Source organism: Mesonia sediminis (assembly GCF_042684705.1).
GTDB lineage: Bacteria > Bacteroidota > Bacteroidia > Flavobacteriales > Flavobacteriaceae > Mesonia > Mesonia sediminis.
Genome location: NZ_JBHULZ010000041.1, coordinates 37,362 through 95,032 on the forward strand (window position 1 = coordinate 37,362; position 57,671 = coordinate 95,032).

General features: G+C 37.7%; 60 protein-coding genes and 1 tRNA gene (1 of these 61 only partly in view). 38 read left to right on the forward strand and 23 right to left on the reverse strand.

The window, feature by feature from the left end; all coding sequences use genetic code 11:
- Positions 1–191 precede the first annotated feature (191 nt).
- Together ACFSQ0_RS08165 and ACFSQ0_RS08170 are read left to right on the forward strand one after the other, a co-directional pair.
- The gene (locus ACFSQ0_RS08165) at positions 192–749 is read left to right on the forward strand and encodes a hypothetical protein (RefSeq protein WP_379046744.1); all 558 of its coding nucleotides are present in this window, start codon (positions 192–194) and stop codon (positions 747–749) included.
- 31 nt (positions 750–780) lie between these two features.
- The gene (locus tag ACFSQ0_RS08170) at positions 781–1,374 is read left to right on the forward strand and encodes a DUF6705 family protein (protein WP_379046747.1); all 594 of its coding nucleotides are present in this window, start codon (positions 781–783) and stop codon (positions 1,372–1,374) included.
- A 57-nt stretch (positions 1,375–1,431) separates the two neighbouring features.
- Here the strand turns inward: ACFSQ0_RS08170 and ACFSQ0_RS08175 are convergent, their stop codons facing one another.
- Entirely contained in the window at positions 1,432–2,355 is a 924-nt protein-coding gene (locus ACFSQ0_RS08175; protein ID WP_379046750.1) for a DUF302 domain-containing protein, read from the reverse strand.
- A 204-nt stretch (positions 2,356–2,559) separates the two neighbouring features.
- On the opposite strand from ACFSQ0_RS08175, the gene ACFSQ0_RS08180 reads away from it, so the two are divergent.
- From ACFSQ0_RS08180 to ACFSQ0_RS08195, 4 genes are all read left to right on the forward strand, one after another.
- Complete coding sequence (locus ACFSQ0_RS08180) at positions 2,560–3,675, forward strand: mechanosensitive ion channel family protein (protein ID WP_379046753.1); 1,116 nt, start codon at positions 2,560–2,562, stop codon at positions 3,673–3,675.
- A 73-nt stretch (positions 3,676–3,748) separates the two neighbouring features.
- Entirely contained in the window at positions 3,749–4,330 is a 582-nt protein-coding gene (locus ACFSQ0_RS08185; protein WP_379046756.1) for a HupE/UreJ family protein, read from the forward strand.
- Positions 4,331–4,570: 240 nt separating this feature from the next.
- Complete coding sequence (locus ACFSQ0_RS08190) at positions 4,571–5,011, forward strand: deoxycytidylate deaminase (RefSeq protein WP_147861991.1); 441 nt, start codon at positions 4,571–4,573, stop codon at positions 5,009–5,011.
- Positions 5,008–6,591, forward strand: a complete 1,584-nt coding sequence (locus ACFSQ0_RS08195) for a S41 family peptidase (protein WP_379046759.1) — start codon at positions 5,008–5,010, stop codon at positions 6,589–6,591. The genes ACFSQ0_RS08190 and ACFSQ0_RS08195 overlap by 4 nt, the downstream gene beginning before the upstream one ends.
- A 7-nt stretch (positions 6,592–6,598) precedes the next feature.
- Here ACFSQ0_RS08195 and ACFSQ0_RS08200 read toward each other — a convergent pair whose 3' ends face one another.
- Together ACFSQ0_RS08200 and ACFSQ0_RS08205 are read right to left on the reverse strand one after the other, a co-directional pair.
- Positions 6,599–6,802 carry a hypothetical protein gene (locus ACFSQ0_RS08200; RefSeq protein ID WP_147861989.1) on the reverse strand — a complete coding sequence of 68 codons (204 nt, stop codon included), beginning with the start codon at positions 6,800–6,802 and terminating at the stop codon, positions 6,599–6,601.
- 5 nt (positions 6,803–6,807) lie between these two features.
- Entirely contained in the window at positions 6,808–7,383 is a 576-nt protein-coding gene (locus tag ACFSQ0_RS08205) for a MarC family protein (protein ID WP_379046762.1), read from the reverse strand.
- Positions 7,384–7,510: 127 nt separating this feature from the next.
- Here ACFSQ0_RS08205 and ACFSQ0_RS08210 point away from each other — a divergent pair, with 127 nt between their 5' ends.
- The 7 genes from ACFSQ0_RS08210 (at position 7,511) to ACFSQ0_RS08240 (ending at position 14,908) form a co-directional block, all read left to right on the forward strand.
- Positions 7,511–8,074, forward strand: coding sequence for a DUF3109 family protein (locus ACFSQ0_RS08210; RefSeq protein WP_379046765.1), 564 nt, complete (start codon positions 7,511–7,513; stop codon positions 8,072–8,074).
- Between the two features lie 211 nt (positions 8,075–8,285).
- The gene (locus ACFSQ0_RS08215; RefSeq protein WP_379046768.1) at positions 8,286–9,071 is read left to right on the forward strand and encodes a DUF4412 domain-containing protein; all 786 of its coding nucleotides are present in this window, start codon (positions 8,286–8,288) and stop codon (positions 9,069–9,071) included.
- A 51-nt stretch (positions 9,072–9,122) separates the two neighbouring features.
- Positions 9,123–9,638 carry a hypothetical protein gene (locus ACFSQ0_RS08220; protein ID WP_379046771.1) on the forward strand — a complete coding sequence of 172 codons (516 nt, stop codon included), beginning with the start codon at positions 9,123–9,125 and terminating at the stop codon, positions 9,636–9,638.
- A 26-nt stretch (positions 9,639–9,664) separates the two neighbouring features.
- Positions 9,665–10,264, forward strand: coding sequence for a hypothetical protein (locus ACFSQ0_RS08225; RefSeq protein ID WP_379046774.1), 600 nt, complete (start codon positions 9,665–9,667; stop codon positions 10,262–10,264).
- Between the two features lie 297 nt (positions 10,265–10,561).
- A complete protein-coding gene (dgt, locus tag ACFSQ0_RS08230) occupies positions 10,562–11,911 on the forward strand; it encodes a dGTP triphosphohydrolase (RefSeq protein WP_379046777.1) in 1,350 nt (449 codons plus the stop codon).
- A gap of 41 nt (positions 11,912–11,952) precedes the next feature.
- Positions 11,953–14,571 carry a T9SS-dependent M36 family metallopeptidase gene (locus tag ACFSQ0_RS08235; RefSeq protein WP_379046780.1) on the forward strand — a complete coding sequence of 873 codons (2,619 nt, stop codon included), beginning with the start codon at positions 11,953–11,955 and terminating at the stop codon, positions 14,569–14,571.
- Positions 14,572–14,737: 166 nt separating this feature from the next.
- Positions 14,738–14,908 (forward strand): hypothetical protein, encoded by a 171-nt coding sequence (locus ACFSQ0_RS08240; RefSeq protein ID WP_379046783.1) that lies wholly within the window; start codon positions 14,738–14,740, stop codon positions 14,906–14,908.
- Here ACFSQ0_RS08240 and ACFSQ0_RS08245 read toward each other — a convergent pair.
- Positions 14,905–16,689 (reverse strand): 1-deoxy-D-xylulose-5-phosphate synthase, encoded by a 1,785-nt coding sequence (locus tag ACFSQ0_RS08245; protein WP_379046786.1) that lies wholly within the window; start codon positions 16,687–16,689, stop codon positions 14,905–14,907. The two genes, ACFSQ0_RS08240 and ACFSQ0_RS08245, sit on opposite strands and share 4 nt — an antisense overlap.
- Before the next feature lie 36 nt (positions 16,690–16,725).
- On the opposite strand from ACFSQ0_RS08245, the gene ACFSQ0_RS08250 reads away from it, so the two are divergent.
- The 3 genes from ACFSQ0_RS08250 (at position 16,726) to pncA (ending at position 19,426) form a co-directional block, all read left to right on the forward strand.
- Positions 16,726–17,172, forward strand: a complete 447-nt coding sequence (locus tag ACFSQ0_RS08250) for a nucleoside deaminase (RefSeq protein ID WP_379048808.1) — start codon at positions 16,726–16,728, stop codon at positions 17,170–17,172.
- 224 nt (positions 17,173–17,396) lie between these two features.
- On the forward strand, positions 17,397–18,803 hold the full coding sequence (locus ACFSQ0_RS08255) for a nicotinate phosphoribosyltransferase (protein ID WP_379046789.1): 1,407 nt from the start codon (positions 17,397–17,399) through the stop codon (positions 18,801–18,803).
- A 2-nt stretch (positions 18,804–18,805) separates the two neighbouring features.
- The gene (gene pncA, locus ACFSQ0_RS08260) at positions 18,806–19,426 is read left to right on the forward strand and encodes a bifunctional nicotinamidase/pyrazinamidase (RefSeq protein WP_379046791.1); all 621 of its coding nucleotides are present in this window, start codon (positions 18,806–18,808) and stop codon (positions 19,424–19,426) included.
- Here the strand turns inward: pncA and ACFSQ0_RS08265 are convergent.
- The 6 genes from ACFSQ0_RS08265 to rseP form a co-directional block, all read right to left on the reverse strand.
- Positions 19,423–20,661, reverse strand: coding sequence for a PKD domain-containing protein (locus tag ACFSQ0_RS08265; RefSeq protein WP_379046794.1), 1,239 nt, complete (start codon positions 20,659–20,661; stop codon positions 19,423–19,425). The two genes, pncA and ACFSQ0_RS08265, sit on opposite strands and share 4 nt — an antisense overlap.
- Positions 20,662–20,807: 146 nt before the next feature.
- A complete protein-coding gene (locus tag ACFSQ0_RS08270; RefSeq protein WP_379046797.1) occupies positions 20,808–22,073 on the reverse strand; it encodes a hypothetical protein in 1,266 nt (421 codons plus the stop codon).
- A 168-nt stretch (positions 22,074–22,241) separates the two neighbouring features.
- Complete coding sequence (locus tag ACFSQ0_RS08275) at positions 22,242–22,763, reverse strand: hypothetical protein (protein WP_379046800.1); 522 nt, start codon at positions 22,761–22,763, stop codon at positions 22,242–22,244.
- Between the two features lie 431 nt (positions 22,764–23,194).
- Positions 23,195–23,503 carry a GIY-YIG nuclease family protein gene (locus ACFSQ0_RS08280; protein WP_379046803.1) on the reverse strand — a complete coding sequence of 103 codons (309 nt, stop codon included), beginning with the start codon at positions 23,501–23,503 and terminating at the stop codon, positions 23,195–23,197.
- Positions 23,504–23,552: 49 nt separating this feature from the next.
- Positions 23,553–23,626 (reverse strand) — tRNA-Asn (locus tag ACFSQ0_RS08285).
- An 84-nt stretch (positions 23,627–23,710) separates the two neighbouring features.
- Positions 23,711–25,030: an RIP metalloprotease RseP gene (rseP, locus tag ACFSQ0_RS08290; RefSeq protein WP_379046805.1), complete on the reverse strand. Its 1,320-nt coding sequence runs from the start codon at positions 25,028–25,030 to the stop codon at positions 23,711–23,713.
- Positions 25,031–25,364: 334 nt separating this feature from the next.
- Between rseP and ACFSQ0_RS08295 the strand changes: the two genes are divergently transcribed.
- The 4 genes from ACFSQ0_RS08295 (at position 25,365) to ACFSQ0_RS08310 (ending at position 28,609) form a co-directional block, all read left to right on the forward strand.
- Positions 25,365–26,048, forward strand: a complete 684-nt coding sequence (locus tag ACFSQ0_RS08295; RefSeq protein WP_379046808.1) for an SCO family protein — start codon at positions 25,365–25,367, stop codon at positions 26,046–26,048.
- Positions 26,049–26,124: 76 nt separating this feature from the next.
- Positions 26,125–26,349 (forward strand): FeoA family protein, encoded by a 225-nt coding sequence (locus ACFSQ0_RS08300; protein WP_370450889.1) that lies wholly within the window; start codon positions 26,125–26,127, stop codon positions 26,347–26,349.
- 5 nt (positions 26,350–26,354) lie between these two features.
- Positions 26,355–28,454, forward strand: coding sequence for a ferrous iron transport protein B (gene feoB, locus ACFSQ0_RS08305; protein ID WP_379046811.1), 2,100 nt, complete (start codon positions 26,355–26,357; stop codon positions 28,452–28,454).
- An 11-nt stretch (positions 28,455–28,465) separates the two neighbouring features.
- Entirely contained in the window at positions 28,466–28,609 is a 144-nt protein-coding gene (locus tag ACFSQ0_RS08310) for a hypothetical protein (protein WP_379046814.1), read from the forward strand.
- Positions 28,610–28,690: 81 nt separating this feature from the next.
- Here the strand turns inward: ACFSQ0_RS08310 and ACFSQ0_RS08315 are convergent, their stop codons facing one another.
- The 6 genes from ACFSQ0_RS08315 to ACFSQ0_RS08340 are packed head-to-tail and all read right to left on the reverse strand — an operon-like array spanning position 28,691 to position 33,785.
- The gene (locus ACFSQ0_RS08315) at positions 28,691–29,125 is read right to left on the reverse strand and encodes a hypothetical protein (RefSeq protein ID WP_379046817.1); all 435 of its coding nucleotides are present in this window, start codon (positions 29,123–29,125) and stop codon (positions 28,691–28,693) included.
- 14 nt (positions 29,126–29,139) lie between these two features.
- A complete protein-coding gene (locus tag ACFSQ0_RS08320; protein ID WP_379046820.1) occupies positions 29,140–30,300 on the reverse strand; it encodes a metal ABC transporter permease in 1,161 nt (386 codons plus the stop codon).
- Entirely contained in the window at positions 30,297–31,427 is a 1,131-nt protein-coding gene (locus ACFSQ0_RS08325; RefSeq protein ID WP_379046823.1) for a metal ABC transporter permease, read from the reverse strand. The genes ACFSQ0_RS08320 and ACFSQ0_RS08325 overlap by 4 nt, the downstream gene beginning before the upstream one ends.
- Before the next feature lie 10 nt (positions 31,428–31,437).
- The gene (locus tag ACFSQ0_RS08330) at positions 31,438–32,184 is read right to left on the reverse strand and encodes a metal ABC transporter ATP-binding protein (protein ID WP_379046826.1); all 747 of its coding nucleotides are present in this window, start codon (positions 32,182–32,184) and stop codon (positions 31,438–31,440) included.
- Positions 32,185–33,105: a metal ABC transporter solute-binding protein, Zn/Mn family gene (locus tag ACFSQ0_RS08335; protein WP_379046829.1), complete on the reverse strand. Its 921-nt coding sequence runs from the start codon at positions 33,103–33,105 to the stop codon at positions 32,185–32,187. It abuts the gene before it with no gap.
- Positions 33,102–33,785 carry a metal-dependent transcriptional regulator gene (locus ACFSQ0_RS08340; protein WP_379046832.1) on the reverse strand — a complete coding sequence of 228 codons (684 nt, stop codon included), beginning with the start codon at positions 33,783–33,785 and terminating at the stop codon, positions 33,102–33,104. The genes ACFSQ0_RS08335 and ACFSQ0_RS08340 overlap by 4 nt, the downstream gene beginning before the upstream one ends.
- A gap of 161 nt (positions 33,786–33,946) precedes the next feature.
- Between ACFSQ0_RS08340 and ACFSQ0_RS08345 the strand changes: the two genes are divergently transcribed.
- Both ACFSQ0_RS08345 and ACFSQ0_RS08350 read left to right on the forward strand, forming a co-directional pair.
- A complete protein-coding gene (locus tag ACFSQ0_RS08345) occupies positions 33,947–36,298 on the forward strand; it encodes a TonB-dependent receptor (protein WP_379046835.1) in 2,352 nt (783 codons plus the stop codon).
- A gap of 87 nt (positions 36,299–36,385) precedes the next feature.
- Complete coding sequence (locus ACFSQ0_RS08350) at positions 36,386–36,862, forward strand: thioredoxin family protein (RefSeq protein WP_379046838.1); 477 nt, start codon at positions 36,386–36,388, stop codon at positions 36,860–36,862.
- On the opposite strand, the gene ACFSQ0_RS08355 is transcribed toward ACFSQ0_RS08350, so the two are convergent.
- Entirely contained in the window at positions 36,859–37,620 is a 762-nt protein-coding gene (locus ACFSQ0_RS08355) for a TerB family tellurite resistance protein (RefSeq protein ID WP_379046841.1), read from the reverse strand. The two genes, ACFSQ0_RS08350 and ACFSQ0_RS08355, sit on opposite strands and share 4 nt — an antisense overlap.
- A gap of 146 nt (positions 37,621–37,766) precedes the next feature.
- Between ACFSQ0_RS08355 and ACFSQ0_RS08360 the strand changes: the two genes are divergently transcribed.
- From ACFSQ0_RS08360 to ACFSQ0_RS08375, 4 genes are all read left to right on the forward strand, one after another.
- Positions 37,767–38,177 carry a BrxA/BrxB family bacilliredoxin gene (locus ACFSQ0_RS08360; protein ID WP_147861964.1) on the forward strand — a complete coding sequence of 137 codons (411 nt, stop codon included), beginning with the start codon at positions 37,767–37,769 and terminating at the stop codon, positions 38,175–38,177.
- A 139-nt stretch (positions 38,178–38,316) separates the two neighbouring features.
- Entirely contained in the window at positions 38,317–39,051 is a 735-nt protein-coding gene (locus ACFSQ0_RS08365) for a lysophospholipid acyltransferase family protein (RefSeq protein WP_379046844.1), read from the forward strand.
- 12 nt (positions 39,052–39,063) lie between these two features.
- Positions 39,064–40,056 carry an acyl-ACP desaturase gene (locus ACFSQ0_RS08370; RefSeq protein WP_379046847.1) on the forward strand — a complete coding sequence of 331 codons (993 nt, stop codon included), beginning with the start codon at positions 39,064–39,066 and terminating at the stop codon, positions 40,054–40,056.
- A gap of 7 nt (positions 40,057–40,063) precedes the next feature.
- The gene (locus tag ACFSQ0_RS08375) at positions 40,064–40,717 is read left to right on the forward strand and encodes an HD domain-containing protein (protein WP_379046850.1); all 654 of its coding nucleotides are present in this window, start codon (positions 40,064–40,066) and stop codon (positions 40,715–40,717) included.
- Between the two features lie 77 nt (positions 40,718–40,794).
- Here the strand turns inward: ACFSQ0_RS08375 and ACFSQ0_RS08380 are convergent, their stop codons facing one another.
- The 6 genes from ACFSQ0_RS08380 to ACFSQ0_RS08405 all read right to left on the reverse strand — a co-directional run bounded on the left by ACFSQ0_RS08380 (position 40,795) and on the right by ACFSQ0_RS08405 (position 46,986).
- Entirely contained in the window at positions 40,795–41,577 is a 783-nt protein-coding gene (locus tag ACFSQ0_RS08380) for an enoyl-CoA hydratase/isomerase family protein (protein ID WP_379046853.1), read from the reverse strand.
- Positions 41,578–41,582: 5 nt separating this feature from the next.
- Entirely contained in the window at positions 41,583–43,034 is a 1,452-nt protein-coding gene (locus ACFSQ0_RS08385; RefSeq protein WP_379046856.1) for a sensor histidine kinase, read from the reverse strand.
- Between the two features lie 3 nt (positions 43,035–43,037).
- Complete coding sequence (locus ACFSQ0_RS08390; protein ID WP_379046859.1) at positions 43,038–43,577, reverse strand: CopD family protein; 540 nt, start codon at positions 43,575–43,577, stop codon at positions 43,038–43,040.
- Between the two features lie 50 nt (positions 43,578–43,627).
- A complete protein-coding gene (locus ACFSQ0_RS08395; protein WP_379046862.1) occupies positions 43,628–44,974 on the reverse strand; it encodes an MATE family efflux transporter in 1,347 nt (448 codons plus the stop codon).
- Positions 44,975–44,983: 9 nt separating this feature from the next.
- Entirely contained in the window at positions 44,984–46,003 is a 1,020-nt protein-coding gene (gene hemH, locus ACFSQ0_RS08400; RefSeq protein WP_379046865.1) for a ferrochelatase, read from the reverse strand.
- Positions 46,004–46,083: 80 nt separating this feature from the next.
- Positions 46,084–46,986 carry a helix-turn-helix domain-containing protein gene (locus tag ACFSQ0_RS08405; protein ID WP_379046868.1) on the reverse strand — a complete coding sequence of 301 codons (903 nt, stop codon included), beginning with the start codon at positions 46,984–46,986 and terminating at the stop codon, positions 46,084–46,086.
- Between the two features lie 199 nt (positions 46,987–47,185).
- Here ACFSQ0_RS08405 and hemA point away from each other — a divergent pair, with 199 nt between their 5' ends.
- The 12 genes from hemA to ACFSQ0_RS08465 form a co-directional block, all read left to right on the forward strand.
- On the forward strand, positions 47,186–48,442 hold the full coding sequence (hemA, locus tag ACFSQ0_RS08410; protein WP_379046871.1) for a glutamyl-tRNA reductase: 1,257 nt from the start codon (positions 47,186–47,188) through the stop codon (positions 48,440–48,442).
- A gap of 9 nt (positions 48,443–48,451) precedes the next feature.
- Positions 48,452–49,369 carry a hydroxymethylbilane synthase gene (hemC, locus tag ACFSQ0_RS08415; RefSeq protein ID WP_379046874.1) on the forward strand — a complete coding sequence of 306 codons (918 nt, stop codon included), beginning with the start codon at positions 48,452–48,454 and terminating at the stop codon, positions 49,367–49,369.
- 6 nt (positions 49,370–49,375) lie between these two features.
- Complete coding sequence (locus tag ACFSQ0_RS08420) at positions 49,376–50,065, forward strand: uroporphyrinogen-III synthase (protein ID WP_379046877.1); 690 nt, start codon at positions 49,376–49,378, stop codon at positions 50,063–50,065.
- 91 nt (positions 50,066–50,156) lie between these two features.
- Positions 50,157–51,182, forward strand: coding sequence for a uroporphyrinogen decarboxylase (gene hemE / locus ACFSQ0_RS08425; RefSeq protein WP_379046880.1), 1,026 nt, complete (start codon positions 50,157–50,159; stop codon positions 51,180–51,182).
- Positions 51,183–51,253: 71 nt separating this feature from the next.
- A complete protein-coding gene (locus tag ACFSQ0_RS08430; protein ID WP_379046883.1) occupies positions 51,254–51,676 on the forward strand; it encodes a DUF6973 domain-containing protein in 423 nt (140 codons plus the stop codon).
- 2 nt (positions 51,677–51,678) lie between these two features.
- Positions 51,679–52,581 (forward strand): oxygen-dependent coproporphyrinogen oxidase, encoded by a 903-nt coding sequence (hemF, locus tag ACFSQ0_RS08435; RefSeq protein WP_379046886.1) that lies wholly within the window; start codon positions 51,679–51,681, stop codon positions 52,579–52,581.
- Positions 52,582–52,604: 23 nt separating this feature from the next.
- A complete protein-coding gene (hemB, locus tag ACFSQ0_RS08440; protein WP_379046889.1) occupies positions 52,605–53,594 on the forward strand; it encodes a porphobilinogen synthase in 990 nt (329 codons plus the stop codon).
- Positions 53,595–53,625: 31 nt separating this feature from the next.
- Positions 53,626–53,976, forward strand: a complete 351-nt coding sequence (locus ACFSQ0_RS08445; RefSeq protein WP_379046892.1) for a hypothetical protein — start codon at positions 53,626–53,628, stop codon at positions 53,974–53,976.
- 109 nt (positions 53,977–54,085) lie between these two features.
- Positions 54,086–54,529, forward strand: coding sequence for a hypothetical protein (locus tag ACFSQ0_RS08450; RefSeq protein ID WP_379046895.1), 444 nt, complete (start codon positions 54,086–54,088; stop codon positions 54,527–54,529).
- A gap of 100 nt (positions 54,530–54,629) precedes the next feature.
- On the forward strand, positions 54,630–55,730 hold the full coding sequence (locus ACFSQ0_RS08455; protein ID WP_379046898.1) for a CNNM domain-containing protein: 1,101 nt from the start codon (positions 54,630–54,632) through the stop codon (positions 55,728–55,730).
- Positions 55,731–55,807: 77 nt separating this feature from the next.
- Positions 55,808–56,518, forward strand: coding sequence for a 3'-5' exonuclease (locus ACFSQ0_RS08460; RefSeq protein WP_379046901.1), 711 nt, complete (start codon positions 55,808–55,810; stop codon positions 56,516–56,518).
- 60 nt (positions 56,519–56,578) lie between these two features.
- A protein-coding gene (locus ACFSQ0_RS08465; RefSeq protein WP_379046904.1) for an ABC transporter ATP-binding protein crosses the window boundary here: on the forward strand, positions 56,579–57,671 show its 5' portion. Its footprint extends 596 nt past the window's final position; 1,093 of the gene's 1,689 nt are visible here — the first part of the coding sequence; its start codon is at positions 56,579–56,581; the stop codon falls past the right edge of the window.

Below are 57,671 nucleotides of genomic sequence, written 5' to 3' on the forward strand. Positions count from 1 at the left end.
CATCGTCTCTGGTACGTTTTGGTTTGATGCCATTAATGACGAAGGAGAAATAGTAGAAGTTCGTGAAGGACGTTTTGATATGCAGTTTTCGCAATAAAAAAATTAACGCGACAAATAATATACAATATCATGTGAAATTTCCTAATTTTAAACAATTAATAATCAACACAATGAAAAGAATACTTATAACAATGCTCCTTATATTCCCACTTTGGGGGCTAGGGGGATGTAGTAAAGACGACGATCAAAGTTCACAAGATCCCGTAAGCCAATTACCAGAAGCCACGCAAACTGGAGCAAATACTGCAGGCTGCTTGGTTAACGGCGAAGTTTTTTTACCCAAAGGCGGTGGACTGGCAGGAAACAAAAACTGCTTTTACCAATATGTGGATGGCGGGTATCATTTCATGATGCGTTTTTCTGATTTTTCAGGAGATGATTCATCATCTGTAAGATTAGGTACCCAAAATGCTACAATAGAAAATGGTAAAACCTACTCTTTAAATGCGCGTCCATTTTATTCAAATAATGAAGATGGTCGCGGAGGAGGTTATGAGATTTATACTTTGGAACCTTTTTCTGAAACTTATCATTCTACCACCAATGAAATAACAGGAGAAATGACCATCACCAAACTGGATTTTGAAAACAACATTGTATCAGGTACATTTTGGTTTGATGCCATTAATGAAGAAGAAGAAATAGTAGAAGTTCGTGAAGGACGCTTTGATATGAAATACACCAATTAAACAAAAATCACTAACTTTTAAACAATTATTCATGAAAACAAAATTACTTAGCTTAAGCTTACTACTATTCTCTTTTTGGTTTACAACATGGGCACAATTGCAAACCGTAAATATGAATACCAGGGATAATTCCCAAGATCTTTCTGGAAAATACTTTAAAGATATAGATGGTAATTTTGACCCTTTTATCGGGGTTTGGCAAGGCACACACCAAAATACCACGATGATCATAGACATTTCTAAAGCCGTACTGGGGCCTAGTCCAGGTAATAATTATGCCGAAGATGTACTTGTGGCAGATATTCAATTGATAGAAGGGATGGGTACGCCTATGGAGATGGTTATCTGCAATACGGCTACCGCCTACAGCCATTTTGACAAGCTGATTAGAAGCATCATCCGCGGAGATTCATACAATGGAATTACAATGAGCAGTGCCTTAGAAGACAATTGCCACCCGGGCAACAGTGCGGGAGGTATTGTGGTGATGAATATTCAAAACCCACAAGCATCGCCTTTAACCGCCACTTGGGAGATTGAGAGAAAGGGGATTGTGGCCAAAACCTACCCCGGAGAACCAGACTTTATTATTCCCACCAGTATTGTTTTAACCAAACAACCCTAGTAATAAGTACTATGGTTAAGCTACAAGCCGTTGCTTCAAAAGAAGTAGCTGTTTTTTTTAAGGCTTTGTGGCGGTCTCTACCAATTGATGGAGCAAACGTTCTATCTGGTCCTTATAACTGGCATTAATCTCTATGCCTTGCCTTTTTGCAATAAAATCGATTGCATTATAAGACACAAATACCCGGCCTTTGGCATTTTCCCAAACTAAAATTTTATGCGGTAAGTCTAGACCCAACAAAGCATTATCGCGCAACATACGGCTGCTTATCTCTGGGTAACTCACCATAAGCACATAGGTAGGCCGCAAAGACATGCCAACGCTGGCAGCATTTGCTTGATGATCTAAACTCGCTATCAATTCTAATTTTTGATTGTCGTGAATACTTTTTAATAAGGTATTTTTGGTTTTCGTAAAGCTCTGTTTACTTCGGTTGGTAATGATACCTTCCAATAATTTGACATGTTGTTTTCGGGTATGCACTACCGTTTGCCCTGCAGCATTTTCAACCAATCGCTCTAAAGCATCGCTCATTTGATTTAGACTTGGGGTATTTTTAATACCAAATCGGGCACCTAAATAATTGGTACTATTATAAGCCGTTACAAATTCTTCTCCATCTTGAAAGAATAAAATTTTCTGCGGTAAATTGAGACCGGCCAACTGGTTGGCTTGCATAAGCGGCGTTCCTAGATTGGGGTTGCCAAAAAAGATAATTTTTTCGGGTGCCAAATCTATACGCTCTTGAGCCGCTTCTTGGGCATAATCAGACTCGGCAATAATGCCAATGGCACTATTCTTACGCAAAGTAGATTTCAATTTCTGGTAGGCCTCTTCTACTTCGCCTTTTTGTTGGGTATAACTAATTCCTATAGCTTTTAAACGCTCTTGCTGAGGTGGCCACTGCTCCTCTTGATTCTTGTTTTTACAAGCTGTTAAACAGATTGCAACCAAAAGAAATAACCCGATTTTCTTTTTCATACGCCTTAATTTACCTACAATTTAATGATTTCTTCCTAAAAAATCAGTAAAAACTGCTTTTCATCCACTTATTTTTATAAATTTTTAAAATTTCCTAAGCTTAAAACCGAAACTCAATACAGCAAACTACTTGATAATTACCGAGACAAAACGCCGCTAGGACTGCACGATATTTATTATCTTGCTTTCATAAGTAATTATAGCATGGAAAATTTTTGGCAGCTTTACCATCAAGATATTTTATTTGTAGGCTTTGTTTTAGTGGCTACTGTTTTTTTATTGTGGCTCACCAATTGGAGTTATCGTTTTTTTACCAAGCGACTAGAGAAAAAATACAATTATGAGAGCCTAAGCAGTTTACGCAATGTAAAGAAAATTTTAAATTTACTTTGGTTGATTACAGGGCTTGCGAGTATCAGCTTTGTGTTTGCGAGTGCCAAAACCACCACTATAATCAAAGAAAACCTGCAGCTTATTGTATATGTAGGGGTGGTGCTAGTGGTAAGTATTCTTACCGCCACCATGGTACAATTGTTTTTTAGTAAACGCATTCAAGAGAAAACCGCTCAAGGAGCAGACTCTACCAGTTTACGTTTTATTCAATATTTAGCCAGTATAGGCGTTTATCTCGTTGGGGTTTTACTTATAATTTTAGCTTTTCCGTCGCTTAAACACATTGCCGGTACCGTATTAGGAGGTGCGGGTATTCTCGCAGTTGTTTTGGGTATTGCCTCGCAAGAAGCGCTCGCCAATTTGGTAAGTGGCTTATTTATCATCAGCTTTAAGCCATTTAAAATTGGAGATATCATTCAGATTACCGATACCATGATGGGCACCGTGCACGATATTACCTTACGGCATACGGTGATTCAAGATTTTCAAAATAAAATGATTGTTATACCCAACTCCATCATCAATAAAGAACGCTTGATTAATTATGATCTGAGCAATAGCTTGGTTCGGCAATGGATTTTTATGCGCATTGCTTATGAAAGTGATATTGATTTAGCGCGTAAAATTATGCGCGAAGAGTGCATGAAGCACCCCTTTACCCTAGACAACCGCACGCCGCTAGAAAAAGCCAATAATGAGCCTGTAGTACCTGTAAAGGTAGTCGAGTTACAAGAGTCGGCTGTATTGATGCGCGCTTGGGTATGGACCAGCAACTACGCCGACTCATTTGACTTGAAGTGCGATTTGCTCGAATCGATAAAAAAACGTTTTGATGCCGAAGGTATAAGCATACCTTACCCCCACCGCACAATGGTTTATAAAAATGACCCTCAGCACGACCCCGATCACAAGCCGCAAGGCCTTTAAATTTATTCGGCTCAAGGCTGTGCTTTTTTAAATAGAAAAATGTAAGTTTGGGTGAAGAAAAAACACCTACCGCATGAACGACTTCTTAATTTATTTTAACTTAGGGCTCACGCACGTACTCGATTGGAATGCCTATGATCACGTTTTGTTCCTCAGTGTTTTGGTTGCAGCTTTTGGATTTAAAGATTTTAAACCCGTAATTGCTTTAGTTACACTGTTTACATTAGGCCACACCCTATCTTTAGTGCTTGCGGCTTATGATTTGGTCAGTCTTTCGAGCAGGGTGATCGAGTTTTTAATACCGGTGAGCATTTTGGTCACCGCAATTTACCGATTGTTTACTGCGGGAAAAAATGTAAAAAGCGGTAAGACTTTACTCTACGCCATCACGCTTTTTTTCGGGTTGGTACATGGGTTTGGGTTTTCTTCATTTTTTCTTAGCACCACAGGAAGTTCTGGAGTAGATTTTGGCAGGTTGTTCGCTTTTGCCGTAGGTATAGAAGCCGCTCAGCTTATTGTAGTCTTGGTAGTGCTTTTACTAAGTTTGGTATTTCAAAGCCTATTGCGTTTTTCAAAACGGGATTGGGTATTGTTTATCGCTGCCCTGGTTATAGGATTAAGCATTCCGCTGTTGCGTGCCAATTGGATTCTTTAATTTTCCCTTTACGGATGCCTAATCGGTTGCTTTTATATAGCATGCAACAACCAAATAAAACTTTTACTCCTATAGCTTTCTATAAACCAGAAGGACCAATTTTGGTCGCTACCCGAAATTAAATCCGTAAAGCTATGCCTAGCTGCCTGCACTGCTTAAAATATATCGGGATAAATTGGATGAAAAACAATAAATTTGTGTCGGTTATAGTTTTAATAAGCAGCAAGACCAGATAATTTTATGGATAAAGCAAAGCAACTTAAATTTGACAAGGCTTACCTACGCATGGCTAAAGAATGGGGAAAACTTTCGCACTGCCAGCGCAAACAGGTAGGCGCCATTATAGTGAAAGATCGCATGATTATATCAGACGGGTATAACGGAACGCCTAGCGGTTTCGAAAATCCTTGTGAAGATGAAGACGGACTTACCAAATGGTATGTCTTGCACGCCGAAGCCAACGCCATCTTAAAGGTGGCCCGCAGTACCCAAACTTGTAAAGATGCTACATTGTATATTACCATGTCTCCCTGTAAAGATTGCAGCAAGCTTATACACCAAGCTGGCATAAAACGTGTGGTATATTTAAACGCTTATAAAGACAATGCCGGAATAGATTTTTTAAAGCGTGCCGGCGTTGAAGTAGAACATTTTAATGATATAGCTCACCAGCCAATTTGAAAAAAATAAATCCCATATACTTTCCGCTATTACTAGGGCTGTTTTTAGCGCTAGGAATTTTTGCAGGTGCCTACCTCAATTTTGAAACCCCACTCGATAGCCCAAATACCACAAATAAAAAGAAAGAAAAACTGGGAAGACTTATCGATTATATCGATTATGAATATGTAGATGCCGTAAATACCGATAGTATTGTAGATGTAACGGTAAATAGCATTCTTGCTAATCTAGATCCGCATTCTACTTATATTCCGCAAAGTGAGTACGCAGAGGTAAGTGAAAATATGAAAGGGGATTTTGTGGGTATTGGTATAAATTTTTATCGTATCAATGACACCATCACCGTTATTCGTCCGCTAGACGATAGCCCAAGCGCTAAAGCGGGAATAAAAGCCGGCGATCGTATTTTATATGCCGACAACCAGGCTTTATTTAGCGCTCAGCTCAGCAATGATTCGCTAAGTAAAATCCTTAAAGGTAAAGTAAACAGCAGCGTGCTGTTAAAGGTACAACGCAAGGGTAGCGATTCTTTACTCGAAATTGAAGTAGAACGCGATCACATTCCTATTAAAAGTATTGATGCCGCCTATATGCTGGGCCCCGAATTGGGCTACATAAAAATAAACCGATTTGCCGAAAACACCTTTACCGAGTATCAAGAAGCCTCTCAAAAACTAATCGATCTAGGAGCCAAAAACATGGTGCTAGATTTGCGCGACAACGGCGGAGGGTTTCTCAAACCTGCAATACAAATCGCCGATGACTTTTTAAAAGAAGATCAACTCATTTTATTTACTAAAAACAAGCGCGATGAGGTAGTTAAAACCATGGCCAGCGATGTGGGTAATTTTGAATCGGCACAGGTGTATGTATTGATTAATGAACATACCGCCTCGGCAAGTGAGGTAATTGCGGGTGCCTTGCAAGATCACGATATAGGAACCATTATCGGTAGACGTTCTTACGGAAAAGGTTTGGTGCAACGCGAGATGGAATTGGGCGATGGCAGTGCGGTAAGGCTTACGGTAGCCCGTTATTACACGCCTACGGGAAGATCTATACAAAAGCCATACGGAGACAATAACGAAAATTACCACCTAGAGTACCTCAACCGATATGAAAACGGAGAATTAAAACACAAAGACAGCATTCAAGTAAACGATAGCTTGCGTTATACCACCCCTAAAGGAAAAGTGGTCTATGGTGGTGGAGGTATTACTCCAGATGTGTTTATACCCAAAGACACCCATGTGACCAAAGAAAAACTAACTTATATGCTTCGCGGAGGTATTATGGATCGGTTTGTATTTAACAAGCTCGAGAAAGACAGAAGTGCATTTACAGACCTCTCTAAAGAGGAGTTCATTCAGTCGTACGAGCTAGACGAGGAGTGGATTGGTGAATTCATTAGCTACCTTCATCAATTCAATTTTGATTACCGATTTGGTCGCTACCAAGAATTGCTTAAGCTATACCTCAAAGCCAGTATGGGCGAGCAGTTGTTTAACACCCAAGTAAAAGAGCAAATCATCAATTCTCAAGACCCTTATATAAAAAGAGTAAAGCGTCTCGCTTTTTAAGGCTTGCTTATTCTTGGTCTTGGTATTTCTTTTGAATGCTTCTTGATACCAGTAAAATAAGCATTAATACCAAAACACATAAACTAGCTAAGACTCCGGCTAATGCAATAGAGCTCTCTTTACTCATAATATGGTTCAGGTCGAGCATACTTATATTAAAAGCGGCTAAAGCAATGGCTAGGCCTATGATCACAAAAATTACATACTTCATAACTACTAGTTAAATAAATTTTGAATATTGGTGACAAATAATTTTACGGCAATAGCCAATAGAATGACACCAAAAATCTTACGTATTACATTAATTCCTTGAGAACCCAATACCGTTTCAATTTTTTTAGACGATTTAAGCACCAAGTACACAAAGATAATATTAATAATGATGGCGGCAATAATATTAACAGTCGCATACTCTGCACGCAGAGACAATAAGGTGGTCATTGTACCGGCACCTGCCACCAATGGAAAAGCCAGAGGCACAATAGAAGCTGTTTCGGGTGCATCATCTTTATACAATTGTATACCTAAGATCATTTCTAGTGCCAGGAAAAACAAAATAAAAGCACCCGCAACCGCAAAGGAGTTTACATCAATCCCAATTAATTTTAGAATCTCTTCTCCTACAAACAAGAAAATCACCATTAAAATAGCGGCTACAATCGCTGCCTTTTCACTTTGAATATGCCCTACTTTACGCCTTAAATCAACAATAATAGGAATACTCCCAATGATATCTATTACAGCAAATAAAATAAGGCTAGCGGTTACTATTTCTTTTAAGTCAAAACCCATAACTTCTTAATATTCTTTGTTTTAAAAGCCCGCAAAATTAAAATTTAAATCGGGTTTTAAAGAATATAATTTTTAAATTTTTCATAAATTTTTATAAGCGTATCTTTGCCCAAAATCGGTAATTAGCATGTTTCAAATCGGTAAAACAATCGTATCAGAAGATATACTCACTAAAGATTTTGTTTGCAACCTAAAAGCCTGTAAAGGAGCTTGTTGTGTAGAAGGTGAAGCTGGCGCGCCAGTGGATCCTGAAGAGGTGAGCCAGTTAGAAGAAGTTTACCCAAGTGTAAAGCCTTATTTGAGGCCAGAAGGTATAAAATCTATTGAAGAACAAGGCTTGTATGTAAGCAATGATTTAGGCGAATTGGAAACGCCATTGGTAAACGGCGGAGAATGTGCCTATGTCACTTTTGACGATAAAGGCACAGCCCTTTGCGGAATTGAAGCCGCTTACCGCGATGGAAAAACCAAATGGAAAAAACCGATTTCTTGTGAATTGTACCCTGTACGTGTACAGCGTTATTCAGATTTTGCCGCGGTAAATTACCACCGTTGGCCCATTTGCGATGATGCTTGTAGCTTAGGAAAGCAACTACAAACTCCTATTTATAAATTTGTAAAAGAAGCGCTAATAAAGAAATTCGGTGAAGATTGGTATGCCGAAATCGAGAAAACCGCTCAAGATTTATAAGCTTTTGCCTACTTGGTAATAGGCGTTTATAACAAGGTTTTCAATACCCAGTATCGGGTATCTTTTACAAGCTAACAAGCTGTATTTCAGTATTTTGCTAGTTACACACAAAAAACAACCACTTACAAACTAATTAGGTTCAATTGCAAATTGAGCCTTTTTTATTGCCTTTATTCGTCTGATATTTGAGTCAACCAAAAACCGCAAACCGATGGATGCACGAATGAAATATGTACTGATTGCTTTTAGTTTTTTGATAGGGCTGAGTCCTTGTGAGGCCCAAATCTTTAAAAAGCTTAAAAAGAAAGTTGAGCAAAAAGCCGAACAGGTTATCATTGATAAATCGGCCGATAAGGCTGCCAAAGGCGTTGAAAGCGGGATGGATGAGGTTTTAAATGCACCCCAGAACATTCGCGTAAAGTCGAGCAAAATCGCACCCAGAGAGAGTTACCATTTTGACTATACCTATGTGCTTGAGATGCAAAGTCAAAAACAGCAAATGCAAATGACCTATTTTCTAGATACAGACAACCAGTATATGGGTATGAAATTGCAAGACGCTGGCGCGGATATGTTTATGGTAATCGATACACAAAAGAACACACAATTCAGTTTTATTCAGGCCGGCAATCAAAAAATAGTTCAGGCGATGCAGGTCGATTTGGAGGAAGATACTTGGGAAGAAGAAAGCGATTACCAATTTAGTGAGTTACCCCCAAAGAATATTTTAGGCTATCAATGCCAAGGCAAGCGCTACACCAATGATGAATATCAAATAGATCTGTATTTTACGCAAGAGGTTCCGGTAAAGATGATTTACCAACAACAACAAAACCTCAAGAATTTCCCTGAAGGTTTTGATCCCAACGAAAACGGCTTGGTATTATTAATGGACTTCAAGCACCATAAAAAATCAAAACGTAATATGCGTATGCGCTGCATAAGTTTAGAGAAGAAAGCTTTTAGTTTTTCGACAGCCGGTTACCAACAATTTTAAACAAACAAACCTTAATCACTAATAACTAACTATTAACTAAACTATTACATTATGAAACTAAAATTACTTTTTACCGTACTTTGTTTAATCGCTGGAGGCTTATGGACTAGCCAAGCTCAAATGCAAACCAAAATTGGAGCCGCATTGGCTTACGGTACCGAAATTGAAAACATTGGTTTGGGCGCTACAGCCGAATTTCATATTGCAGAACGCATAAGTCTTTCTCCCAATTTTATTTATTATTTCCCTAAAGAAGAAGGACCAATAAAAGTAAATTGGTGGGAAATAAATGCAGATGGGCATTATTATTTTCTAGCCGATGACGGCATTCAAGTCTTTGGCCTTGCCGGGGTAAATTACAGTCAGGTTAAAGTGAAATCTGATATAGATTTCGGTCCGTTTGGCGGTGGCGATTTTGAAGCCAGCGATGGTCGTGTAGGCTTAAATATTGGAGCAGGTATTAATTTTGACCTTGGCTCAAGCTTAGTGCCCTTTGCCAAACTAAAACATGTAATCATAGATGAAGGTCAAGCGGTTATCGCCGCCGGCGTAAAATTCAAAATATAAACTAACTACTACTAACCAATCTTATTATGCAACTCAATTATCAACCTATCAAACTTAGCTTTTTGCTTTTAGCGAGTTTAATGCTTATCGCTTGCAGTAGCGATGACGATTCTGCTTCGCCAACAGGTGAAAATAACGATCAGAGCTCGTACATTTTAAACATCGAGAACAAAGGTGAATTCAGCAACACCTTTATCACAGATACCGAAGGTAGTAGTTGGAACAATATGGCTGCCGTTTATGTGAATAGCGACGGAATTGAAGGCTTAAGCATTTCGCTTAGCGATGAAGATAAAAATTTATATCTCACAGGCTTTATAAAAATGAATAATGGTAAAGCCATGCCACTCACCGACTATGATAGCGAAGAAAACAATCCAGAAAATAGTTCAGCTTTAGCCATTACTTTCACGGGATTTACCGGTGAAGGTTATATTTCTCGCTCGGGAACCGTAACGGTAAAGAACCTAAAAACCTATTTTGCCACCGAAGAGGGCGGCCTAGCTAGTCTAGATTTAATTTTAGACGGTATTTTTGACAATAGCGCTACCGAAATTAACGAATCAATCAAAATTACGGGAACGCTTAAATTTCGCATCGGCGCTGGCGCATACCTCCCCCAATAAATTTTTGAGTAACCAACTATAACCAAAACCATCAGTTTAAAAACCGGATTGTAGGTTTACCTCGTAAACGACAATTAAACTAACTAACCAATCATTTTATCCTGTACCGACCGGTTTTCTGGTACAGGTTTTACTAAAGTACAAAGCAACTTGATTGCGCAACACCGTTTAAGTTTTGTGTATTTGTGAATAGCCTCGCTATTTTTGTGTTAGCCGTGCAAAGTTGCTTTGTATTTTTTATTCTAGAACTCCCTAAAACTGCATTGAGTTTAGTATTTTTACCCGTAAAACTAACGCATGAACTGGGAACAATTACTAGCACTTACCCGTTATGGAGATGAGCAACCGCGTCTTCGAAAAGACCAAGACGATACCCGATTAGGCTTTGAAGTAGATTATGACAGGGTTATTTTCTCTTCGGCTTTTAGGAGTCTTCAAGATAAAACTCAAGTAATTCCATTTTCTAAAACAGACTTTGTTCATACTCGGCTTACCCACAGCTTAGAAGTTTCTGTAGTAGGGCGTTCTTTGGGTCGACAAGTAGGGAAGAAAATTATCGAAAAATACCCCTACCTTCAAGAAGATTTAGGGCATCATTTCAACGATTTTGGTGCTATTGTGGCAGCTGCTGCCTTAGCTCACGACATTGGGAACCCGCCTTTTGGTCATGCAGGTGAAAAAGCCATGGGTGAATTTTTCCTTAGCGGAAAAGGCCAGCGTTTTAAAGACCAAATGACTGCAACACAATACCAAGATTTAATAAAATTTGAAGGAAATGCCAATGGTTTTAAACTACTAAACGAAACCAAAAACGGCAATCTTAACGGTTTGCGGCTATCTTATGCCACTTTAGGAGCTTTTACTAAATACCCAAAAGAATCTTTACCGCACAAACCCAGTAACCAAATAAGCGACAAGAAATTTGGTTTTTTCCAGTCAGAAAAACAACTATTTGAAAGTGTAGCCAAAGGTTTAGGCCTAAAAAAGAAAGGCGATGCCCTGAATATTCACTACCATCGTCATCCGTTAACTTTTTTGGTTGAAGCTGCCGATGACATTTGTTATACCATCATCGATTTTGAAGACGGAATAAATTTAGGACTAATCCCCGAAGATAAAGCCTTAGAATACCTCATCCAATTGGTAAAGAAAAGCATAAACACCAATAAATACCACTCGCTTACTAGCGTTGGTAGCCGCTTAAGTTATTTGCGTTCGCTGGCCATAAACACCTTGATACAAGATGCTGTACGGGTATTTTTAGAGAATGAAGAAGCCATTCTACAAGGTGAATTTCATCATGCCTTGCTCGACTTCTCGGTGTATGCACCCCAAATAAAAGATATTATCTCTATATCGGTTGAAAAAGTATACCAAAGTCAAGAGGTTATTGAAAAAGAAATCGTGGGCTACCAGGTTATTCACAAGTTACTAGAGGTTTTTACCGAAGCCATTGAGAACAAAATTAAACACGCTCAAAACAATTATCACGAACTCATTCTTAAAGGATTTTTACAAGACTTTGAGTTGCCCCAAGCTGGCGAAGAAGCATACGATTGGTTAATTCGGCTCACAAGCCACGTAGCGGCCTTAAGCGATAGTCAAGCGTTAAGAATGTACCAAAAACTAAACGCCATACGGTTTTAAGTACCTTTTTAATATATTTGCAAAAAATTGCGTCATTATTTATGAAAAATCACCTCTTTTATCTCTTTTTATTTTCTTTTTTGTGGCTAACCCCTTCCGCGGAAGCTCAAAATCAAGAATTCTTACCCCAGATCAAAGCTTACTTAGGTCAAAATAGTTCGCTCAGTCCACAAGATATGCAGCAATTGGTAGTGCGTGACAGTCATTTTGCCACCAGCACTCAAGCCCAAATGCTGTATGTAGATCAATACTATAAAGGCATACCGCTGCAGCAAGCTGTAGGAAGTTTTGCCATTAAAAACAATAAAATAGTTGCAGCCAATCACCGTTTTATTGAACAGCTTGCACAACAAATAAGCAGCAGCCAAGCTAACTTGAGCCCTATTGAAGCAGTAAACCAAGCAGCGGCTTACTTAAAACTAGAGGGAACAGCCGCTGAGATTATTGAGCAAGATCCTCAAAAAAACACTTATCTCATCGCCCAAAATGGCTTATCAAAAAAAGAAATACCAGTAAAATTGGTCTACCAATCGACTGAGGCAGGCTACAGAATGGCCTATAACCTGCGTATATTTACCTTAGATGATATGCATTGGTGGTCGGTTAATATTGATGCCGCAACTGGAGCAATTTTACACGTAAACGATTATCTTTTGCACTGCCAGTTTGAAGAAGTTCCTCACACGCACGAAAAAACGGATGCTACTCCGTCTAATTTCACATTAGAAAATCAACAGCAAAGCTTGGTAGGCAATGCAGCCTATCGCGTATTCCCTATGCCCATTGAATCTCCTTCTTACGGAAATCGTGTTTTGGTCAATCAACCCGCCGATGCTGTAGCCTCTCCTTTTGGTTGGCACGATATAGATGGTACGAGCGGAAATGAATTTACCAGCACTCGTGGAAATAATGTATTTGCAGCCGATTCGCGTGACGGTAACTTTGGAAACTCACCCGATGGCGGAAGCAACTTGGTTTTTGATTTCCCTTTAAACCTCAACCAAGACCCAAAGGGATACCTAGATGCATCGGTAACCAATCTTTTTTATTGGAGTAATTTAGCACACGACGTATGGTACCAATATGGTTTTGATGAGGCCAGTGGTAATTTTCAAAGGTACAATTACACCAACCAAGGTTTAGCCAATGACGAGGTGTATGCTCGCGGACAATTTAACGCCGATGCAGGACCAGGGAACAATGCTTTTTTTGGTACTTTAGAAGACGGTAATGCGGCAAGTATGAGTATGTTTACTTGGGGAGCACCAGGCGACCCTAATTTGCTTCAAATCGCTAGTCCGAATAATTTAGCAGGAGCTTATACAGCCAAAGCTGCTTCTTTTGGTCCGTCTATCACCAGTACCGGAGTAAGCGGAAATTTGGTCTTAGCCGAAGATGCTACTCCAGATATTTATAATGCTTGTGAGCCTTTTATCAATACCAATGCTTTAAACAACCAAATTGCGGTGATTAGACGCGGGAACTGTAATTTTACTTCAAAAGTATTGCAAGCCCAAAATGCTGGCGCCGTTGGGGTGATTGTAGTGAATAATGTAAATGGACCCACTATAAATATGGGAGGAAACCCCAGCGCGACCATTACTATTCCTAGCATTATGATTGATTTGAATACAGGTAGTAACCTAATTAGCAATTTGGAAAATGGAGTAAGTATACAGGGGAGTATTAAAAACGACGGACCCTATCAAAAAGATGGTTCGCTCGATGGCGGAATTATCGCCCACGAATACGGACACGGTATTTCTATCCGCTTGACGGGTGGTGCAGGAACCGCCGATTGCTTATATCCTTGTGAAATTACCAATCCTGATGGAAGCTGTTTTCAAGCCACCGAACAAATGGGTGAAGGCTGGAGCGATTATGTCGCTTTAATGATGACCTTAAAAGCAAGCGATACCCGAACCGATGCTAGAGGTATTGCCACCTATGTGGTGAACCAACAGCCGGGCGGTACAGGAATTAGACCTTTTGCTTATTCAACAGATTTTAGCATCAATCCCGCTACTTATGACCTTACCAATAATCCAAACTTAAGCGCTCCACACGGAGTAGGTTTTGTATGGGCCACTATGCTTTGGGAAATGACTTGGGATTTTATTGATCTCTACGGATTTGATCCCGATATTTATAATGGCACAGGCGGTAATAATATGGCCATGCAATTAGTAATAGATGCATTAAAACTACAACCTTGTAATCCTGGCTTTATAGACGGTCGTGACGCCATCTTACAAGCCGATATGATTTTAAACAATGGTGCCAATCAGTGTCTCATTTGGGATGCGTTTGCGCGAAGAGGTTTAGGGTTTAGTGCAGACCAAGGGAACTCGCTAGACCGTTCTGACCAATTGGAAGCTTTTGACTTGCCTACCACTTGTACGATGGGAACCACCACCCCGCAGCAAAATTTGTTTCAGGTATATCCTAATCCTACAGAGGGTTTACTACAATTACGTCAGCATCAACCTGAGGCATTTAAAGTACAGGTATTTGATGTTAAGGGTAGATTGCTTTTAAAACAAGAATTTAACGCCCAACAACAGACGCAGGTGAATTTGAGCAGCTTAAATACGGGAGTTTATATTTTACAGATAAATACAGCGAACCAACAACAAGTTGAAAAGCTAATCATAAATTAAAACTTAGCCGCTTATCATTAAAGGTTAAAAAGCAAACTTTAAAAACTCGGGTAGTCTTGAATCTACCCGAGTTTTTCCTTTTAAAGATATCTATTCCGGTTTTTTTAATTTTTTGAACTTTTGTATTTTTAAAAAGTAATTAGAAATCCAATAAACTGATGTCTTTATGAAATACTTGAAATATGATTTGATTTTTATTGGCTGCTGTACCGCATTGCTATTATTGGCCATACAACAAAATTGGTTAGTTGAGTATCAAGGCTTTATTTTACTACCTTTTTTAGGTGCTTACTTTGCTGGCAAATGGGTAGCTAATAGAAAAATAAAGCGAAATTAACCCTTGGCTAAGGCCTTAATTTGCCTCCCAATACTTGTGGCGTCTATTTTAGCCAAAGTTTTTAATTCTGCTATGCTACCTTGTTCGATAAACATATCCGGAATTCCTAACTTTACAAAGCTACCAGGGTATTTTAGCTGAACCAATAAGTCTTGAATGGCATCGCCCACCCCTCCTATTTTCGAAGCATCCTCAATGCTTATTATATGCTGATAGGCCGGAATTTGCTGAGCGAGTAACTCGGTATCTAATGGCTTTACAAAGCGCAAATCGATTAAACCAACCTGTGTTTGTATGTTTTCTGGTAAATTGTTTATAGCATCTTGTGCATCGTAAACCGATGAGCCCAAGGCTAAAATTAAAATACGTGTTCCTTTTTTTAACAAATTCGCTTTACCAAGGGGTAGTGTTTTAAAGGCTTGTTGCCATTTTAATTCTCTTCCTCTCCCACGGGGATAACGAATCGCTAAAGGCGTATCGAGCTTTTTAGATGCCGTAAACAATAAATTACGTAAATCGATTAAATTGCTTGGCGCAGCGATTTGCAAATTGGGTATACAACGCAAATAAGCAATATCAAAAATACCATGGTGTGTGGCTCCATCTTCTCCCACTAAGCCAGCGCGGTCTATACAAAAAACCACTGGTAAATTTTGCAAGGCTACATCGTGAATCACTTGATCATATGCACGTTGCAAAAATGTAGAATATATTGCACAAAAGACGCGTAAACCTTGGGTAGCCATACCCGCGGCAAGGGTTATCGCATGTTGTTCGGCTATGCCCACATCGATTGCCCTTTGTGGGAAAGCCTGCATCATATATTTAAGCGAACTTCCTGTTGGCATAGCTGGAGTAATTGCAAAAATCTGATCGTTCTGTTGCGCTAATTCCAATAAACTCAAACCAAAAACATCTTGAAATTTAGGAGGCAAATGAGCCTCTTGCTTGGGTAAAATCTCACCCGTAATTCGATCAAATTTTCCTGGTGCATGATACCGCACTTGGTCCAATTCGGCTGGTTTTAAACCCTTACCTTTTGTGGTAATCACGTGCAAAAATTTGGGTCCTTCTACCCTTTCCATCGCTTCAAAAGCATGTAATAAGGCAGATAAGTCATGACCATCTACGGGGCCGGTGTAATGAAAATTAAGGGCTTCAATAATATTGGCTTGCCTGGGTTTTTTACCAACTGTGGCTTTGGTGAGGTAATTTTTCAGCGCTCCTACACTGGGGTCAATACCCATAGCGTTATCATTTAAGATGATCCATAAATTTGCTGGGGTCACCCCGGCGTGATTCAGCCCTTCAAAAGCCATACCGCTGGCTATAGAAGCATCGCCTATCACCGCTACGTGCCTTTTGGTATAATCTCCTTTTAATTGTGCTGCTAGTGCCATACCCAAAGCTGCCGAAATAGAAGTTGAACTATGGCCCACTCCAAAGCTATCATAAGGACTTTCGCTACGCTTTGGAAAACCACTTAAACCATTAAATTGCCTATTGGTTTCAAAAATGGCGCGTCTACCGGTTAAAATTTTATGACCATAGGCTTGGTGTCCAACATCCCAAACCAACTGATCGTAAGGAGTATTGAAATAATAATGCAAGGCGACGGTTAACTCGACCACACCCAAACTAGCCCCTAAATGTCCTTCTTTACTTGCCACCGCATCAATAATAAACCTACGCAACTCTTGCGCTATCTGCGGTAATTTTTCGGTTGATAATTGCCGCAAATCTTTGGGTGAATCTATTGTATTTAATAAAGGAGTTTCCATACTTTGCAAAGGTAAAACTTGCAAACGATATTAACTATGCTTTCTCCTTTTGATGACACCTATTTTATGAAAAAAGCTTTAGATGAAGCGCAAAATGCCTATGAACGCGGAGAAATACCTGTAGGCTGTGTCATTGTAAATGGTGAACAGATTATTGCTCGCGGACACAATTTGACCGAGAGCCTAAACGATGTTACCGCCCACGCCGAGATGCAAGGAATTACCGCTGCTGCAAATTACCTGGGTGGTAAATACTTAAAAAATTGCACCCTTTATGTTAGCTTAGAGCCTTGCCAGATGTGCGCTGGAGCATTATATTGGAGTCAGATAGATCGAGTGGTTATTGCTGCCGAAGACCTGCATCGTGGTTACCGACAAATGGGCGGATGCCTACACCCAAAAACAAAAGTTGAATTTGGTTTATTACAAGAAGAAGCCGCACAACTGTTGCAAAGTTTTTTCAAAGAACGTAGGATGAAATAAAACACTTTTATAGCCTAATTTTTTTAGTAATTATTTAATAATCTTCTTTATCAACCTGTTAGGGATAGCAGCGGTTACCCTGCAGGTGGCCTTAAGCCACCGAAGCGTATGAGCGTATAGCCCGGCTGCCGATGACTTGAGGCAGAACAGCCTAACATAATTCCTTTAACATTCGAAAAGCCTTTTCTAAACGCAATTGCTTATCTTTGATTAAAAAATTTATTGTGCCCAATTATACCGCCACATACACCGATTTGTACCAGCTTAGCATGGCACAGGTTTATTTTAACGAAAATCATCATAGCCAAAAGGCAGTTTTTGATTACTATTTTAGAAAAAATCCTTATCAAGGTGGTTACACTGTTTTTGCAGGTTTAGAAACGCTCCTTGAAAATCTAAACGACTTTCAGTTTTCGAAAGAAGAGCTTGATTACCTAGCTGGGCAGCATTTTGAAGCAAAATTTTTAAGCTATTTAAAAGATTTTCGCTTTCGCGGATCGATTTATTCTGTATTAGAAGGTGATGTGGTATTTCCCAATCAGCCTATCTTGCGGGTAGAAGGCTCACTGCTTGAAGCCCAATTAATTGAGACTTTTTTATTGAATATGCTCAATTTTCAAAGTTTAATCGCTACCAAAGCGCGCCGCATGCGTTATATCGCTCCCGATGGCGTCTTACTCGATTTTGGTCTGCGAAGGGCTCACGGTCCTGGTGGTTATTATGCCTCGCGTGCTGCTTTTATTGGTGGCTTTAATGGCACCAGCAACGTAATAGCGGCTAAGCAGTTTGACATACCTGTATCGGGTACCATGGCGCATTCTTTTGTGCAAAGTTATGACGATGAGCTCCAAGCCTTTAGAGATTTTGCGCAAAACCGTCCTAAAAATTGCGTTTTATTGGTTGACACCTACAACACTTTAAAAAGCGGATTGCCACACGCTATCACTGTAGCAAAAGAAATGGAAGAGCGCGGAGAAAAGTTAATGGGTATTCGTTTAGATAGTGGCGATTTGGCTTATTTTGCTAAAGAATGCAGAAAACGTCTCGATGAGGCCGGCTTGTCTTATGTGAAAATTGCCGTTTCAAATCAGTTGGATGAGTACGTAATTAAAAGTTTGCAAGAGCAAGAGGCACCAATAGATATTTATGGTGTGGGTACCAATTTGGTTGTTGGGAAACCCGATGCAGCTCTTGGCGGAGTTTACAAATTAGTGGCGTACAACGAAGAACCCAGAATAAAAATTTCTGAGAATATTGCCAAAATTACTATGCCCTACTCCAAACAGGTTTATAGGCTAAGTCTAGCTGATGGGCCATGGATAGGTGCAGACGCGGTAGCGCTATTCGATGAAACCGAATTTGATAGCATTTACCATCCGTTTGATCAATATAAAAGTATGAAAATTGAGCATCTAGAAAAAGAAGCTTTGTTGCAACCCGTTATGCTAAACGGAGAACGCTGTCATGCGCCAAAATCGCTACAAGCAATAGCCGATTATAGTGCAAAACGCTTTGCTCAATTACCCTTGGAGTATAAACGTTTTAGCAACGCTCACCATTACAAAGTGGGTATAAGTAAAAAGTTACGGGACGAAAGAGATGCTTTAATTAAACAGTATAAAACTATTTAGAAATGCAGTCAACAGCATTATTACTAGTAGATATTCAGAACGATTTTATACCTGGAGGGTCTTTAGCTGTTCCCCAGGGCGATACGATTGTAAAAGTGAACAACCAATTGCAGCAACATTTTAACCTAGTGGTTGCGACACAAGATTGGCATCCTTCGGGACATATTAGTTTTGCTAGTGAACACGCTAATCACAAGGTTTTTGAGTCGATTAAAATTGATGGTATAGACCAAACGCTTTGGCCTGAGCATTGCGTTCAAAATTCATGGGGTGCCGACTTTCATCCCGATTTAAACACCCAGAAAGTAGAGGCGATTTTTAGAAAAGGAACTAACCCAAAAATCGATAGTTATTCTGCTTTTTTTGACAATGCGCATTTAAAGAGTACAGGACTCACGGGTTACCTAAAAGAGAAAGGTGTTAAGCACATTTACTTTACTGGTTTGGCTGCTGACATTTGTGTGTATTTTTCGATTAAAGATGCTTTGCAAGAAGGCTTTAAGTGCACACTCATTGAAGATGCGACCAAAGCCCTTGATCAAAATATTTACGAAAAGCAAAAGCATGAATTAAGTGCCTTGGGGGTGCAGTATGTTACTAGCGATAAATTCACGTTGGTTTAACGCAATTTGACAAACGAATAAATTTTCTGGTTGTCTAAGCGCAGAAAATACCTGCCGGCCGCCAAATGTTGTAAATCTATTTGCTCTTGAGGCATTAATTGCCCTTGCTTGAGGGTTTTCCCCTGTAAATCATAAATGCTGTATGCAAGCTTGGCTGAAGCTCCAATAAGACTCAATTGATGATGAATCTGATCAAAAATTAGAGCGATGGTCGGTGAATTTATTGCATTTATCTCAAGCTTATCAACATGAATATTTTTTTGTTCGGTTGCCGTCTTGTTGCAGTAGGTTGCTTGTAAACTAACCGTATAATCACCTGGTGTAGCATAAGTGTGTTGGGGTTGCACTTGCGTGGAAGTATTTCCATCGCCAAAATCCCATTCTAGGGTTTCAAAAGTACTAAAACTTGCATCAAACTGAACCTGCATTTGATTGATATTATAGCTGAATATCGCCTGAGCCAAATTGGGCGTGAAATCATAATTGCCCCACACATCATAAAGTTCAGTTTTCACCGCAGCTTTAATAATTTGCGCATCATTGGCCGATAAATTACCCAAGTATGCCAATTGAGTAGGATCTTCATTAAATATAATAGTAAAAAAAGTACAAGCAGCCGCAAAGCTACCTGTATAATTGGGGTGTGAACCGTCTGAGGTATATAAATTAAGATTAGGATGGTTAGTACGTAAATTGCGCCATACTCTACCTACTGGAGCTACTTGGGTTTGGTTAATCTGGCCTAAATCCATATAAGTGTTGTAAATAGCATCATCCATACCGGTGTAAGTACATACCCAAGGAGCATAGGGGCAATTTCCGGCATCTCCGTTCTCTCTTCCCCAAGTCATAAATAACATAGGAACAGTGCAGTTCTGATTGGCGGTTATTTTCTGAACAAGCGACGCCACATGCGGATAAACTTCTTGCTGCATCTGCGCCATTCCAAAACTTGTTTCCTGACTTTGACCTTGTAAAATCACGGCATCCCAAGCTTGCTGATTAATTAAATTGGTAACCTGTGCATTAGCATCATGATTCAAAAAACGTGCTCCCCCAGGGGTAAAAGCTACCGCATTTAATTGATGTCCCGCATTATTAGCCATATCGATAACCAATTGCGCCAGATTATTGGCTCCTGTATAGGAATTACCTATAAATAAAACCGACTTTGATTGTTGTGACCAACTAAGGCATCCGTAAAGTAAAATGAAAATATATAAATAATGGCGCATAGTTTATCTTAAAAAGCAATAAATATACATTTTTCAAAGCAAATTTAAATAGCATTAAAAACGAAATTGAAGGAGTAGTATAGATAATAAATATAAAAAGCCAACCGTGAGCGGTTGGCTTTTAAATTGTGAGTAGTGTTATTTTTTTATTTCAACAAGCTAAAATGATAGCCCAGTACTACACCGATATTGCTATATTCACTATCCCAGGTCATATAATTTCGGAGTATGTCTCTTGGGGTCTGATAGCGAACGGCTATACTATAACGGTTGTTATACTTAAAACCAGCTCCCAATGAAAAACTTGTTCCCGATTGCACAGTCAAAGCAGGTCTTTGCCCGTCAAAACTAACTTCTGAGTCTGAAAAAGGTGTATCTACAATAAAGCCTGCCTCTAGAAATAATTTAGCTTCTTGGTTTAAATAAAAATAATGCCGCCCTCCAAATATGACTTCAATTGAGTTGTAGCTTACCTCATTTATGTAGCCTTCAATGGTTTTACTCCCCTTAAAACGCTGAAAAAAAGTTGGCTCTACAAAAGCCGCCCATTTGTTGTTGTGAACAGGTAAGACATATTCAATTTCAATCCCAGCGGTAAAACTGGTTTGATCATCAAATTTTGGCTTACGCGCATCACCTATAAGCGGTGCACCAGTAATTTCGAAAGATGAATTTCTAAAACCAGGTTTTATACCCAAGAATAAGTATGCTTTATCTTTAGTTTCCTTCTCTAGGTCATAGGTATAATTGGTTGTTTTTTCTAATTTTGGCACATCCTTATTAGTCTTAGTCGCATCTGACTCAAAACAAGCATTATACTTTATAAAATAGTTCATCAAATCACTTTTCTTATAATCTAATCTGGTGATTTCTTTAGTCGAAATTTGTTCGCAACGCATATGATTAAATAATTGTTGCTGGTACCTATTATTAGTAGTGATGCGATCATACTGATCGTAATACTTTTTATAAATCAGCGGCTCTACCCTACCATCTGTCTTCGCATAAAAAAAGCGTCTTAAGTTCCCAGATTCATAATAATACAACTTTGCTTTACCCGAAACCAGCAGTTCCAAAATTAAGGTAGCTTCTTCAAGCTTAGATTGTCGCACGTGACTTAATATATTTAAATTATCTGTGCTTCGATCGATTTGCACCGTATGTCTTTCAAATCTACGTCCATGATTCAGGCCAAATGCCAACAGATTTTTTATTTCGGCTGACTGCACTTTTCCTGTTGGAGTGTTTCTGTATTTTATAGAAGTGGGCGTAGCCTTCCAGTCTTCATCACGGATTTCAACTTGTTGCTTTACCCCAGAATTATTTACGATATAACCGGGCAAATACTGTGTTTGACTAAAAGCAATTTGACAGCAAAAAAGCAGCAAACTGGCAAGTATTAATTTTTTCATTTGGTTTTATTTATGTAAAACCCGCAAATATAAGCTAATGTTAAAATTTATCTAAAATAAAGCAGGTAAATTTGATTTGTTTTTAGAAGTAACAAAAAGAATTACCCAGCAGCCGCTACTAAAAAATCCGCTTTAAGCGGATTTTAATCAATTGAAATCTAATTTAATTTATGATTTACTTTCAATCATGATTTGATTTGGAGTGCGCTTAACCCTTATGCTTAAGGATTTTGTTGTTGAAGAATTTTCAGCCAATTTGCGAGCTGCTTTGGCAACCTTTTTTTGCATAATTTCATTATCCTCGAATGTAGCCATTTTTTTCCAGGCATTTATCGGCTCAGCATCTTTGTCACTCGCTAGTTCTGCATTGGTAGCTGGTTTTAAAGTCAGAATATTATCATCAATAGTGAATTCAAAACCGATATAATACGATTCTGACTCTGGGGCGAAATCTAGGGCATACAATTCTTCTACCCAAGAAGAAATTAAAGTATCTAAATCATGCTCACTTAAGTCGTAGGTAGATTCAAGAAAATTATCTGGCAGGTTTATAGACAAAGGAAAAATCTTAAACTCTTCTGCTGGCACTACTTCTACCGTGTTGGATGCTGGAATTAATTCCTGTTCTGATTCACAAGCTATAAAAAATGCACTAAGCACTAAAATGGGAAATACAATTATTTTTTTCATAATTTTAATGAATTTTATAATTATTTATAAAGCAATATAAATAATAATAATAAACAAATTATAAATTATCTACCTAAACTTAAGGAAGTATTAATATATTTTCTCGTTGACTTGTATTTAGAGCTCGATTAAGAAGAGTCAAAAAATGTAGAATTCTTCCTATACAAATTAACTACAATTTTTGGCTAAAGACACGAATTGTTTTTGAACCAAGAAAATCCGAATTTTTCTTATTTCGACTTGAAAAATTATTTGCTTAAAAAAGCAAAAACCCAGAAAATGTTCTTGATCCCCGAAAATGTACTTGATCCTTTTTCAGAATATAAAATATATACGTAATAAGACATCAAGTTATGGTAAAAACAAAAAAGCCCTACATTGTTGTAAGGCTTTTCGCTCCTCTTCTTGGGCTCGAACCAAGGACCCTCTGATTAATCCCGAGGTTTCGGGACTCGAACCAACTGAGCTAATTTCCCTTCCAACACGTAATCAGGGCCTAGCAAGCGCTCAATAAATTGTTTGCTTTTTTGCTTCTTTATAAATCGCTCCATTTTCATAGCTTCTCCACGGGTAGAACCTGCTAAATATACAGCTGCTAAAGACCAAGGCCTATATTTGGATGTGAAAGTATGAAAACCAGATGTGTTATGCTGCTCTAAACGACTTTCAGGATTTTCTGTCGAGCCAACATAATAGCCATCAAGTTTTTTAGAGTATAATATATATACGTAATAAGACATCAAATTAGGATAAAAACAAAAAAGCCCTACATTGCTGTAAGGCTTTTCGCTCCTCTTCTTGGGCTCGAACCAAGGACCCTCTGATTAACAGTCAGATGCTCTAACCAACTGAGCTAAAGAGGAAGGTTATTTTGCTTCGCTATGATTGCTTAGCGGATGCAAATATAAAAGCTTTTTTCATTTGAACAAAACTTTTTTTAATTTTTTTTACTCAAACAACCATCGGTACACATCATTTCCGTTGGCATATAGCACCAAAGCGATTAAAATAAAGAAACCAACCATTTGGGCATACTCCATAAATTTATCGTTAGGTTTACGTCCTGTAATCATTTCGTACAATAAGAACATCACGTGCCCACCGTCTAAGGCCGGAATTGGTAGAATGTTCATAAAGGCTAAGATAATTGAAATCAATGCTGTGGTTCCCCAAAAGGCTCTCCAATCCCAAGCATCTGGAAATAGATTACCAATTGCTCCAAAACCTCCCACTTGAGTGGCTCCTTTTTTAGTAAACACATACTTAAACTGTGCTACATAATCGTGAAGAGTCCAATAAGTATAAGAAAAACCTTGCGAAATACTTTCGCCCAAACCGTAGGTACGTTCTTCAAAAGTAACTGGTAAAGGTTTCGCTCTCAATCCAAAAATATTCTCTTCTCCTAAGTTCACCGGTAAATTCAAAGTGTCTGCCCCTCTTAGCACACTAAGCTCAATTCGTTTTGCCTCAGTTTCATTTTTATATCGGTTGAACTCTGCAAAATTATTTACTGTCTGATTGTTAAAAGCAATTACTCGATCTCCTGCCTTTAGTCCGGCTTTTTCGGCAGGACTATCGGTGGTTACAGAATCTATTGTATTACTTACCATAGGCGAAAAAGGCTGGGTAAAACCTGCCTTAAAAAGTTGCACGCCAATATCTTCTGGCAATTGCAGCATTTCCTTAGTTCCGTCTTGGTGTAATACCTCAACCTCACTGGCATCGCGAACCATCAAATAACTATTAATACTCAATTGGTTCTCTAAGGCTTCGCCATTAACACTCACAATACGGTCACCATCTTTAAAACCATACTCTTGTAAAGGCTCAGCCACACTAAAACCGTTAGGTATCCCATCTTGCGTAACATAATTACTCCCCCAAACAAAGAGTATCATCATATAAATAAGAAAACCCAAGATGATATTAACCGTAACCCCACCAAGCATAATGATTAATCTTTGCCAAGCTGGTTTGCTTCTAAACTCCCATTCTTTGGGTTCTTCAGCCATTTGTTCTTTATCCATACTCTCATCTATCATCCCCGATATTTTCACATATCCGCCTAAAGGCAACCAGCCAATCCCATACACCGTATCGCCAATTTTTTTCTTAAAAAGCGCGAATTTCACATCAAAAAATAAAAAGAATTTTTCAACACGGGTTTTAAAAATTTTAGCCGGTATAAAATGACCTAATTCGTGTAAAACAATTAAAAATGAAAGGCTTAATAGTAACTGTATCGCTTTAATCGCAAATGGACTCATATTTTCTACATTATAAAAATCGCACAAAAGTACTGTTTTCTTGTGGCTTAAAAAAATATAGCCTGTAAAGCTATGCCTTAAAATCTCATAAATTTTGGGCGTTACTTGGCTTTAAAAGGCGCTTTATTATTTCCGTTTACAATTTTTATTACAATATGAAATGCAAAGCCCAATATAGCATTCCAAGTCGGGCTTTCGCTACTCGCTTTTTTCGGGTTGAACCACCCTCAAAAGAGCTCAAACATGCCGCTCTATCCCTAACGCAAAAGCTATTAATTTTTAACAATAAAGCTCGCGCTTACTGCCTAAATTGCGTAATTTTGCATAAAAAAAGATGCTACAGTTTTTTGCCAAGTATAAATTTTTTGCCGTGGTCATGTTGGTGCTTTCGGCCATTATAGTTACTGCGATATACCAACTTAAAGTACCTGAACCCAATCTACCTATTTATCAACCCAGTATGGTAAACAAAGAATTAGTTGATACCACGGTTCAATACATTCGTAAATACCATAAAATTGCCGATTTTAAATTGATAAATCAAAACGGAGACACCATTACGCAAGAAGATTATGCAGGTAAAATCTATATCGCCGATTTTTTCTTTACCACCTGCCAGACCATTTGCCCAATAATGACAGACCATATGGCCAAGCTTCAAGAGGTTTATAAAAATGATGATGAAGTTATGCTGCTGTCGCATACCGTTACACCCGATATCGATACCGTGGCTCAACTTAAGCGTTATGCCCTAAAGAAGGGCGTTATCGATAGTAAATGGAACCTGGTTACTGGTGACAAAAAACAGATTTATGACTTGGCCAGAAAGTCTTATTGCGTAGCCAAAACTCAAGGAGATGGCGGACCCTATGATATGATTCATACCGAGAACTTCACCTTAATCGACAATAAACGTCGCATTAGAAAATTTTATGATGGGACAGACCCAGAAGCTATTGATGAGCTCATAGAAGATGTAAAAACCTTGAAAAAAATTCAAGCTAGAGAGAAAAAATAATGATTTTTAAAAATGCCCAGTATATTAGGCTTTTTTTGTTATTTTTGTCTTGTTTAAATTCAATCTAAATAAAATCATGCCAACCGTAGCTCAATTAAAACGAGGACAGCGTGCAGTAGTTAAAAAATTCTGCGATGACAGTATACCACTCAAGTTACTTGAAATGGGTTGCCTACCAGGCAATGCAATCGAGTTGTTGCAAATCGCTCCTTTTAAAGATCCGTTATACTTAAACATCAATGGGAGTTATGTAGCCATCCGTAAAGATATCGCCGAAAAGATTGAAGTTGAATTAGCATAATAATTATGGCCAAACAAATAAATGTAGCGCTAATAGGTAATCCCAATACCGGTAAAACCTCTGTATTTAATCAGCTTACCGGGCTAAACCAACAAGTAGGGAATTACCCTGGAATTACGGTGGAGAAAAAAGAAGGTGTAGCCAAATTATCTCGGACCCACAAGGCCCATATTTTAGATCTACCGGGTACTTATAGTTTAAATGCCTCTTCATTAGACGAAAACCTAGTTATCGAGCTTTTATTAAATAAAAATGATAAAGATTATCCAGATGTTGCCGTAGTAATTAGCGACGTAGAAAATCTTAAGCGTAATTTATTGCTTTTTACCCAAATAAAAGATTTGGGACTTCCTACCATATTGGTAATCAATATGGCAGACCGAATGGACCGCAAAGGAATTAGTCTTGATATACCGGTGCTTGAAAAAGAGTTGAAAACCAAGATTGCACTAGTAAGCTCGCGCAAAAATACGGGTATTGATTATTTGAAAGAACTTATTATTCAATACCAAAATTTGTCTACAGAACCCTGTGTCAACGCTTCGAGCATAGATCCGACTTATTTTGATCGCTTACGTCAGGCTTTTCCTAATCAATCCTTATACAAACTATGGTTGGTGATTACCCAAGATGTTAACTTTGGCAATTTGAATCGTAAGGCAATTTTGCCCGATAGCGATTTTACTCCAAAAGCACACGCCGAACTTAAACGATTGCAGCAAAAAGAAACCATTGCCCGCTATCAATTTATCAATGGTGTTCTAAAACAAGGCTTTACCAAAGATGTAAATGCTGCCAAAGATTTGCGTGGTCGTTTAGACCGTGTTTTGACGCATAAAGTATGGGGATACGCCATTTTTTTTGGCATTATGCTCTTGATTTTTCAAGCGATTTATGATTGGTCGAGCTACCCTATGGATTTCATCGATTCTACCTTTGCTTCCTTTAGCGAGTGGGCCAAAGACAGTTTGCCCCCAGGCATGTTTACCGACCTTATTGCCGAAGGTATAATTCCTGGTATTGGCGGCGTGGTAATTTTTATACCCCAAATTGCATTTTTATTTCTTTTTATCTCGATTCTAGAAGAAAGTGGCTATATGAGCCGAGTGGTTTTTTTGATGGATAAAATCATGAAAAAATTTGGCTTAAGCGGAAAAAGTGTTGTTCCATTGGTTTCGGGTACAGCCTGTGCCATTCCCGCTGTAATGGCTACTCGAAATATCGAAGATTGGAAAGAACGGCTCATCACCATTTTGGTAGTCCCTTTTACAACCTGTTCGGCTCGATTACCCGTATATTTAATCATTATTTCTTTAGTTATTCCAGATGAACGCGTATTGGGCTTATTCAATTTACAGGGGCTTACGCTAATGTTATTGTATTTGCTAGGCTTTGGTATGTCGGTATTTTCAGCTTGGGTGCTTAACAAGTTACTCAAAATGCGAAGTAAAAGCTATTTTGTCATAGAAATGCCAGATTATAAACTACCGCTTTTTAAAAACGTTGCTATAAACGTGGTTGAAAAAACAAAATCTTTTGTTTTTGGCGCAGGTAAAATTATTTTAGCCATTTCGATTGTACTCTGGGTGCTCGCTAGTTATGGCCCAACCGATGAATTTAAAAACGCAGAAGAAATTGTAATCGAAAATTACGGCGATACTCTAAGCGAAGAAGAGTTTAATACCGAGGTAGCTTCTTTGAAATTAGAAAACTCTTATATAGGATATATGGGGAAAGCCATTGAACCTGCCGTAGCGCCATTGGGGTATGATTGGAAAATCGGTATTGCTATTATCAGCTCATTCGCCGCTAGAGAGGTTTTTGTAGGAACCTTAGCCACTATATATAGCGTAGGAAGCGATAATGAGCAAACCATCAAAAGCCGAATGGCAGCCGAACAAAATCCTATTTTGGGCGGCCCTTTATTTACCTTTGCCAGTGGAATAAGCCTACTACTCTTTTATGCTTTTGCTATGCAATGTATGAGCACCTTAGCCATTGTAAAACGTGAGACTAACTCTTGGAAATGGCCAAGCATACAGTTTGTAGCCATGACTATTATTGCATACGTAGCGGCTTTAATTGCTTTTCAATTCTTAAAATAAAATATGTTATTATGTTACAGGAAATATTGGTACTTATCACTTTCGCAGGAGCATTATTCTATTTGTTTACAAAATTGATTTGGACCCCAGGGTTCCTAAAGAAAAAAAGCAGTACAAAAGCCTGCGGTACAACGGGTAAAGGATGCTGCGACTAAGCTGATAGATAAGAAATAGAAAGGCTACTCATTAGAGTAAGCTTTTTGTTTAATGGCTCTACTTTTAGTTCTTATTATTAATTAGTTTACTTTTACTTGAGTATCGATTTGTAGATAATAGTCGCTTTTATCAATAGGTTGTTGAGCTTTTGGATAAGGCATTAAATTGACCAATCGCAATTGCTGCTCAGGTGACCAATATTTCTCAAAAATAGGTGAAGCTAGCTCATTCCCTTTTCCTGATACACTTAAAATCTGCTCCGCTACTAATTCGGTGTTCTTATATAGTTTTAGTTTCACCTTAGCCTCGCCCGCCCATACACAGGTTACTGATTCTGGACATCGAGAATCTTGTGCCACATCATCAAAGACTAAATTATATTCTTGAAATACTTGAACCGATTGACCTAAAACCAATTTACCCACAATTTGTATAGCTGGTTTTTGTTGGGCATAGGTTGAAAAACCGAAGATTAAAAATAGTAGAAAGCCAAATGTTTTATACGAATTACTCATGTTTACTTTTATATTTACCCCCGAAATAAAAAGAATTTGTTTTTCAAATCTTCTATAGCCGTTGGTTTATTGGTTGTAATATATTTTAGAGCCTCTTCGGTAAATTGAAGCCCTTTTTCAGATAAATTAATGACTTGATTTTCGATTTCAATCAGGTTATTTTTTTGAGCCAAATCTACCACTGTTTTTGCTTGTATGCGGTGCCAATTAATATGCTCTTGCAAATGATTGATATGCCTCTCTCGCGGGTCTTCATGATTTTGTAAGTGCAATAAAAATACCAATAAAGAAACCTCTTTGCGTTGTTGCTTTTCTTTAAAGATAGCTGATATTACTCCTTGTCTTGGCGCAAACAAAAACACCAATAAAAAAAGTATACCCAAAACGCTTGTCATGGATCCGGCGATTGACGCATCTAACCAGTGCGCTAACCAATAGCCTAACAGAGCCGAGAAGACCCCAAAAAGCAGACTTAAAACCAGCATCTTTTTCAAACTGTTGGTAAGAAGATAAGCTGTGGCTGCAGGTGCAATAATGAGAGCCACCACCAAAACCGCTCCCACAGCATCAAAAGCTCCCACAATAGTTACAGAAGAAACACTCATAAGACCGTAATGAATCAGTAAAGGTGAAAAACCTAGACTGGTAGCCAAGCCCTTATCGAATGTACTCATTTTTAATTCTTTGAAAAACAAAATCAGTAAACTAAGACTCAGTAATAAAATACTTCCAATAACCCATAAAGATTTCGGACCAAGATCTAAATTCCCTACTAGTAATCGATCAAACGGAGCGAAAGCCAATTCGCCAAGCAATACTGCATCTATATCGAGATGAACATCATTAGCATTTTGAGCGATTAAGATCACCCCAACACTAAATAAGGCCGGAAAAACCAGTCCTATTGCTGTATCTTCTTTCACCAACCTGGTTTTTTGAATAAATTCTACCAGCACTACTGTGAGTACGCCAGTGACAGCTGCCAATAGAATCAGCCAAGGAGAGTTTAAATCTTGCGTGATAAAAAAACCAACTACTAGTCCTGGTAAAATGGAATGGCTAATTGCATCGCTTATCATAGCCATCTTTCTAAGCACCAAGAAAACTCCCGGTATTGCGCAAGCCATTGCCGCCAGAGCTGCAATTAATTGTATTTCTATTTGGGCGTTACTCATATATCTTGAATAGCTTCGTTAGGTTTATAAAAATTTTCTGCTTCTTGGTAGCCCTTGGCAGTAAGCGACCATTGATTGCCTCGAATCTCTACCCAATTTTTTTCTTCTAGTTTATTAAGTGTTTTACGCGTATAGCCGTGAAAATTATTCAGGATTTTTATAGCATGTGGATGGGAAATATCTTTATGATTTTGAGCAATATGATACATTACCGAAAGTGTTTTACGCAGATTAAGTTCCTTGCGGTTGCGGTAAAACCTAATTCTTCTAGCAAGCAACCCACGTTGCGGAGCAAATACAAATGATAATAGCACAAAAACAGCTGCAACCAAAACGATTACTGGTCCGGTAGATAGGTTGTTCTGGCTTGCACTAATAGCAGTACCCAATACACCCGAAAAAGCTCCAAAAATAGCAGCTAAAAAAATCATTACACTTAACCTATTGGTCCATTGACGAGCTGCAGCAGCCGGAGCTAAAAGCATTGCACTCATTAATACCACTCCCACCGTTTGAAGCCCTAAAACAATTGCCAATACAATAAAACTGGTAATTAAAATATCTAAAAATCTAGTATTAAAGCCTAAGGTTAAGGTATAATCTGGATCAAAAAGCAGCAACTTTAGCTCTTTCCAAAACAGGAGCAAAAAGAATAAGCTAACACCTGTTACACCAATCATTACATATACGTCTTGCACCATTAAGGTAGCGGCTTGGCCGAATAAATATTTATCTAAACCTGCCTGATTGGCATTGGGTAACTTTTGAATAAAGGTGAGTAGTAGCATTCCAAATCCAAAAAATAGAGATAAAATTAGACCTAAAGCCGTATCGTTTTTTAAGCGGGTTTTTTTGACAATACTTTTAATCCAAAATGTACCTAACAATCCGCTAATCAAAGCTCCCAAAAGCAAAAAGTGAGTTTGCTTGGTACCGGTCAACAAAAAAGCCAGTGCAATCCCAGGCAAGGCTGCGTGAGAGATAGCATCTCCTAATAAACTCTGTCTTCTCAATACAGCAAAACTACCTAACATACCACAAACCGCACCTAAAACAGCCGTACCTAAAGTAATTACACCTAAGGTATAATCTGTAAACAACATCGAAAAATACTCTGTTATATTCATTTTTTTGCCTTTACGGATTGATGGCTACTTTATAGTTAATTCCGTAGGTTTTGGTTAAGTTATCATCATTAAAGATATCTTTTACAGGACCCGATGCTATTCCTTTAACATTTAAAAAGGTAACCCAATTGAAATACTCGGGTACGGTTTGTAAATCGTGGTGCACTACAATTAATGTTTTTCCCGCATCGCGCAATTCTTTAAGAATTTTAATTATAGCTCTTTCGGTTGTCGCATCTACACCTTGAAAGGGCTCATCCATAAAATATATACTCGCGTTTTGCACCAATGCTCTCGCTAGAAAAATACGCTGTTGTTGTCCGCCAGATAGTTGACTTATTTGTCGGTTTTTAAAAGCAAGCATTCCTACTTTTTCTAGGGCTTCTAAAGCCGATTTTCTTTGCGCTTGCCCTGGGCGTTTTATCCAGCCTAAGCTACCGTAAGTTCCCATCATGACCACATCAAGAGCAGTTGTAGGAAAATCCCAATCTACCGTTCCTTTTTGCGGCACATAAGCCACCTTTGCGCGTTGGGTTTTATAGGGTTTACCAAATATCTTAACACTGCCCGCGATGGGTTTTATAATACCCAAAATAGCTTTAATAAGTGTAGATTTACCCGCACCGTTAGGCCCTACAATAGCCATTAGCACCCCTTCGGGAATTTTTAAATCGATATCCCAAAGTACGGGTTTGTAGTCATAGGCCACCGTAAGGTCGTCTATTTTTATGGCTAGTTTCTCTTTTTTCACATTCATTTACTTTAGAGCGTCTACAATAGTATTTACATTATAAGTAAACATACCCAAATAGTTACCTTCTGATGTACCTGGATTACCCAGTGCATCAGAATAAAGAGTTCCGCCTATAGCGACCTCAAAACCTTCGGCTTGAACCGCCTTTTGCAAAGCTTCAATCGTTCGTTTGGGCACACTACTTTCTATAAATATGGCTTTCACTCTTTTATCGATTATAAATTGTGCTAGATTTTGTACGTCTTGCACTCCAGCTTCTGTGGCGGTTGAAAGACCTTGCAATCCTACCACTTGAAAACCATAGGCTTCACCAAAATAATTAAAAGCATCGTGGGCCGTAACTAAAATACGTTTGTCTTTGGGTAAAGTTGCAATTTTGGTTTTGATCTGTTGCTCTAGCTCATCTAATTGCGCTAAATAACGCTCCTCATTTTTTTTAAATAATTTTTGATTGTCTGGATCTAAGCTGCAAAGTTCTTTTGTGAGTTGTTGGGTTATCAACTTCCAGTAACCAATATTAAACCAAATATGCGGATCAAAATTAGAGGCAAAATACTCAGAACCGATAAGTTTCTTTTTGTCTATAGCTTGTGAAAGAGCTACAGTATTGGTCTGCTGTTGCATTTTTTCAAATACATCCACTAATTTCCCTTCTAAGTGAAGCCCATTATAAAAGACAACATCGGCTTGGGTAAGTTTGGTTACGTCTCCCGCACTAGCTTTATAAAGATGCGGATCGACCCCTGCCCCCATTAAACCTTTAACCTCTATAGCTTCGCCACCAATTTGCTTGGCTAAATCGGTGATCATTGTGGTGGTGGTTACCACTTGTAATTTCCCGTTTTGATTTTGATTTTGATTTTTACAACTCCCAAAACAAATCAGTACCACTAGCGCAACTCCTATTTTTTGTATCACCTTCATACTTTTTCTTTTATTTTGCTTTCTTTATTTTTCTCCACGAAAATGTTTTGAGTGGCGGTTTTAGATAACATTATTTCACTCTTGCGCACCTTTACCAACATACTTTCATCAAACTCCTGAATACTTTTAATGCTTACAAGTGTGTCTAATCCTATTTTATGCTGATCTAAAAATTGTAAAAAGGAAGAAGAGGCATCGCTAAAACCTTTGCAAATCAAGGTGTCTCCTACTTCGCATTCGCTTAAGCGACGCTTTTTAAATTCGGGCAATACTCCAGCAGCATTAGGAATAGGATCGCCGTGCGGGTCAAAACTAGGTCTACCTAAAAAACAATCGAGTTCTTCTACTAATTTTTTAGATTGTATATGTTCTAATTGTTCAGCTACCTCGTGTACCTCATCCCAGTTAAAGTTTAAACACTCTACCAAGAAATACTCCCACAACCTATGTTTTCTGATGATAGCCAATGCCCATGATTTACCCTCAGGGGTTAATGACACGCCATAATACTTTTGATAATTTACCAATTTTTTTTCGGCGAGACGTTTTAACATCTCGGTAACCGAAGCCGCTTTGGTCTGTAATTCTTCAGACAATTTACTGGTAGAAACCCCCTTTTCACTGGATTCCTCAAGATGATATATCGCCTTGAGATAATTTTCTTCAGATTGAGAATACATACAAAATATTTATAATCTACAAAGTTACATTTTATTTACCCAAATAATAATTTAGCTTACCCTAATTTTATTATTCAAAATAAATAAAAAATAAATTTTGATTTCAGGTTTTTGTAAAAATTATTTAGCTTTGCCTAAAAATTTTATTAAACGAGATTAAAATGAAAAAGATTAGCTTATTGTTTTGCCTGCTTAGCTTTAATGTTTGGTGTCAAGAAAAAGTCAAGCTTCAAGGTGAGATACTTCATCAAGAGGAAGGAGTAGCCTTTGCAAACGTAAGCGTATTGAATCAATCAATTGGAACCGCAACCGACTTGCAAGGTAACTTTGAACTCCATTTAACCCCTGGTCAACACATATTAAAGGTGCAAGCAATTGGTTTTAAAACCCAAGAGATTGCTATAGATATAGATAATAAGAATGCAAAAAAGCTACATATTTCGCTTGAAGCGGATTTGTTAGGCTTAGACCAAGTTGTGGTTAGTGCTACTCGTAATCGTATTAGTAAAAAAGAAACGCCTGTTATAGTTAATGTTATAAGCAATAAAATTTTTAGAGCCGCCCAGTCAATATCATTAGCCGATGGTCTAAATTTTCAACCCGGCGTTCGCGTAGAGACCAACTGCCAAAATTGTGGTTTCACGCAAGTTCGATTGAATGGTTTGGGTGGCGAATACACACAAATATTGGTCAACAGCCGCCCTGTTTTTAGTGCCCTAAATGGCGTTTATGGTCTTGAACAAATTCCCGTGAGTATTATAGATCGAGTAGAGGTAGTACGCAGCGGGGGTTCGGCTCTATTTGGAGCCAATGCTATTGCAGGAACAGTGAATGTTATTACTAAAGATCCGGTATTGAATCAATGGGAGGTGCAAACCGATTTTGCTTCTATAGACGCCAAAAGCACAGGCCGAGTTATCAATACAAGTGCCTCTATCGTTAGCGACGACCTCAACAGCGGTTTAAGTATTTTTGGTACTTCGCGAGATAGACAGTCTTATGATGCCGATCAAGATGGTTTTACTGAAATTACAGCCTTAACCAATACCAGTTTTGGTACTAAGGCATTTTTAAAAACAAACGAATACAACCGCATTGGTATAGACTTTACTGCCATTCGTGAATACCGTCGGGGCGGAGACCGACTAAATTTAGCTCCACAATTTACTGACATAACCGAAGAGTTAGACCACAACACCCTATTTGCAGGTGCAGATTACCAACAATTTTCTAAAGATTACAAACATGAATTTACAGGCTATATCTCTATGCAACATACCGATAGAGAAAGCTTTTATGGCGGACTGGGTGGAGGCAGAACTTATGCAGATTCTATTGCGGCCAACAATGCTTTTGGAAACACAAAAGATTTAGCTTTGGTGGCAGGAACCAAACACGTATATGCTTTTAACGATGAAAACAAATTAACTACAGGTATTGAGTATCAACGCAATGACACTCAAGATGAGATTAATGGTTACAACCGACTTATCGATCAACAGGTAAATAATTACAGTATTTATAGTCAACTGGAATGGAAACCGATACAAAAAATCACTACGTTAATTGGCGCTCGATTAGATCACGTTAAGCTAACAGGCCTATACACGCTAGCCAATATTCGCAGAGCAGCCGATTTTACACAAACCGAAATCAACCCACGCTTAACCCTATTGTACGATTTTAATGCCAATCTTCAATTTAGGGGTGGCTACGCGCGAGGTTTTAGAGCCCCACAAGCCTTTAATGAAGATTTACATGTTTCTTCTGTAGGAGGAGAGCCTCAATTTGTAATACTATCTGATGCGCTAGAAAGCGAATACTCTAATGCTTATACTGCATCGTTTAATTACACCAAATATTTTAAAAAGGTGCAAACCAATTTCCTTATTGAAGGCTTTTATACACAAATCAATAATCCGTTTACCATAGTAAGCACCGGAAGCTCTTTACCAAACGGATCAATTTTAGAGGAAACCAGAAACGGTGAAGGGGCGCAGGTAAAAGGTATCAATACAGAATTTAGTATTTCGCCCAGTAAAGACTTTTATCTTCAATTAGGCGCTACCGTTCAAGAATCGCGATACAAAAATGCACAAGTATTATTTGAAGCCGACCCCAATACTCCCCAAGAAAATACAGTATTCACCAAGCAGTTTGTGCGCGCACCAGACGTTTATGGCTTTTTAAATGCCAATTGGCAGTTATTGCCATCAACACGATTAGATGTAACGGGCAGCTACACCGGAAGCATGCTGGTACCTCGAGTAGTATGTGAAACGGGATTTATACGCTTAAACCAATCGGAATCTTTCTTTGATTTGGGTTCTAAAATCACCTATCACTTTGATATAAACCCAAGATTTCACGTCGAACTTAGTGGTGGGGTAAAAAACATTTTTAATGCTTACCAAGACGATTTTGATCAAGGACCAACCCGTGACTCCGATTATATTTACGGTCCGGCCCTGCCACGAACCTATTTCATAGGCCTGCGTTTTGGTGATTTTTAATCTACTGCAGGAACTCGTTTTTCGAGGTATTTTTTTTAGCCATATATTTATTCTTGTAAAACGGGTTCTTTTTAAATTCGATTAACTATGCGATATATTATTGTTTTTCTTTACGGATTTTTTCTAAGTACCACCGCCAATTCTGCGCAAGAAAAAGAACAAATAAACTGGAAGACTTGGGAAGAGCTCGACCAAAGTTTAGCCAAAAAACCAAAACCTGTTTTTCTGTTTTTTGAAGCCGAGTGGTGCGTTTATTGCAAAAAAATTGATCGGGTAGCCTTTAAAAACCCCGAGGTCATTAAACAACTAAATAAAAACTATTATGCTGTTCGCATGGATGTAAATAGCACCCAACCTATATTTTTTGATCAACAATGGTTTCACAATACCGAAACCAGATCAAAGCAAAATGCTGTACATGAATTAGCAAAGCTATTCATCAACCAACCTGAAAAAGGAATAACCCTTCCCGCTACGCTTATTTTAGACCAAAGTTTCAGGCTAAAGCAACGCCTCTTTAGTTATTACACCTCCAAACACCTACTTAACATCCTATCAGATTAAAGTCCGCGTTCTTTTTGAATTTGTTCATAAGCTTGTTGCACGCGCATAAATTTTTCTTGAGCGCCTTTTTTATAAGCTTCATCCATTCCCACCAATTTATCTGGGTGGTACTTTTTTGCCATGGTCCTAAACGCCTTTTTCACTTCTGCATCGCTAGCCGATTTATCGATTTCAAGAATTTTATAGGCACTACTGCTATCATGAGTATTAACAAACATAGCCTTGATGCTCTCAAAATCATTTTGGGTAAGTTGAAAATGACTTGCAATACGCTTAAGCTGATAAATTTCTGCGGCTGAGATATGCCCATCGGCTTGGGTAATACCAAATAAAAAATGAAGAATTTGCAAGCGTACCTCATATCGCGTTCGGGCTCTAATGTAGGCACAGATACGCACTAAATCTATGCTTCGGTGTTTAATTACCTCATTAAAAGTTTTAAATGTAGCATTGGCGCGTTCTTTACCATAGGCTTGCACAAAGTAAGATCTTACATAATCTAGTTCACGCTGATTTACACGACCATCTGCCTTGATAATTACCGAGCAAAGGCTTAGTAAATTGAGTTCAAAATCTTTAGGAGAAACTTGAGTTTTTCGGCTTTCAAAATACCGGCCAAAATCACCTTTAGAAGAAGAATTCCCCGCACTAACCGATCCAAATATGCGATCTAAAATAGAACCCAAAAAGAATCCGGCTATTGCTCCTCCAAATCTTCCGTAAAGGAAACCTAACACAGCCAACACCCATTTTATCATAATTTTACTTTAAAAAAGAAACAAATATAAACTATTAGAAAGAAAACAAGGAAAAGCAAGCTGTAAAAGCATCAAGATCAAAAGCAAATAGGAGATATAGTAATTTAGAATTTGGTATATTTGCTGTTCAAATAAAAATTAAAGCTATGTATCCAGCAGAATTAATAAAACCTATGCGCGAAGAGTTAACCAGCCAAGGTTTTGAAGAATTACAAAGTGCCCAAGATGTAGACGCTATATTAAAAAAAGAAGGAACCACTTTATTGGTAGTAAACTCGGTTTGTGGTTGTGCTGCAGCCAATGCTAGACCAGGTGCTAAAATGTCTTTAAACAACAGTAAAAAGCCAGATCATTTGGCCACTGTATTTGCTGGGGTTGACAAAGAAGCTACAGATAAAGCTAGAGCACATATGGTGCCTTTTCCTCCTAGTTCTCCAGCTATTGCCTTATTTAAAGATGGAGAATTGGTTCACATGTTAGAAAGACATCATATTGAGGGGCGCCCCGCCGAAATGATTGCCGATAATTTAAAAGATGCCTATAACGATTATTGCTAATCGCTTATAAACTAGACTTAACTACAGCCGTTTCATAATTTGAGGCGGCTGTTTTATTATGCTTGCATTATTCTTTTAAGTATTTGATGGGTTTCTTTGTAATTATAAGGTTATTTTTGCATTTTGGCATACAATAATTATGAAGCAAATTTTATCCTATCCTTTATCGGTTATTTATTATTTTTTCTTTGGTTTATGCTTGGTTGTTTTTCATCCCATTCAATGGATTTGTTTTAATGTATTCGGTTATCAGGCGCATAAAAAAAGTGTAGACTATCTGAATTTCTGTTTGCTTAAATGTTTGCATATTTTAGGAACCCGAATCAGTTTTGAAAACAACTTTGAATTTCCTAGCGGTAAACCTTATATTATTGTTGCCAATCACCAAAGTCCTTACGATATACCGCCCTTGGTATGGTTTTTGAAAAAAATACATCCTAAGTTCATCAGTAAAAAAGAACTAGGAAAAGGAATACCCAGTATATCTTACAACTTAAGGCACGGTGGTTCAATTCTTATAGATCGAAAAAACCCAAGGCAAGCCTTACCTGAGATTAAAAAATTTGCCACTTATCTAAATCAAACCAATAGGTCTGCTGTAATTTTTCCAGAAGGCACAAGAAGTAAAACGGGCATACCCAAGCGATTCTCTCCTAATGGATTAAAAATGTTGTTTAAATTTTGTCCCGAAGCAACGGTGGTTCCGGTTAGTATAAACAACTCTTGGAAACTGGTAAAAAATGGTTCTTTCCCGCTAGGATTGGGCGTACATTTAAAATGTACTGTGCACCAACCTTTGGCCGTTAAAGATTTTGATGCTGACACGCTATTGGCCAAAACAGAAACCAGCATCACCTCAAATATTATAAACTAAAAAATATAAGCCATGGCTACAAAAAATATACGATTAGAAGTAATGCAGCAATTAGAAGATAAGGTGGACGGCTTTATCGATCAATTTTTAATTCCTGTTGAAAAAATATGGCAACCAACCGATTTCTTACCCAATTCACAATCAGACGATTTTTATGATGAGATTACCGAAATTAGGGAGTTAGCCAAAGAATTGCCTTACGATTTTTGGGTAGTATTGGTAGGCGATACCATTACAGAAGAAGCCCTACCTACCTATGAATCTTGGCTTATGGATGTAGAAGGCATAAATCAGCAAGAGGGAGGAACACCTTGGTCAAAGTGGGTGAGATACTGGACAGGAGAAGAGAACAGACACGGTGACGTTTTAAATAAATATTTATACCTATCTGGACGAGTAAACATGAAGGCGGTTGAACAAACCACACAACACCTTATAAACGATGGCTTTGATATAGGTACCGATCAAGATCCTTACAAAAATTTTGTTTATACCAGTTTTCAAGAATATGCTACTTATGTTTCGCACAACCGTGTGGCAAAATTAGCCAAATCTTACGGGAACAAACCCTTGGCAAAAATGTGTAAAATAATTAGTGGCGACGAGATGAGGCACTATAACGCGTATAGCTCTTTTGTAAATGAAATTTTTAAAATAGACCCAAGCAATATGATGATTGCTTTTAAAGACATGATGAAGCATAAGATAGTGATGCCGGCCATGTTTTTACGTGAGGCAGGAGATTCTTTGGGCAGTGCTTTTGATGAGTTCTCTATGGCTGCACAACGTATTGGTGTTTATACAGGACAAGATTATGTGGATATTATGCGTCGATTAATCAAACGTTGGGATATTGAAAAAATAACTGGTTTAAGTGAAGAAGCTGAAAAAGCACGCGATTTTGTGATGAAATTACCTGCACGTATGGAGCGTATTAATCAGCGTATCCGCATCAGCGAAAAAATAACCCACTTTTCCTGGGTTAATCCAGCTATGGCCAAGTAATTTTTGTATGCAGAAAAATAAATTCGTAGCGCAAAGCATTGCCTTTGTTAAGAATGAATTGACTGATGCCGAAGCAGGTCACGATTATTTTCATATAGAGCGTGTTTATAAAATTGCTTTAAAGATTGCTCAAAACGAGGGGGCCAATCAAGAAGTGGTTGCCTTAGCCGCTTTGCTGCACGATATTGCCGATTACAAGTTTCATGAAGGCGACGAGAGCTTAGGTGTAAAAAAAGCTAGTGAGTTTTTAGCCAGTATAAATACTCCCCAGCATACTCACGAAGCCGTAATAAGTATTTTGGAGCAAATTGGCTTTAAGGGGGGGCACCAACAAGTTACCCAACCTAGTTTAGAATTACAAGCAGTTCAAGATGCAGATTTTTTAGACGCAATGGGCGCAATTGGTATTGCGCGTACTTTTAACTATGGCGGATTTAAAAATAATCTTATTTACGATCCTAGTATCTCCCCCAATTTATCTATGAGTAAGGAAATGTATAAAAAAGGCGGAGGAACAACCATTAATCATTTTTACGAAAAATTACTGCGTCTAAAGGATAAAATCCAAACCCCTACCGGTAAAAAAATGGCACAAAAAAGACACGAGTTTATGCAGCAGTATCTTAGCCAATTCTTTCTTGAGTGGGAAGGAAAGGTGTAAGGATATATTGCTCTTAAAACAAAAAACCTTGACGTTCATCGCCAAGGTTTTTTTTATGCGTTTATGTATTAATTTGATTAAGAGTTAGGAAATGATGGCTTTCGCTTGTTTAAGAAAGCTTGTGTACCTTCTTTAAAATCATTTGTACCAAAACTCTTTCCAAAATTCTCAATCTCCTTTTTATAACCGTTCTCTTTTTTATCATCAAAAGCATTCACCGCCTCGATGGCGTAGGAAATGGCTACCAGAGAATTTTTGGTTATTTTTTGAGCTAAATCATTGGCAAACACAAGTAATTCGTCTTGCGGCACTACATGGTTTACCAAACCATATTGTAAAGCTTGATTTGCATTAATCATCCCTGCAGTCATAATCATTTCAAGTGCTCTTCCTCGCCCTACCAACTGGGTAAGCCTTTGGGTGCCACCATAACCTGGTATTACCCCTAAAGAAGTTTCGGGTAGGCCCATTTTTGCATTATCTGATGCGATCCTAAAATGGGCGGCCATGGCCAATTCTAGTCCTCCACCTAGTGCAAAACCATTGATAGCCGCTATAACCGGCTTTTTAAGTAAAGCGATTTTATCAAAAACCTCTTGATGACCCTTTTGCGCTAATTCAGTACCTTTTTCTACACTAAAATCAGCAAATTCTGCAATATCGGCTCCCGCTACAAAAGCTTTTTCTCCGCTTCCTGTAAGAATAATAACTTTTACCTCATCATCAGATTCCAAGATCTTAATGGCATCATTAATTTCTTTTAAGGTTTCACGGTTTAAAGCATTTAACTTTTTGGGTCTATTTATAGTTAATTGAGCAACACCTTGCTCTTTATCGCACGTGATATTTTCGTAATTCATAGTTATTATAATTTTGGAAATTTTACATAAAAGGTAGTTCCTTTATTTAATTCTGTCTTAAAAGTGATACTTCCATTATAGGCTTCGACTATATTTTTAATAATGCCCAAACCAAGTCCCATACCACTGCTTTTTGTTGTAAATTTAGGTTCAAATATACAATTTTTATATTCTTCAGGAATGCCACTTCCTTTATCGCTAACTGTAATCAAAACGTTTTGATTTTCGGTGTAAACCGCCACTTTAACAGGTTCGGGTGAAGTGCCATCACTGGCTTGTAAGGCATTTTTAACCAAATTGGTAACCACTCTTATAAGTTGAGATCTGTCGAATATAGCTTTGATTTCACCTTGCTCGGTAGAAAATTCAATATTATGCTCTTTAAAAATATCTAATGCCAGACTAACTATTTCGGGTACATTTAACTGCTCGCTCTGTTGAGCTGGCATCTTAGCAAAATTAGAGAATGCCGAAGCAATTGAACTCATAGTATCTATTTGCTGGATTAAAGTTTGGCTATATTCTTTTAGCTTCTGCTTTATATTAGGATCTTTTGGGTTAAAATTACGCTCAAAACTCTGTACCGTTAATCGCATGGGAGTCAGCGGATTTTTAATCTCGTGTGCCACTTGTTTGGCCATCTCACGCCAGGCCTGTTCGCGCTCACTTTTAGCCAATTTTATAGCACTTTCTTCTAACTCATCTATCATAGAGTTATAAGCGGTAATAAGTAGTTTTACCTCATCTGATGCTTTATTAACGCTTATCTTTGTATTTTCTTTGTCTAATCGAGTGGCATGAATTTTTTCACTTACCGTTTTTAATGAGCTTGTAATGTATTTAGACAAAAAATAAGAAAGTAAAATGGCCGCTAAAATAAGTACTAAATAGACTTGAGCTAAAAGCCTTAAGAAATCTTGCAGTTGCATTTCTATAAAACCATCGTCTTTTATATGGGGGAGATTTAGAATCCCCAAAGGCTTAAAGTATTTATCGGTAATGTAGGTAAACGATGACTGCAGTTTCTCCCCATCTTCTGTATAAAAATTTACAAATCGCTTAGAAGGTGAATTTCTTATCTTGCTTAATATTTCTTTAGGAATACGGGTGCTGCTTGAATCTTTAAAAAAGGTAGGTTTAGAAGACTTCACCAACTGCCCAGAAAGATTATAAATATTGATTTCTGTATTGTGGATGTTGCGTAATTCATATATTTTTTTCCTAAAGATGAGTTCCATATTCTCTGGCACTACTGGGTAAGTAGTGGTTTGAATCTCATAATTAATACTTGCCCGTATCGAAGCTTCCTTTTGTTTGAGTTTGTCTCTTTGGTAGGCTTCGGCCTCTTTTTTGTATTGATACACGGTAACCCCTGCGATAAGTACCGAAGCTCCTAGAACAAGAAATATCATGCTTAAAAAAATACGAGTACGTAAAGAACGGGTTATCCATTTCATAATTTATTCTTTTGTTCGTATGCGCTTATAAAGTTTTATTCCAAGCATTAATAAAATGGCTAAAACGAAAATGCCCACCACACCGTATATCCAATTTACGGCACTCTTTAGAATTACCAAAAAGACAACAGCAAATAGAATTAAGGTAGAGCCCTCATTAAAAATTCGCATTTGATTAGAGCTAAGTTTAAATACGTCTCGTTGCTGAAGCTTAAAAAAGTGATGGCATTTCCCGTGGTATACAAACAACAATAAAACAAAACCTAATTTTACGTGCATCCAAGATTGCGATAACCAAGCTGGATTTAGAACAAGCAACCATACCGCAAACAAAGTAGCCAAAATTGCCGATGGCCAAGTAATTATATACCAGAGCCGTTGCGTCATTATTTTAAACTGTTTGTTGAGAATTTCTTTTTCTGGTGAAGGTTTCTCTTGAGCTTCGATTTGATAGATAAACAATCTTGGGATATAAAACAGGCCGGCAAACCAGGTGATCACAAATATTAAATGTAAAGCCTTGATATAATTGTAGTATTCCATGAAAATAAATAATCAATAAAGGGCAGCAAATATCGTGCTATAAATAATCACTAAGCTTGTTTTAAATTTAGTTGTACTTCTCTTTTTAATACCCAACCCGTTACTAAGGTCGAAATCAAATCCGCCAACGGAAAAGAGATCCACACTCCCCATAGGCCATAATAATTTGGCAATACCAGCACCAAAGGTATAAAAAAGAAACCTTGCCTACTAAGAGTAAGCAAAAGTGCTGGTATAGCTTTACCTATAGCTTGGAAATAAGCAGAACCTATAAGCTGTAAAGATATTATAGGTAAAGCTGCAAATACCCAACGCATAGCCGCAGGAGTTTCTTTTAAGATTGTAGGATCTTGGGTAAAAACACTCGCGATTTGCTCTGGAAATATCATAATGATACTAAATATTCCTAATGCTAAAAGGCTAGCGCTGCCTATAGCTAGGTTTATACTCTTTCTAACACGCTGTGGTTGATTGGCACCGTAATTATATCCGGCGATTGGCAAAAACCCTTGTGTTATACCCAAAATGGGAAACAATACAAACATTAGCATCCGTGCCACAATAGCATAAACGGTAACCGATGGCGCACCGCCCAATTCAAATAATATATTGTTGAGCAATAAATAGGTGATACTAACAACCGCTTGGCGCGAAAGAGTAACAAATCCTAAAGAACCTATTTCTTTAACAATTTGTTTCTCTAAGCCAAAATGCTTCCAAGTTAACTTGAGTTCACTATTTTTTGAAGAAAAAAACCAAAGTATAAACAAGAAACTTACTATATAAGAGCCAGTAGTAGCCCAAGCTGCACCAGCCATGCCCCAATCTAAAACATAAATCAAAATATAATCGGCTAGTAGATTTCCCACCGAGGGTATTACCATGGCAATCATAGCAAATTTAGGTTTCCCTTCTGCCCGGATACTGCTGTTGCCCATCATAACTAACCCAAGAATAGGCACTCCGTATAGCACAATTTGGTAGTAGGTTTTTGCAAAATCAAATATTTCACCCTTACCTCCAAAAGCAGGTATCAAGCTATCGGTATAAATTAAGCCTAACCCGGCTAAACTAACACAGAGTAAAAGAGTAAGCCCAATTTGATTACCAAATGTTTTTAGAGCTTTCTCATAATTATTGGCTCCCAAGGCGCGTGAGATTATAGAAGCCCCACCCACACCAATGGCCATTCCTAAGGCTGCAATAAAAAACGAAACGGGCAACACCACATTTATAGCTGCAATAGCGGTTGGGCCAATCCAGTTGCCTACAAATATGGTATCTACCATTATGTTTAGAGACATAATAAGAACACCGATAGAAGCAGGAACAGATTGCTCTAATAAAAGTTTACCAATAGGTTTTTGTCCCAGCTCTTTTGCATTCTTTTTAGCCATAGCAGCACCTTAGGGTTTGTTCACCCATTGGTTAATCCAGTTGCTTAAGGTTTGCACCCAATCCTCTCTGTCGTTAAGACAAGGAATTGTAGTAAAATCTTTTCCGCCATTTTCGTGAAAGATTTCTTCTCCCTCCATAGCTATTTCTTCAAGCGTTTCTAGACAATCAGAAACAAATGCTGGAGTTACTACGGCCATATTTTTTACACCTTCTTGCCCAAATCGCTCAATTGTTCTATCGGTATAAGGTTGTAACCATGGGTCAAAACCTAATCGAGATTGAAAAGAAGTACTGTATTTATTTTCTGGTAAGTTTAAACGTTCAGCCACCAATCGGGTGCTTTCATAACACTGGTGTCTATAACAAAATTCGTGTGCTGGTGAAGGGGTAATACAGCAACTTTTATCTAATTTACAATGTGAGTTGGTTATATCGCTTTTTCTTATATGTCTTTCGGGAACACCGTGATAGCTAAATAATAAATGATCGTACTCTTTATCTTTCAAAGCTTCGTGTATACTATTAGACAGCACTTTAATATACTCTGGGTTATTATAAAAAGGAGGCAAAGTATCTATCTGCATATCCGGATAGTTCTTGGCTTGTAACTCCTTTGCCAGCACAACAATAGTCTCTGTAGTAGCCATAGCGTATTGCGGATATAAGGGCATAAGCAATACTTGTGTAACGCCCTTTTCGTGCAACTCTTTAAGTCCATCGGCTATGCTAGGACTCCCATAGCGCATGGCCAATGCTATAGGAATATCGGTATGTTCATCTATTTTATCTTGAAGCCTTTTTGACAAAACAATTAAAGGGCTGCCTTCATCCCACCATATTTTTTGATAGGCTTCAGCCGATTTTTTGGGCCGGGTGTTTAAAACTATGCCTTTAACAATTAAAGCTCTTAGCAGCCAGGGCAAATCGATTACCCTTTCATCCATTAAAAACTCATCTAAATATCGCTTAACATCTTTTGGATTTGTACTATCGGGTGAACCCAGATTTACCAGTAAAACTCCTTTCATAAACATTTTATATTTTAGTCAAAAATAATTCTTTATTACACATACGGACTCTAAACGCCATTTAAAAGAATTATAATTTATCAAGAAAACAAATTTATAGATTGAATGTATTTTTTAGGCGTGGTATTAAATTTCTTTTTAAAAGCCGCAATAAAATGGCTTGAGGTACTATACCCTACTTGAAGACCTACTTCGTTAACATTATAGTCGCCACTTTCTAGCAATTTTCGGGCATATTCCATTTTGTAATCCAGTAAAAATCCGTAAACCGTATCTCCATAAACTTCTTTAAAACCTTCTTTAAGTTTTTTTAAACTCAAATCAATTTCATCGGCTAATTCCTGTAAACTAGGTGGTTCTGCCATTTGATTGATGATAATTTCTTTAGCCTGACTTATTTTACGAACATTTTCTTCATCGGCTAAGAAAGGACATTGTTCTATATTGGTTTCGGCGGGCATATTAAAGTACAAGCTTAACAGCTCAAAAGCTTTGGCTTTTAAATATAACTTCTTTACGGATGGATGTAGGTTAAAATTTAACACCTGACTTAATACTACCGCCATAGACGGACTCACATCGTGCTCTTTATAATATTTGGTGTTGCGCTTTTCATCAGAAAGGAAATCGATATAGTTAGCTTCATCAGAAAACAACTCATGTAGTTTTTTAATTGAAACTATCAAACTCACCCACCAAGAGTTAGGTTTAATAACCAGATGCAGAGGTAAATCTTGTTTAGGGTTATACAGTAACAAATTCCTTTCTTCTTTTAAACCAATTTGGTATTTACCTTGATTAAATAAAAAATCTAGATTACCCTTAGTGCAAAAATGAAATTGAATAAAATCTTTGTTGATTTTCTTCTCAATAATGTGATTGTCTTTTTGATTATTTAAACTCTTAAGAATAAAGAGACCTTCTTCAAGCTTAAAAAGCTCATAAGACCCTGTAGCGTTATTTTTTTTTATGACATTTATCATATTTAATGTTTTTTATTTAGAATCATTCTAAAAAGCAAGCAGCAAAACAGCTCAAAACCCCTTAAAAATCCCCTAATGACAAATATCCACATAAAAAACGAGTTAAATTACCTTGAACGATACAAAAAGTACTTCTAGCGTTATTTTTAAAAAAATCTTAACTTTACATTTGCATACACATTTTAGGTTTTTTCCTTTTATGAGAAATTATCACGTTAGTAGACATCATTCTTTTTACGCCATTGGCTTAAGTTATCAAAAGGCAGATGCGGTAACCCGCGGTCATTTTAGCATAACCAATGAGCAGCGTATCAAAATATTAGAAGAAGCCAAACAAGATGGCTTAGAAGGACTATTGGTTACTTCAACCTGTAATCGTACAGAGGTTTACGGTTTTGCTGAACATCCGTTTCAACTCATCAAATTGCTGTGTAAACACACACAGGGCACCGTTGAAGAATTTGAAGAGGTGGCCTATGTCTATAAAAACCAAGAGGCCATTAGTCATTTGTTTAGAATGGGTACTGGCTTAGACAGTCAAATTGTTGGTGATTTTGAGATTATTAGTCAGTTAAAAGAAGCTTTTCGAGTTAGTAAAAAATACGGTTTAGACAATCCGTTTTTAGAACGTTTAGCCAATGCAGTTATTCAAGCGAGCAAACGTATAAAGAGCGAGACCAACTTATCATCTGGAGCCACTTCGGTATCTTTCGCTTCTGTTCACTACATTTTACAACATGTAAAGCACGTATCAGAAAAAAACATATTGCTTTTTGGTACGGGTAAAATTGGTAGAAATACTTGTGAAAATCTGGTTAAGCACACCAAAAATAAAAGCATTACTCTAATAAATCGCACCAAAGATAAAGCTGAGCGTGTTGCTGGCAAGTTTGATTTAATCGTGAAAGATCATGCCGATTTACAATCTGAAATCAGAAAAACAGATATTCTTATTGTGGCTACTGGAGCTCAAAGACCTACCATATCTAAAGAACTTATTCATGCTGAACAGGATCTTTTAATTTTGGATTTATCTATTCCTAAAAATGTATCGGATGATGTAACCGATTTAAAAAATGTGCGTTTGGTTCATTTAGATTATCTCTCACAAATGACAGACGACACCTTAGCAAAAAGAAAGGAGTTTATTCCGCAAGCAGAAGCTATTATTGATGAAGTAAAAGCCGACTTTAATGCTTGGTTAGAAAGCCGAAAATTTGCCCCAACCATTAAAGCTTTAAAGCAAAAATTAAAAACCATTAAAGACGAAGAAATTGATTTTCAAAGTAGAAAGATAAACAATTTCAATAACGAACATGCAGAACTTGTAAGCAATCGAATTATTCAGAAAATAATGAATCAATTTGCCAGTCATCTAAAAGGTGAGCAAGACACATCAGATGCTAGTTTAGATCTTATACAAAAGGTTTTTCAATTAGAGAAAATCAACTCCTAATCAATAACTATGAAAGAGTGTATTCGCATTGGCACCAGAGATAGTTCTTTGGCGCTTTGGCAAGCCAATTTAGTTAAAAGTAAATTGGAGAATTTAGGGTATAAAACCGAATTAAAACCCGTTAAATCTACTGGCGATTTAAATTTAGATCAACCGCTTTACGAGATGGGGATCACAGGTGTTTTTACCAAGACCCTAGATATTGCGATGATAAAAGATGAGATTGATATAGCGGTACACTCCATGAAAGATGTACCTACCGCTTTACCGCAAAGCATCATTCAAACCGCCGTTTTACCAAGAGCAAATGCCCAAGATATATTGGTACACAAAGGTTTAGATTTTGATTCTAAAAAAGGGGTAATCGCTACGGGTAGTCTTAGAAGAAAAGCCCAATGGTTGCACCAATACCCGTACCACCAAATTGTTAATTTACGTGGCAATGTAAATACTCGCCTAGAAAAATTAGCTAATAATGATTGGCATGGTGCTATTTTTGCCGCAGCAGGTTTAGAGCGTATCGATTTAAAGCCTGATGAGTTTGTTAATCTCGACTGGATGATTCCAGCTCCAGCACAAGGAGCTATGCTTGTAGTGGCTCGTGAAGATAAAGATTTTGCTATCGAAGCTACCCAGCAATTAAACGATAAAAAAACTGCTACCTGTGTGCATATTGAAAGAGATTTTTTACGCACCCTAGAAGGAGGTTGTACTGCCCCTATAGGAGCTTATGCTAAATTTAAAAACGAGCATGAAATCGAATTTGTCGGTGCTTTGTTTAGTCTAGACGGAAAGAAAAAGCTAGAGGAAAGGGCAATTATCAAATCTCACGAAGTTAGCTTTGCCGGAAAGTACTTAGCAACCGAAATACTCAAAAAGGGAGGCGAAAAATTGATGCGAAAAATAAAACAGGAGCTTAATAAGTAATTTGCCATGGCTAATTACCACGTTTTAAGTACCAAATTGCTTTTACCTCAGCAATATCTTACGTTTAAGACAAATAAAATTCTTTTAACGCATTATTCTAGTATTAAAATCGTACCCAATCAAGCTGCAAAGCTTCCTGCGAACATCGAGCATGCTATAATTACCAGCCAGAACTCATTCAAATCAATAAAAGATAAAACCAAAATTAAAAAAGCCTACGTGGTAGGTGAAAAAACAGCAGCGCTGTTAAAGCAGGCAGGAGTTTCGGTTATATGTTGGAAACATTACGCTGTAGACCTTTTAGAGGAAATTATAGCAAAACACCAAGATACACACTTTTATTTTCCTTGCAGCAGCATAAGGCGTGACACCCTACCAGAAGGGCTGAAACAGAACAACATTAAATTTACCGAAGTTACAGCCTACCATACAAGTTTAAATCCTAAATCTTTTGAAACAGATTTTGACGCAATTTTATTTTTTAGTCCGAGTGGTGTCAATAGCTACCTTCAAAAAAATCAGCTAAAATCAGATGTTTTGGCTTTTTGCATTGGAACCACCACGGCCCAGGCACTCAAAACACACACTCAAAATATCATTATAGCCGAAAAACCTACGGTCGAAGAACTCATCGCAACGGTCATAAAATATTTTAAGCATAAGATTACAAAAAACAATAAGCAATCACCATATTAAAGCTGGGTTAAAATCACTTAAAACCCTTATAATATGTATCTTTGCTTCAACATTTTAAACCCTTAAAATTTCCTTTACGGAAGTATTTACTATGATAAAAAACGATTTATTTTTACGTGCACTAAAAGGAGAAACGGTAGAGCGCCCGCCGGTATGGATGATGCGCCAGGCAGGAAGATACCTACCCGACTTTATGAAGCTTAAAGAAAAGTATGATTTCTTTACCCGTTGTAGAACTCCTGAACTCGCTACAGAAATAACCGTAATGCCCATACATCAAGTGGGTACAGATGCTGCCATTTTGTTTAGTGACATCTTAGTTATACCACAAGCTATGAATATTGAGGTAGAAATGAAACCTGGTGTTGGCCCTTGGTTACCCAACCCTATTCGCAGTGCTAAAGATGTAGAACAAGTGATTGTACCCAACGTAGAGGAAGAATTAGATTACGTTTTTGACGCCATTAAAATGACCAAATTAGCATTAAACCAAGAAGTTCCTTTAATTGGATTTGCTGGTTCGCCTTGGACCATTTTATGTTATGCTGTTCAAGGGCAGGGTTCTAAGAATTTTGACAAAGCAAAACAATTTTGTTTTACACAACCTTTGGCTGCCCATGCACTATTGCAAAAAATAACCGACACAACTATAGCTTATTTAAAACAAAAAGTAAAGGTTGGGGTAGATGCAGTTCAAATTTTTGATTCTTGGGGAGGTATGCTATCACCCGTAGATTACAATGAGTTTTCTTGGCAATATATCCAGCAAATTATCGATGCTTTAAAAGATATAACTCCGGTAATTGCTTTTGGTAAAGGCTGTTGGTATGCTTTAGATCAAATGAGCAAATCTGGAGCCTCAGCTTTAGGCGTAGACTGGACCTGCTCTGCTCAAAATGCAAGAGCTTTTACAAATGGAAGTATTACGCTTCAAGGTAATTTTGACCCGTCGCGTCTATTTTCACCACCAGCAGAAATTAAGAAGATGGTTCATCAAATGATTAATGATTTCGGAAAAGACAAATACATTGTTAACCTAGGACACGGCATTTTGCCGAACATACCAGTTGAAAATGCTCAAGCATTTGTCGATGCCGTAAAAGAATACAAAGCCTAAGCATGGCCTTACCGGGTAAACTTATAAAACTAAAACCAAGTCAAATTTTGCAACTTGTAAAGGTTTTTTTAATGCACCCATTTTATATTATTCCTACCTACCGGGCTACACAATTGGCTATTCATTTGGCACAAGCCCGGTTTGGTAACGAACACCATTTAAACACCCCTGCCAATGCGTTTAGACACGCTTTATGGAGTTTTTTAATTGCTCAAAAAGTTTATAAAAAAAATAAAAATGTGTCAAAAGCTGTAAATTGGGCTAAAACCATAACCGATTTACACGAACAAATAGCCCCCAATAAACCACTTGAAAAGGCCATGGATTTACATAACAATAGCATTGGTCTTCGTTTATTTGAAGCCAATTATACCACAAACACTACTGATCAGCTATTAAAATTATTAAACAGAGAAACAGACCAAGCCGTAAAAATAACCAAAGCTGCTGATATTGAAATTAACAAAAATCGGCTTGTCTTTTTAGAAAATTAAATATGCGAGAAAAGTTTTTAGCTTACATACAAAAATTACAGGACCAGATTACTCAGGCATTAGAAGAGATTGACACCAAAGCAAAGTTTAAGGAAGACAAGTGGGAAAGAAAAGAAGGTGGCGGTGGCAGAACACGTGTAATTGAAAACGGGAAAGTCTTTGAAAAGGGCGGTGTAAACATTTCGGCTGTGCATGGTCCCCTAGCTCCAGCAATGCAAAAGTATTTCAAAGTAGGAGACGTAGATTTTTTTGCTTGTGGCTTAAGTTTAGTTATTCATCCTAAAAATCCTATGGTTCCTACGGTTCATGCCAATTGGCGCTATTTTGAAATGTATGACAAATCAGGTCAAGTTATAGATCAATGGTTTGGTGGAGGCCAAGACTTAACCCCTTACTACCTCTTTGAAGAAGACGCCAATCACTTTCACAAAATTTGTAAAAAAGCTTGTGATTCTCACGGATCAAACTTGTATACCGAATACAAAAAGAAATGTGATGAATATTTCTGGAACACCCACCGTCATGAAGCTAGAGGTATAGGTGGATTGTTTTTTGATTATTTAAAATCTACACCCAAAAAAAACATAGAAGACTGGTATCAGTTTGTTACTCAAGTTGGAGATAGTTTCTTAGATGCCTATCTCCCTATAGTCAATAAAAGAAAGGAATTAGCTTACACCGATGCCCAAAGAGAGTGGCAAGAAATAAGGCGTGGCAGGTATGTTGAGTTTAATCTCATTCATGATAAAGGAACTCTTTTTGGGCTAAAAACTAATGGTCGTATAGAGAGTATATTAATGAGCCTACCGCCTCACGTGCAATGGCAATATGATCACCAACCAACTAATGGTAGTGATGAAGAAAAATTAATTCACGTTTTAAAAAATCCAAGAAATTGGGTGTAAACGTAAAACAAAAATAAATCATTATGTTCCCATTAATAAGAAATAGACGTACCCGAACAAATCAAGCGGTACGTAACCTAATTCAGGAAACTAACCTATCACCAAACGATTTTCAAGCCCCTATTTTTGTGGTAGAAGGTAAAAACAAAAAAGAAGAAATTGCTTCTATGCCAGGTTACTTTCGCTACAGCTTAGATCAATTACCGCAAGAGATAAAAACTCTTTGGTCATTAGGAATTCAATCTGTACTTTTATTTGTAAAAGTTGAAGAATCCTTAAAAGACAATGCGGGCAAGGAAGCTTTAAACAAAAACGGATTAATGCAACGTGCCATAAAGACAGTAAAAGATACGGTACCTGAAATGTTAGTGATGACCGATGTGGCACTAGACCCTTATTCTATTTACGGTCACGACGGTATCGTTGAAAATGGACAAATACAAAATGATGCTTCTGTAGAATTTTTAGCCGCTATGGCTCTATCTCATGCCCAAGCTGGAGCTGATTTTGTTGCGCCAAGCGATATGATGGACGGTCGTATTTTGGTAATGCGCCAGCGCCTTGAAGAAGCGGGCTATTCCCATACGGGAATTATGAGTTATAGCGCCAAGTATGCCTCTGCATTTTACGGCCCTTTTAGAGATGCTTTAGATTCGGCGCCTGTAGACGTACAAAACATTCCTAAAGACAAAAAAACTTATCAAATGAATCCTGCCAATCGGCTTGAAGCTATCCGAGAGGCTCAAATGGACGTCGAGGAAGGTGCAGATATCGTAATGGTGAAACCCGGACTTTGCTATCTAGATATTGTTAGAGATCTAAGAAATGAGTTAACTACACCCATATCTGTATACCAAGTTAGCGGAGAATACGCGATGATTAAAGCTGCCGCCGAAAAAGGTTGGTTAGACGAAGAAGCTGTCATCCTAGAGCAAATCACCGCCATAAAACGTGCAGGTGCCGATTTTATAGCAAGTTATTTCGCTAAACAAGCGGTTCAATTAATACAGTAAAACTTGGCACGATTTTAGCCTAAAGGCCAGTATGAAAAAATTGTTTTTATACTGGCTTTTTTTAGTTTCGGTATTCCATCAAGTGGGAATAGCGGCTACGCCCAGTTTAAGCAATGTTCTACCTCAAGATACTCCAGAAAAAGAACACTACTTTTCACAAGATTATCAACACTCCTTTCAGGGCTTACCTACAGATGAAGTTCGAACCCCACTAGAAGACAAAAATGAACCACTTTTTGGTTCTAATTTATTAGAAGCCATAACAGATTTGGAGTCAAAGCAAGTTTTGACTTTTCATCCACTAAAACCCTCCATTTTTTTATCATTAGATAAAAGACTCTTATTTGGAGTTTTTCTATTCCCTTTCCATAGTTTTTTATAGTACTATTTTCCGCAGGTATTAGCATGATATCATAAGTACCTAACCAATCTTTCTATAACGGAATTAAATAAACTATAAATAAAAGTCTCTTTTTAAGAGCATAAGAACCATGGATCAATCCTCTGTTTTATTAGGAATAGTACTGCTATTCGCCTTCATTGCCCCATTATTTTATACCATAATCATTAAAAGGAAAAATACTGCTATTTGGGAACAAAAAATTAGAAAAAAAGCGGCTCAAATGCACCTTGAACTAGACGAACTAGAAATAAACACCAAATTGTTTTTGGGTATAAACCGTGTAAAGCAAATACTTATTTACGGAAATTTAGATGAAGAAAATTTGAAAGTTAAAAGCTTTGGTTTAACCGGACTTACTTGCGAAATAAAACAAAATAGGAGTAAAGAAAAAGGCATCGAGCAAATCGTGATGCTGCTTAAAAATCAATTACAGCAGAGCCAAATAGTTTTTTATAACGAAGAAGACGATTATAACGTGGAAGCTTTGGCGCAATTAGAATTGGCCCAAAAATGGCAAAAAGCAATAAGCTGATAAACCAAGAGCCAAAATAGCGATTAGGTTTTGCTAAATTTGTGAAAAATAGGTTGAGTAAATTCTATATTTGTCTTATTTTTCAGAAAATTCATTTTTAATGACCTTATTAATAATTTATGCCCTAGTTTCTATTTTGGCTTCTTTTTTATGCTCTATTTTAGAAGCTGCTCTTTTGAGTTTTACCCCTACTCATATACGCCTTAAAAAAAATGAGGGAAAACAATATGCTACAACACTAGCTAGCTTTAAAAAAGACATTGATGTTCCTTTAACAGCTATACTTACCGTAAACACTATAGCTCATACTGTTGGTGCCATTTTAGTGGGTAATCAAGCGGCTATTCTTGCATTAGAACAAGGTATAGATTACCAAGTATTGGGAATAAATTTTGTTGGTTTAGTATCGGCAATAATGACCGTTTTAATTTTAATTCTTTCAGAAATTATTCCTAAAACCATAGGAGCTAGTTATTGGAAGCATTTAGGTCAGTTCACAGCCACCACCCTACAGATTCTTATCTTTCCATTAAAATATACCGGTATCTTATGGTTACTTTTACTCACCACAAAGCTTATAGGAAATTCTGCTCATGCTAATACCATGAGTCGGGAAGAATTTATAGCCATTACAGATGAAGCCGAAAAAGAAGGCGTTTTTAAAGAGAATGAAACCACCTTTATTAAGAATTTACTAGTTTTTAAATCGGTTATGGCGCAAGACGTGATGACTCCTTTCTCGGTAGCTATGATTGCCAATGAAGAACAAAGCGTAGCAGACTTTATTTCAGAACATCCTACACTTAAATTTTCTAGAATTCCAGTCTACCATAACCAACCCAACAATATAACCGGTTTTGTACTCAAGGATGAGATTTTAGAACATATGATTCAAGATAAAGGCGCATTACATCTTGAAAGTCTAAAACGAGATGTGTTGCTAACCTATAGCCACACCCCAATTCCTAAATTATTTGAATTTTTCATACAAAAGAGAGCTCATTTAGCCGTAGTAGCCGATCAATACGGAAACACTGTAGGAATTATCACGATGGAAGATATTATTGAAACCTTACTCGGCTTAGAGATTATGGATGAAAGCGATAGTACAGAAGATATGCAGCATCTGGCTAGAAAAAACTGGGAAAAAAGAGCCAAGCGCTTGGGTATTATTCACGATAATCTAGAAGACGAACAATAAATCTTTTATATCACTAAATAAAAAATTTTTGTTTGCATCGGGTAATATTGTAACTTAATCACTTAATTACTAAGCTGATGTTACACCATATACCCCTTTCTAAAATTTTATTTTTAGATATAGAGACCGTCCCTGAAGTTGAAAAATTTGAACATTTACCTCCTAAAGTACAATCGCTTTGGGAAAAAAAATCACGTTATCAACGCCAAGAAGATATTTCGGCAGAAGACTTTTATGAAAGGGCAGGTATTTGGGCAGAATTCGGGAAAGTAGTTTGTCTGTCTGTAGGGTATTTTTTAATTCATCCGCAAAGGGAGTTCAGAGTAACTAGCTTTACTGGCAGCGAACCTGAATTATTAACGGCTTTTAACAACCTAATCACTCAGCATTTCGATAAAAAAGACCAGTTACTGTGCGCCCATAACGGCAAAGAATTTGATTTTCCTTTCTTAGCGCGAAGAATGCTAATTCATGGTATCGCGCTACCCGACAAACTCAATCTTTTTGGTAAAAAACCTTGGGAAGTGCCCCATTTAGACACCCTAGAACTTTGGAAATTTGGAGACTACAAGCATTATACCTCACTTAACTTACTCACCCACGTCTTAGGCATTCCCTCGCCAAAATCAGATATCTCTGGCGATGAAGTAGCTCGCGTATTTTACGAAGAACAAAATATAGCACGAATAAAAAATTATTGTGAAAGAGATGTAGTGGCCATTGCCCAAATTATTTTAAAGTTTAAAGGAGAAAGTCTTTTAGACCCTGAAGAAATAAAAAGTGTCTAAAACCGATAGCTACCTTTATTTTGTTATTTTTATTGCGTGTAGACTTTACGGATTTAACCCATGGAAGCCAGCAAATCTTTATTAAAAATTAAACAGCTTAGTCTCGGTTTTACCACTAAGAAAACCTCTTATACCCCTATTTTAAAAAACATTGATTTAGAAATAGGAAAAAATGAGATTCTTGGACTGGTAGGAGAATCTGGATCTGGAAAATCTATACTTAGTTTGTGCATTTTGCAACTATTAAGCAAGCAGGCGAAAATTAAAAAGGGCAGTATACAATTTAATAATAGGGAACTATTAGACCTGCCAAAGAAGGAGTTTCAAAACTTACGCGGAGCACAAATCGCAATGATATTCCAAGAACCTATGAGCAGTCTAAATCCAGCTATGCGATGCGGCAGACAAGTGGTAGAAATACTTGCTCAACACACCTCCCTAAGCTTTAAACAAGCTCAGCAAAAAACTTTAGAACTTTTTAAACAAGTAAAGCTTCCCGATGTAGAACGTGTTTATAGGGCATATCCGCACCAAATTAGTGGCGGACAAAAACAACGCGTTATGATTGCTATGGCCATTGCCTGTAAACCCAAACTACTTATTGCCGATGAGCCAACCACCGCTTTAGATGTAACGGTGCAGAATGAAATTCTACTTCTTTTAAAAGAGATTCAACAAGAGACTCAAATGAGTATTTTATTTATTTCTCACGATTTGGCAGTGGTTTCTAAAATTGCCGACCGGGTAGCTGTGATGTATAGAGGCAAAATATTAGAAGTCAATGAAACCCAGACGCTATTCAAAAACCCACAAAACCAATATACTCGTGCTCTATTACTCTCAAAACCAAGAACAGATGTTCGCTTAAAAAGGCTCCCAACGGTAGAAGATATTTTACAAGACCAATTAAATCTTGCCGTTGAAACTCGAGAAGATAGACAAGAGAAGCATAAAACTATTTATGCCCAAGCTCCTTTACTTGAAGCCAAAAATTTAAAAAAGGTTTTTATCACTAAAACCGGTCTATGGGGAAGCAGACGGGAATTTACCGCTGTAAATTCTGTTAACTTTAAAATTTATGCTGGCGAAACTTTAGGTTTGGTAGGTGAATCTGGCTGTGGCAAATCTACTCTAGCCGATCTGATTTTGCGAT

Coding starts and splice junctions, on each gene's coding strand:
- hemH (WP_379046865.1), bottom strand. CDS start 46,003: ATGAAAGGAGTTTTACTGGTAAATCTGGGTTCACCCGATAGTACAAAT.
- hemE (WP_379046880.1), top strand. CDS start 50,157: ATGATAAAAAACGATTTATTTTTACGTGCACTAAAAGGAGAAACGGTA.
- ACFSQ0_RS08295 (WP_379046808.1), top strand. CDS start 25,365: ATGCTACAGTTTTTTGCCAAGTATAAATTTTTTGCCGTGGTCATGTTG.
- ACFSQ0_RS08310 (WP_379046814.1), top strand. CDS start 28,466: ATGTTACAGGAAATATTGGTACTTATCACTTTCGCAGGAGCATTATTC.
- ACFSQ0_RS08185 (WP_379046756.1), top strand. CDS start 3,749: ATGAACGACTTCTTAATTTATTTTAACTTAGGGCTCACGCACGTACTC.
- ACFSQ0_RS08190 (WP_147861991.1), top strand. CDS start 4,571: ATGGATAAAGCAAAGCAACTTAAATTTGACAAGGCTTACCTACGCATG.
- ACFSQ0_RS08330 (WP_379046826.1), bottom strand. CDS start 32,184: ATGAATGTGAAAAAAGAGAAACTAGCCATAAAAATAGACGACCTTACG.
- ACFSQ0_RS08340 (WP_379046832.1), bottom strand. CDS start 33,785: ATGTATTCTCAATCTGAAGAAAATTATCTCAAGGCGATATATCATCTT.
- ACFSQ0_RS08370 (WP_379046847.1), top strand. CDS start 39,064: ATGGCTACAAAAAATATACGATTAGAAGTAATGCAGCAATTAGAAGAT.
- ACFSQ0_RS08170 (WP_379046747.1), top strand. CDS start 781: ATGAAAACAAAATTACTTAGCTTAAGCTTACTACTATTCTCTTTTTGG.
- ACFSQ0_RS08280 (WP_379046803.1), bottom strand. CDS start 23,503: ATGTCTTATTACGTATATATATTATACTCTAAAAAACTTGATGGCTAT.
- rseP (WP_379046805.1), bottom strand. CDS start 25,030: ATGAGTCCATTTGCGATTAAAGCGATACAGTTACTATTAAGCCTTTCA.
- ACFSQ0_RS08445 (WP_379046892.1), top strand. CDS start 53,626: ATGAAAAAATTGTTTTTATACTGGCTTTTTTTAGTTTCGGTATTCCAT.
- ACFSQ0_RS08245 (WP_379046786.1), bottom strand. CDS start 16,689: ATGGAAACTCCTTTATTAAATACAATAGATTCACCCAAAGATTTGCGG.
- ACFSQ0_RS08405 (WP_379046868.1), bottom strand. CDS start 46,986: ATGATAAATGTCATAAAAAAAAATAACGCTACAGGGTCTTATGAGCTT.
- hemF (WP_379046886.1), top strand. CDS start 51,679: ATGCGAGAAAAGTTTTTAGCTTACATACAAAAATTACAGGACCAGATT.
- ACFSQ0_RS08345 (WP_379046835.1), top strand. CDS start 33,947: ATGAAAAAGATTAGCTTATTGTTTTGCCTGCTTAGCTTTAATGTTTGG.
- ACFSQ0_RS08250 (WP_379048808.1), top strand. CDS start 16,726: ATGCTTTCTCCTTTTGATGACACCTATTTTATGAAAAAAGCTTTAGAT.
- ACFSQ0_RS08430 (WP_379046883.1), top strand. CDS start 51,254: ATGCACCCATTTTATATTATTCCTACCTACCGGGCTACACAATTGGCT.
- ACFSQ0_RS08200 (WP_147861989.1), bottom strand. CDS start 6,802: ATGAAGTATGTAATTTTTGTGATCATAGGCCTAGCCATTGCTTTAGCC.
- ACFSQ0_RS08420 (WP_379046877.1), top strand. CDS start 49,376: ATGGCTAATTACCACGTTTTAAGTACCAAATTGCTTTTACCTCAGCAA.
- ACFSQ0_RS08350 (WP_379046838.1), top strand. CDS start 36,386: ATGCGATATATTATTGTTTTTCTTTACGGATTTTTTCTAAGTACCACC.
- ACFSQ0_RS08210 (WP_379046765.1), top strand. CDS start 7,511: ATGTTTCAAATCGGTAAAACAATCGTATCAGAAGATATACTCACTAAA.
- ACFSQ0_RS08325 (WP_379046823.1), bottom strand. CDS start 31,427: ATGAATATAACAGAGTATTTTTCGATGTTGTTTACAGATTATACCTTA.
- ACFSQ0_RS08335 (WP_379046829.1), bottom strand. CDS start 33,105: ATGAAGGTGATACAAAAAATAGGAGTTGCGCTAGTGGTACTGATTTGT.
- ACFSQ0_RS08300 (WP_370450889.1), top strand. CDS start 26,125: ATGCCAACCGTAGCTCAATTAAAACGAGGACAGCGTGCAGTAGTTAAA.
- ACFSQ0_RS08180 (WP_379046753.1), top strand. CDS start 2,560: ATGGAAAATTTTTGGCAGCTTTACCATCAAGATATTTTATTTGTAGGC.
- ACFSQ0_RS08215 (WP_379046768.1), top strand. CDS start 8,286: ATGGATGCACGAATGAAATATGTACTGATTGCTTTTAGTTTTTTGATA.
- ACFSQ0_RS08390 (WP_379046859.1), bottom strand. CDS start 43,577: ATGGAATACTACAATTATATCAAGGCTTTACATTTAATATTTGTGATC.
- ACFSQ0_RS08205 (WP_379046762.1), bottom strand. CDS start 7,383: ATGGGTTTTGACTTAAAAGAAATAGTAACCGCTAGCCTTATTTTATTT.
- dgt (WP_379046777.1), top strand. CDS start 10,562: ATGAACTGGGAACAATTACTAGCACTTACCCGTTATGGAGATGAGCAA.
- ACFSQ0_RS08275 (WP_379046800.1), bottom strand. CDS start 22,763: ATGAAAAAAATAATTGTATTTCCCATTTTAGTGCTTAGTGCATTTTTT.
- ACFSQ0_RS08270 (WP_379046797.1), bottom strand. CDS start 22,073: ATGAAAAAATTAATACTTGCCAGTTTGCTGCTTTTTTGCTGTCAAATT.
- ACFSQ0_RS08375 (WP_379046850.1), top strand. CDS start 40,064: ATGCAGAAAAATAAATTCGTAGCGCAAAGCATTGCCTTTGTTAAGAAT.
- feoB (WP_379046811.1), top strand. CDS start 26,355: ATGGCCAAACAAATAAATGTAGCGCTAATAGGTAATCCCAATACCGGT.
- ACFSQ0_RS08175 (WP_379046750.1), bottom strand. CDS start 2,355: ATGAAAAAGAAAATCGGGTTATTTCTTTTGGTTGCAATCTGTTTAACA.
- ACFSQ0_RS08225 (WP_379046774.1), top strand. CDS start 9,665: ATGCAACTCAATTATCAACCTATCAAACTTAGCTTTTTGCTTTTAGCG.
- ACFSQ0_RS08235 (WP_379046780.1), top strand. CDS start 11,953: ATGAAAAATCACCTCTTTTATCTCTTTTTATTTTCTTTTTTGTGGCTA.
- ACFSQ0_RS08365 (WP_379046844.1), top strand. CDS start 38,317: ATGAAGCAAATTTTATCCTATCCTTTATCGGTTATTTATTATTTTTTC.
- ACFSQ0_RS08315 (WP_379046817.1), bottom strand. CDS start 29,125: ATGAGTAATTCGTATAAAACATTTGGCTTTCTACTATTTTTAATCTTC.
- ACFSQ0_RS08320 (WP_379046820.1), bottom strand. CDS start 30,300: ATGAGTAACGCCCAAATAGAAATACAATTAATTGCAGCTCTGGCGGCA.
- hemA (WP_379046871.1), top strand. CDS start 47,186: ATGAGAAATTATCACGTTAGTAGACATCATTCTTTTTACGCCATTGGC.
- ACFSQ0_RS08385 (WP_379046856.1), bottom strand. CDS start 43,034: ATGAAATGGATAACCCGTTCTTTACGTACTCGTATTTTTTTAAGCATG.
- ACFSQ0_RS08455 (WP_379046898.1), top strand. CDS start 54,630: ATGACCTTATTAATAATTTATGCCCTAGTTTCTATTTTGGCTTCTTTT.
- ACFSQ0_RS08380 (WP_379046853.1), bottom strand. CDS start 41,577: ATGAATTACGAAAATATCACGTGCGATAAAGAGCAAGGTGTTGCTCAA.
- ACFSQ0_RS08265 (WP_379046794.1), bottom strand. CDS start 20,661: ATGCGCCATTATTTATATATTTTCATTTTACTTTACGGATGCCTTAGT.
- hemC (WP_379046874.1), top strand. CDS start 48,452: ATGAAAGAGTGTATTCGCATTGGCACCAGAGATAGTTCTTTGGCGCTT.
- ACFSQ0_RS08395 (WP_379046862.1), bottom strand. CDS start 44,974: ATGGCTAAAAAGAATGCAAAAGAGCTGGGACAAAAACCTATTGGTAAA.
- ACFSQ0_RS08240 (WP_379046783.1), top strand. CDS start 14,738: ATGAAATACTTGAAATATGATTTGATTTTTATTGGCTGCTGTACCGCA.
- ACFSQ0_RS08460 (WP_379046901.1), top strand. CDS start 55,808: ATGTTACACCATATACCCCTTTCTAAAATTTTATTTTTAGATATAGAG.
- pncA (WP_379046791.1), top strand. CDS start 18,806: ATGCAGTCAACAGCATTATTACTAGTAGATATTCAGAACGATTTTATA.
- ACFSQ0_RS08165 (WP_379046744.1), top strand. CDS start 192: ATGCTCCTTATATTCCCACTTTGGGGGCTAGGGGGATGTAGTAAAGAC.
- ACFSQ0_RS08220 (WP_379046771.1), top strand. CDS start 9,123: ATGAAACTAAAATTACTTTTTACCGTACTTTGTTTAATCGCTGGAGGC.
- ACFSQ0_RS08360 (WP_147861964.1), top strand. CDS start 37,767: ATGTATCCAGCAGAATTAATAAAACCTATGCGCGAAGAGTTAACCAGC.
- hemB (WP_379046889.1), top strand. CDS start 52,605: ATGTTCCCATTAATAAGAAATAGACGTACCCGAACAAATCAAGCGGTA.
- ACFSQ0_RS08355 (WP_379046841.1), bottom strand. CDS start 37,620: ATGATAAAATGGGTGTTGGCTGTGTTAGGTTTCCTTTACGGAAGATTT.
- ACFSQ0_RS08450 (WP_379046895.1), top strand. CDS start 54,086: ATGGATCAATCCTCTGTTTTATTAGGAATAGTACTGCTATTCGCCTTC.